The organism is Streptomyces sp. NPDC040545 (genome assembly GCF_055595065.1).
Genome location: NZ_JBVIWA010000026.1, coordinates 1 through 55,332 on the forward strand (window position 1 = coordinate 1; position 55,332 = coordinate 55,332).

Here is a 55,332-nt window from a genome sequence, read left to right on the forward strand (position 1 = left end):
CGCCGAGACCCGCGAGGTCCTCGTCAGCGCCCTCGCGATGCTCCGCAACAAGCACGCCGATCTGCCGTCCCGCAAGCACGGCAACCCGCCGCAGTGAGGGCCCCGATGACCGCGACGCTGCCGTTCCCCCCTCAGGTCGCGTTCGTGGAGAGGGCCGACGACGTACCCCTGAGCACCCTGTATGCCCGGGAGGCGGAGGTGGTCGCCGACGCCGTCGAGTCGCGGCGCCGCGAGTTCGCCACCGTCCGGGCCTGCGCCCGCACCGCCATGGGCCGCCTCGGATTCGCGCCGGCCCCCCTGCTGCCAGGGCTGCGGGGAGCCCCGCAGTGGCCGGACGGGCTCGTCGGGACGATGACGCACTGCACGGGCTACCGGGCCGCCGCCGTGGCACGGGCCACTGATCTCCTCTCCATCGGAATGGACGCGGAACGCAACCTGCCGCTGCCCGGTCCGGATGTGCTCCAGCACATCGCCCTTCCCGACGAACAGGAGCAGCTGGCCCGGCTCGCCTCGCGGCACCCCGCCGTCTGCTGGGACCGTCTGCTGTTCAGCGCCAAGGAGAGCGTCTACAAGACCTGGTTCCCGCCGGCCCGCGTCTTCCTGGACTTCCTGGAGTGCAGGGTGACGCTGCACCCCGACACCGGTACCTTCACCGCACACGTGCTGGTACCGAGCCCGGTCATCCGCGGAGTGAGCCTGTCGGAGTTCGGCGGCCACTGGCTGGTGCGCGACGGACTGATCCTCACGGCCATCGCGCTGACCCCGTCGGGGACCTCCCGAGATTGGCTCGTTCCCGAGCTGGAAGGTGCGCGACGATCACCGGCTCGTTAGATTCGCCGTACCACCCGAGACCCAAGTGCGGGAGCATGCGTTGCGCGTTGTCCTGGCCGAGGACCTGTTCCTCCTCCGTGACGGTCTGGTCCGGCTCTTGGAGGCCTACGACTGCGAGATCGTCGCGGCGGTCGACAACGGCCCCGATCTCTCACAGGCACTTCTCACCCTCGAGCCCGATGTGGCGGTGGTGGACGTCCGGCTGCCTCCGTCCTTCACCGATGAGGGACTTCAGGCCACATTGCAGGCCCGTCGCCGGATCCCCGGTCTTCCGGTACTGGTCCTCTCCCAGCACGTGGAGCAGCTCTATGCCCGGGAGCTCCTGGAAGGCGGCACCGGCGGCATCGGCTACCTGCTCAAGGACCGGGTGTTCAACGCGGAGCAGTTCATCGACGCGGTCCGCCGGGTCGCGGCGGGCGGCACCGCCATGGACCCGCAGGTGATCTCCCAGCTCCTCGCCCGCAACGACCATGTGGGACCCCTCGGGCACCTGACCCCGCGCGAACGCGAAGTTCTGGAGCTGATGGCGGAGGGCCGCTCCAACGCGGCCATCTCGCAGCAACTCGTTATCACGGAGCGTTCGGTGGCGAAGCACACCTCCAACATCTTCACCAAACTCGATCTCCCGCCGTCGGACGACAACAACCGACGGGTCCTGGCCGTCCTCGCCTTCCTCAACGGATCCTGACCCGAGCCCGGGGAGGCTTCTCGGGTCAGGATCCGTCGTGGTTCAGTTCACCTCGCGGTCCAGGCCTGACCAATACGGCTGCCGCAGCTTGAACTTCTGGACCTTGCCGGTGGCCGTGCGCGGAATGCTGTCCCGGAACTCGACGGTCGTCGGGGCCTTGTAGCCGGCCATCCGCTGCTTGCAGTGGGCGATGATGTCGGCTTCCTGCGCGGTCGCGCCCTCGGCGAGGACCACGAGGGCCTTGATCGTCTCGCCCCACTTCTCGTGCGGCACACCGATGACGGCGACCTCCGCGACCGCCGGGTGGCTGAAGATCGCGTCCTCCACCTCGATCGACGACACGTTCTCGCCGCCCGTGATGATCACGTCCTTCTTCCGGTCGGAGATCGTCAGGTGGCCGTCGGCCTCGTCAAGCGTGCCGCCGTCGCCGGTGTGGAACCAGCCGTCCTGGAGCGCCGCCGAGGTCTCCTCGGGCTTGTCCCAGTAGCCGTCGAGCACCACGTTCGACCGGGCCAGGACCTCGCCGGACCCCGAGACCCTCAGCTTGACCCCGAGCGCCGGCAGGCCCGCCCGGGCCAGCTTGCGCGCCCGCTCCTCGGCGGGCAGTACGGCGTCCTCGGGGCGGGCCCGGTTGAAGGTGAGCAGGGGCGAGGTCTCGGTCAGGCCGTAGATCTGCGTGAACTCCCAGCCGAGCTCCTCGCCCACCCGCTGGATCGTCCTGCTCGGCGGCGGGGCTCCCGCGCAGACGATCCGTACGCGGTCGCGGCCCGGGATCTCGCCCTCCCAGGTCGCCGCCGCGTCGAGCACCGCGTTCCAGACGGCGGGCGCGCCGCACATCAGCGTGACCCCGTGCTCGTCGACGCGGCGCAGGATCTCGGCGCCGTCGACCTTGCGCAGCACCACCTGCTTCACGCCGAGTCCGGCCATCACGTACGGCATGCCCCAGCCGTTGCAGTGGAACATGGGCAGCGTGTGCATGTAGACGTCGCGCTCCCACACGCGGGTGTGCAGCCCGAAGGTCAGACCGTTGACCCAGATGTTGCGGTGGGTCAGCTGCACGCCCTTGGGGCGGGCGGTGGTACCCGACGTGTAGTTGATCGTCGCGGTGGCGTCCTCGTCCGGGTTCGACCACGGGCGCGGCTCGACACCGAACCGCATCAGCTCGCTCTCGGTCTGCGCACCGAGGACGAACCGGTGGCGGACCTTGATCCCGGAGAGCATCTCGTGGAGCTCCGGGTCGACGAGCAGGACCGATGCCCCGCACTGCCGCACCACGTATTCGATCTCTTCGAGCTTGAGGCGGAAGTTCACCGGCACGCAGATCCGACCGCTCATCGGCACCGCGAACAGCAGCTCCAGCAGCCGGGACGAGTTGTGGCTGACCACCGCCACCCGCTCGCCCTCCCCGACCCCCAGCCGGTCGAACCCGGCCTGCCAAGCCCGGACCCGCTCACCCAGCCGGCCGTACGTCGACACGGGCACCGGCGAAGCGGGCTGGTCCGGCTCGTCCACCACGCCGGGGCTGGAGGAGAACCCCAGCTCGGCCCGGTCGAGGAAGTCCGCGACGGTCATCGGAATCCGCATTGCTCTCTCCTGGTGTCGGGGCAACTGCAGGGAGGGGCACCGACGGCGGAATCCGCGGGCGGCGCCCCCGTGACGGAGACGGCCGGACGGTCAGTGCCCGCCCGGCCGGACGGCGGTGCACGGGACGTCCCGCGCGGCCGGGACCTGGGCAGCAGCGGTGTTCTGCAGGCAGCCGGTCATGCTCTTGGTCGTCATGGCAGGCATCGTGCCGCCTTCGGTGCACGGATCACCAGTACGCCGTCAGCCCGCGAGTCGACCGCAGCCGCTCCGAGGAGCCCGGGCGACCACGCCGACGAGGTCTGACGGCGCCCGCCCGTAGGCGTCAGCCCGTAGGCGTCAGCCGCCGATGGCCCCGAACCGCACGGAGACGGCGCCGATGGCCCCGCCCCCGGACTCCCGCATGTCGGCGACCATCCGCTCCCCTTCCGCGACGATCTCCGCCTGCTCCCCCTTCGAGGTATTTCCGAACAGCTCGACGGTGAGCACGCCCCCGTCCAGCTTCCACAGACCGGCGAGGAACCCGTCCACGAGCAGGGTGCAGTGGGCCTGGTTCCCGGTCCACGTACGCCCCTTGATCTCGGAGGCGACCACGCGGGTGCGGTCGGCGTGCGAGAGCAGCAGATTGTCGAACTCCGGCAGGAAGCGCGGCGGCGCCGGGGTGTCCGCGTCGGGGCGCGGCCCGTCGGGGAGGTCGAAGAGCTCCACACCGTTCTCGTCCTGGAAGGCGAGGAGGCCCGGGCGCAGCCGCTCGAAGGCCTCGCGCAGCCGGGTCAGGCCGGCCCAGGTCTGCATGTCCTTGACGGAGGCGGGCCCGAAGGCGGCGAGGTAGCGCAGCACGACCTCGTCCACGGGCTGCGCCGCACCGGCGGGCTTCCCGAGCCAGCTCTCGACGGTGGTGAGCCGGACCTGACCGCTGCGCCCCCACACCCCACGAGGGGTGACCTGGACCAGCGGCAGCCGGCAGCGGGCGGCGACGGACAGGGACTGCGGGTCGGCGTCGGGCCATTCCTGGAGCAGTTCCTCGCGGATCTCGCCCATGGTGCGCGGCTCGCTCTCGACGAAGGCGCGGGCGCGCTTCGCGAGCCGGTCCAGATCCACCCCCGTGAGCCCCTTGCGGAAGTAGTTGACCTCACGGTCGCGGGCGGGCTGGACGAGGGGCCTGAGGGTCAGGGCGTCATGGGCGGTGTGCGTGTGGATGGTGGACCGCATGGTGACCATCCGGACGGCCTCGCGGGACTCCATGAGCCCGGCCAGCTCGGCGGGCCGGAAGCCGGCGAGCCGGGCGTGCAGCTGGAAGTAGGGCGGCTTCACGTTCTGCGCCTGCAGGCCGAGCAGGTGCGCGACGGCGTCCCCCGCGGACATCTCGGCGCGGCTCAGCAGCAACTGGCGGGCGAGCGTGGCACGGTTCAGAGCGCGGGTACCGAGTACGGGGTGTGTCGTCCTGGAAGCCATGGCAGCAAACTAACCCCCCTTGCGGACAGCTTTCGTCCGCAACCCCGGACCGGACCGGCCGGACCGGAGCGGTCGGGAGCGGGCCGGAAATCCCCTGCCCGGCACCGGTCGCCCCTTTGCCCCCTATATCCTGCCCCTTGCCCGTAAACACACGTTCGACCGGGAGCTGACCTGCGATGCCGGAGCGCCCAGACCGCCGCCCGTCGCCGTCCGCCGCGAAGCGCACGAGTTGGCGACGCCCCGCCGCCCCGTCCGCCGCCACCCCTCCGGCGGGACCGCCGGCCGGCCCGCAGCCCGCGCCGACGGCCCCCGCTCCCCCGGACCACCGCAGCGTGATCGACTCGGCCGTCTACCGCGACGGCCGCCGGATCGCCTCCCCCGCCACCCTCGCCGAGACCTTCCGGCAGCTGCGCGAGGAGCCCGACGGAATGGCCTGGATCGGCCTGCACCGTCCGACGGAGCCCGAACTCCACTCCTTGGCCGCCGAGTTCAACCTCCACGAACTCGCCGTCGAGGACGCCCTGGAGGCCCACCAGCGCCCCAAGCTGGAACGCTACGGCGACACCCTCTTCGTCGTCCTGCGCGCCGCCCGCTACCTCGACGCCCAGGAGGAGGTCGACTTCGCCGAGCTCCACATCTTCGTCGGCCCGGACTTCCTGATCACGGTCCGCCACGGCGGCGCCCCGGACCTCTCCGCCGTCCGCCGCCGGATGGAAGGCAACCCGGACCTCCTCTCCCTCGGCCCGGAGGCGGCCTTGTACGCCATCCTCGATGCGGTGGTCGACGGCTACGCCCCGGTCGTCGAGGGCGTCCAGACCGACATCGACGAGATCGAGACGGAGGTCTTCCGCGGCGACCCGGCGGTCTCCCGCCGCATCTACGAACTCTCCCGCGAAATGGTCGAGTTCCAACGCGCGACCCGCCCCCTGGTGGGCATGCTCCACGGCCTGATGGCGGGCTTCGCGAAGTACGGCACGGACGAGGAACTCCAGCGCTACCTCCGCGACGTGGCGGACCACGTAACCCACACGAGCGAACGCGTCGACGGCTTCCGCCAGGCCCTGACGGAAATCCTCACGGTCAACGCCACCCTGGTCTCCCAACAACAGAACGCCGAAATGCGCGCCCTGGCCGAGGCGGGCTTCGAACAGAACGAGGAAATCAAGAAGATCTCCGCCTGGGCCGCCATCCTCTTCGCCCCCACCCTGGTGGGCACGATCTACGGCATGAACTTCGAAGACATGCCGGAGCTCAAGTGGGCCGGCGGCTACCCCTTCGCGATCCTGCTGATGGCAGTGGTCTGCGTCAGCCTCTACGTCATCTTCAAGAAGCGCGACTGGCTGTAGCGGCCCACTGCACGAGCTTGATCGACTTAGCGCAAGCGAACCATGGATCAATCCCTCAGAGGCCCCATGGGGAGAATCTGGGGAGAATGCGCGGCAGAGGGTCGACCACGCTCAGCATCGCCGCCTCAACGGGGCGGCGCCCGGCGCAGTCGTCGCCTGCTGCGCTCCGCAGGAACTGGCCATTCGGTCCGCCCTGCATTTCCACTACGTGACACACGGCCGGAAAGCCTGCGCGCAGGCCAGCGGGCCATGCAGTCAACCAGAGACTCGCGAAGACATGGCCGACTTGCACCCTTGCCGCTTGCCCGATCATGACGGTGCATCAGGTTCTGTCGGTGGTCGCCGCTACAACCGATCTGGAGGTCCGCACGACGCGGACCGATGGGGAGGGAATCAGCATGCCGAAGGTTCCGGACGGATACGTGCGCGTACGAAGCCACCTCCGCCGCAAGCCGGGTCCGAAGTCCGCCAAGGGCCTGAGCGTCTGGGCCGTGGCCGGCCTGTGTGCGGTGGTGTGGCTCTGGGGGCAGATCTTCGGGTTCGGCGACAGCTCCGCCGAGCAGCGGCCCGCGCCGAAGCCCGCCGTCTCCGCGCCAGCGGGCGGACAGTGACGGCCCGACGGCGGCGAAGCATCCGGTGGCGACCGCGCAGTACCACAGACGTCCTGGGTGCGGCAGCCGTTGCCCTCGCTCTCGCGGTCGCCATGGCACAGGCCGCATCGCGCCTCCTGACGAGGGTCGCTGCGGCCTGGCCGCTGCTGGTCCTGACCGGTCTCGCCCTCGCCGTCGGCTTGGCCTGCCTCCGGGTACGGGGCTCCCGTCGGCATCGCGCGGACAGCGAGAGACTGGCCCGTCTGCGCATCACCTTGTCCGAGTTGGACGCGATGGACGACCAGCAGTTCGAGTACGCGCTGCGCGACCTCCTCGTCCGCGACGGCTGGGCGGCCAGGAAGGTGGGCGGCGGCGGAGACCAGGCCGCGGACGTCATCGGCGTCCGGATACCCCTCGGGCGGATCGTGGTGCAGGCGAAGCACACCCGCGTCGGAGGCAAGGTCGGCTCGTCGGTGATGTACCAGGTGAACGGAACGGCGGGTCCCGCACACAGGGCGGACCACGCGGTCGTCGTCACCAACGGCGCATTCACCCGCGACGCCATGGCGTGGGGCGACCGTCACGGCGTGCGGTGGGTGGACCGCGACCGACTGAACCACTGGGCCCACGAGGGCAAGGCGTTGCACGAACTCCTCGGCCTGCCCGCAAGACGCGCGCGCCTGCCGTGGCGTCGAGCGGCATGAGACTCAGCGCGTGACCCGCCAACGAGAACGGGTGGCACAGCATGTGCTGTGCCACCCGTTCTCAGGCAAGGGCAAGGTCTTTCGGGACGTACTGAGGGGCCACTCCGAGCAGCGCGTCGACTGCCGCACGCCCCTTGCCTCCGGCATCGGGCATGAAGTGGGCGTAGTGGTCGAGGGTGATGGTCGGGCTGGAGTGGCCGAGCCACCGGGCGAGGGTGACACGGACTCGCCCGCTTCGAGGATCACGGAGGCGTAGGTGTGCCGGAGGACGTGGAAGCCGACCTTGCGGGACGCCTTCCAGCGCTGGCCCTTCTGCCGCACGGGGATCACTCCGGCCTTCGCGAGGGCGGGCTTCCACACCTCGTCGTTGAAGATGTCGGCGCGGATCGCGTTGCCGTAAGTAGTGGCAAGGATCAGCGGGAAGGAGCGTCTTTCCCGATCGACTTCGGGGCCGCCCCAGGGCAGCTCGACCTCGACGGCCGGATGCTGCAGGAAGTGTGCGCGCAGCTCGGCGGCTACCGAAGGCGGCATGTCGACGACGCGGGTCTTCCCGCCCTTGGGAAGGGTGAAGTACAGGCGGCCGTACAGGAGCTGGACCTGTCGGCGGACGCGGATGAGGCCGCGCTCGAAGTCGACGTCCGCCGGCGACAGCCCGAAGACCTCCCCCTGGCGCAGCCCACACCCGAGGGCGACGACGACGGCGATCCGGTACGGCTGGTTGATGACGTCCCGCACCCGCTGCGCGGTCTCCAGCAGCCACGCCTCCCGCTGGTCCTCCGGAGCCTTGGGCCAGCGCACCGACTTGGCACGCATGTGGCTCCCGATCCGGTGCGGGGCTGTCACGTGCAGCCGAAAGACTTCGCCTGGTTCCAGGAGTCCCTGGCCCACACCACCGGGGCGGGCCTCATGGCCTTCACGGGCTCCGGCCACGCCACCGCCCGCCACCTCACCGAGCGGCAGGGTCACAAACGCTTCACCGGCCTCGAACACGCGGCCGGCACGAGTGTGCAGGACGCCGCCCACAGGCTCCTGGGCACCGAGTACGTCGGCACCGACCACGTCTTCCGCCTGAACGGTCCTCGCGTCGAGGCGTTCTCCGGCGTGGACCAGGCACTCTTCCGTCTCCTCGCCAGGGGCGACGTCGAGGAGTACCGCGCCGTCGTCCACGCCGGCCGCGACACCCGCCCCCGGCTCACCTTCGACAAGAGCTGGGGAGGCCCCGTCTCCGTCCACGCCGACGGCTCCGTCTTCGCCCCGCGGTTGCTGCCGGGGCAGGACGAGGAGCCCCAGTAGGGCCGGGGAACATAGTCGGGGCCGGCCCACCTCAGAGCCGGCCCCGAGGGATGTCGACCTACTCGCAGGCTCAGAGCGGCGCCCCGGCTCCAAAGCTTCCGGCGCCGACGGCTCCCCTCAGCACGTGGGCGATCTCCTCGGGCTTGAGGTCGATGCCGTCGAGCCCCTCCAGGGTCAGCGGTACCTCCTCCAGCGCGTACTCGCCGCGGCCTTCGGCACTGAACTCGGGGCCGGTGCGGTCGTCGAAGGACCAGGTCGCGATCCGGGCGAGGTAGAAGAGCTGGCGCTCGTCGTCGGTCTCCATCGTGTGGAGGAGGCGGACGATGTCCGCCTTCCCCGCGATCTCCTCGTGGATCTCACGGTGGAGGGCGGCCTCTCGGGACTCGTCGCTGGGATCGACACCGCCTCCCGGCAGGACCCAGTACTCGGGGATGCCGGGCCTGGTGCGGCGGATGACCAGCATCGTGTCGTCGGCGGTGACGAGGACGGCGCGGACTCGTTCGATCATTTCGGTTCGTCTCCTTGCTTGTTGACGGTCTCAGTGGAGCAGCCAGCCGCCGTCGACGTGGACGGACTGCCCCGTGATGAGCGAGGCGGAGGGGCCCACGAGGAACGCCACCAGGGCCGCGACGTCTTCGGGCCGGCCACGGCGCGGGACGCACTGGCGCTTGATCTGGTCTTCCGGCCGCGCACGGTGCCGGGCGGGGAGGGCGTTCTCTGCCACGACCTGGATGGCTCCGGGCAGGACCGTGTTGACGCAGATCCCGTACGGACCAAGGGGGCCGCCTCCGGCGCCGGGCAGCGCGCAGCTGGCCGAATACGATCGGGCCGGGGTGGACGACGTTGTCGTCGGCGTCGCGGGAGTGTATTCCAGGGATGGCCAGCTGACCCATGAACGGGTGCGCGAGGCCGGGGCACGCCCTGCCGCACGCGGGGAGGAGAGCGAGACGGTGCCCGACGACATGGCCCGGTGGCTGAACGAGCACGCCAACCCATTGAGCACCCTGACCCCCGGCGCGCCCGTGGAGGACCTGAGACCCCTGGGCGAGGCACTGCGGGGGACTCGGATCGCCGGTCTGGGGGAATCCACCCACGGCACGGGCGAGTTCTTCCGGCTGAAGCACCGCATCGTGGAGTTCCTGGTCCGCGAGGAGGGGTTCACCACCCTCGCCATGGAGGCCAGCCAGTCCGCCGCCCGCGCGCTCGACGCGTACGTCCGGTACGGCACGGGCTCCCCCGAACGGCTCGTCGCCCGGCTGGGCTTCTGGACCTGGCGCACCCGCGAGATGGCCGACCTCGTCGAGTGGCTGTACGCCCACAACCGCGACCTGCCCGAAGAGCGCCGGGTCCGCTTCGCGGGAACGGACCCCCAGCTCTGCGCCGACTCGGTCGAGGCCGTCGCCGCCTTTCTGCGCCGGACGGCGCCCGATCAGGCCGGGCGCGTCAGCGCCTTGGACGTACTGGCCCGGGCCCGCCCGGGCTCGCATCCGGACCCGGACAAGGCCCTGATGCGGCGCGCCGAGGAGATCGCCCGCCTCGTCGCGGACCACGTCGAGCGGTCGGGTCCCGGCGACGACGCCGACGAGGCTCTGGAACACGCGCGGATCCTGGTCCGCGCCGCCGACCTGGTGACCCGGCCCTTCGCGGCCCCGGCCGGCGAGGACGGCGTGTACGCCGCGCGTGACCGCTACATGGCCGAGGCCGTCGCACGGCTCGTGGACGAGGACCCCGAGGCGCGCGTCATGGTCTGGGCACACAACGGGCACATCGCGAAGGGCACGTACGGGGAACAGGTGCCGGCCCTCGGCAGCAGACTCCGCGAACGGTACGGCGACGCCTATTACGCGCTCGCCCTCCTCTTCGGCAAGGGCTCCTTCCTGGCCCGCCGCGGCAACGATCTTCAGAGCGCGCCGGCGCGCCACCGCATCGGCACCGGCCTCCGCTCCCTGGAGGCCAGCCTCACGCACGCCTTACCCGGCGACTACTACGCCGACCTCCGCGCCGCGGATTCACCCGCCGGCGCCGTGCCCTGGCTGCACGCCCCGCACGCACAGCGCAGCTTCGGCGCCAACGTCCAGCGGTTCTTCTACCGCTTCAACACGGCCCCGCTCGTCCCGGCCGAGGACTACGACGGCATCGCGTTCGTGGCCCGCTCGACCTGCTCCCACCTGCTGCCCCCGACGGAGGGCTGAGGTTCTTTCACGGCCACAGGTCGAGCGCGGCGTTCAGAGTGAGCTGCCGCATCGGTTCGGCACCGGTGCCGAATGCCGCGGCGAGCCCGTACCCCACGGACGCGTCATAAGGGTCCCGGGCACGCTCGGACTCGCCCGCCGACCCCCAGTCGGCCGACACGCGCCCGTCGCCGCTCGATGCGAAGACGTCGAGCAGCCGCTCGTCCCGCAGCAGCCGACTGGTGCCGAGAGAGTCCGGAACCAGCAGATAGCGGCACTGCCGCGCCCCGGAGGCGACCTCGACCCGGTACGAGCGCCGGGCCAGGAATCCCTTGGAGGGCCGCAGCGTCTCCTCCGCGCCGCCGACGAACAGAGTGAGGTGCCCGGGGCCGCGCGTCCCGATCGGCACATGGCTCTCCGGCACGGTGTGCGGGGTCGTACGGATTCATCGGGACCCTCGCCTCCTGCTCACCCTGATGATCGTCTTCCCCCAGTCTCGGCCGGACGCGGAGGGCCGGTTCCCTTTCCGGCCAGAGGCGGGGCGGCGCCACGGCCGGGGCGCGGCCTCCGGCATGAACGGTCAGCTGCGGGCATCACGGACCGCCGCCGGTCGGGCGGACTCCGCTTCCAGCTCCGCCAGCCGCTGCGCGGCGAACCGTACACCTGCGTCCTGCGCTTGGCGCAGGGCGAGTTGCGCGCCCGTGGTGTCGCCGAACTGCCGGCGGATGGCGGCTGGTGCCGGACGGTGCGGCGCTCGACGGGGACGGGCGGGAGGAGCAGGAGAAGGTGTGAGCGGGGGCGGGGCGGACGGCGATGTCTCGAAGCAGGCGCTGGGACAGATGGCGAGGGGCATCAGAAGTTCGCGATGCACCCCACGGACCGGCTGCATGCCGCCGACGCCTGCAAGGCGTACGTCGCGAAGGCCGAGACCTACAACGCGGCGGCGAAGGCCGGCCGGGATCCCGGTCCGGATCCGCAGAAACCGGTCGGCGTGGGCGAGGCCGACGGCACGCGGGCCCACGAGATCCTGAACGAGGCCCACCCGGAGCGGATGCCGGGCGCGTGGATCCGGTTGCGCTCAGGAAATGCGCTGCCGGAACATGGGATCGCCGAGCTCACGTACCTGCGCGCGAACCCGGGGGCCACCTACCAGGAGGCGCACCGGGTGGCGAACGGGCGTCCTGCACCTCGGCGGTCCAGGATGAACAGGTCGACTACACCTTCCTGAAAGCCTCGCGGAAGCTCGATGCGCTGGACACGGAACGGGGTGTGTGGCCGGGAGCGGGGGACCGGGTTTCGGCGGCCATGATCTGTTCGAGGACCTCTGCGTAGAGGGACCGCCTGTCGGGACGGACGCGGACGGCGGCATGTCTGAGGGTGGGGATCGCCGGCGTGCCCATGTCGATGAGCCCCTTGGCCGCAGTCCTGCGGACGACGGGATGGGAGTGCTCCAGCATTCCGGTCAGGGCGGGTATCGCGGGCGCCCAGTTCGCACGGCAGAGAATCCTGATCGCCGTGCGCACCAGATCCGGCTGGGGGTCGTCCAGCAGGATCGACGTGTGCCGCAGGTAGGTCTGCCGGTCCAGCATTGCCCGTGAGGTCCGGTGGGCGTGCAGGCGGATCTTGGGCCTGGGATGATGCAGCAACTCTTCGATCAGCTCCCGGAGACGGGGGTCCTGATCCGGCTCGGGGCCGCCGTGCCCCTCGGCCAGTCGCGCGAGTGCGTGGCGTACCCGCACCAGGTCGCCACCACGGGCCTGGTCCAACAGCTCCTGCCGGGAAGGTGGTCGTGATGCATCCGGCGACGCGGCCGGGACGCGGTCACGGAGCGCTGCCAGCGCGGCGGCGTCCTGCCGTACAGCGTCCGGGCCGCGCAGCGGACCCTCGACGAGGAGCGGTCCGTCCGCGAGGTCGTCGCGTCCCTCGGCGCGCAGCCGCCGACAGGTCTGCGTCAGCACAGGGGTGCGCAGCAGGGCACGCCCGCGGAGCAGGTCGAGGAATCCCCAGGCGCCGGCGTCGAGCCGGCCACCGAGGTGCTCTGCCAGCTCGTCGGAGGGGACCCGGCGCAGCGCCTACCCGGCTGCGGAACTGCTGGGCGCCGGGTCGTGCTCCCACCATTCCAGCAGGAGCGGGACCAGCGGTCCCAGTTCGCCCGGGTCGAGCAGGCTTGCCACGCGCGCGACCCTGCCGTGCAGGATTCCGTCCGCGCGGAGTTCCGTCTCGCCGATGGTGTTCAGTGCGCGAGCCAGGTCGGCACCGACGGGTACGTCGATGCGGCCTTGCAGGAATGACCGGAGCACGGGGAGCCTGACCTCGGGTTCGGGCCACTCCAGGAGCGTCAGGGCCGCGGTGTGCCGGTGATCCGGAGCGGATGCCTGCAACATGGCCAGCAGGCGCTCCCGCAGTGCGGTCGAACGGGGCTGGTCGAGGTCGATGTGCACGGTCCGCGGTCGCGGCGCGGCCCCGCGGGTGGTCTCGGCGATGGTCCAGGGTGGTGCGCCGAGCGGCTGGATGTCCGTCATCCAGTCGACGAGGGCGGCGCGGGTCTCGGGGCCGGCCGGGGCGTAGGCATCGATCAGCGCACTCAGGCGGTACCGGGAGCCCGGGATGCCGTCGTGCTGCAGGCGGAGTCGGCGGACCTGCTCCAGGGAGCTCGGCGTGCGCACCGCGGCATCCAGCGCGGCTCGCCACGCCTCGGCTTCGGCCTCGGCCGACGAGGTGGCCTGGGGGACTGCGGGCCGTGCGATCACCGAATCGGTGGTGAGGAAGGGAGACAGGACGTCCCGGCGGCAGGGGATCCAACGCCACCCACGGCTGCGTGAGTTCGCCCAGTACATCGGCGACGACGTCTGCGCTGTCGGCACCGAGCAGGTTGATCAGGTATGCGCGCACCAGTGCCGGGCCCAGCAGGCCGGCGTGCAGCCCCTGCCGGGCCAGCTGCAGCGCGGCGGCTTGCAACACCGCGTCACCGCTGCCCACCAGCTCGTTCACGAGCTGCTCGGGCCGGTGCGCGCAGGTGACGGTCATTGCCCGCACGGCCTGGTACAGCAGTTCTCCCGGAGGCTCCTTCCGGATCGCCGTCGGGTCGTTGAGAAGCTCAGCGCGCAGCCAGGCGATCTGCACCCGTGCCGGCAGGTCAGCCGTACGCCACGAAGGCCGGCGAAGCCCCTGGCGATGCGGCTGCAGACGTTCGTGGAGCCGGGCCAGGACGAGCGCCGCCTCCGGCGGTCCATCCACCGATACGGGCAGCAGCGCGGCGAGTTCGGCCATCTCCTGCTCGTCGTCCGCCCGGCCCGTCGTGACGCGCTCGGCCAGGAGGACCAGCCCCAGGTACCGAAGGCGGGGATCGTCGTGCCGGATGAGGCGTTCGAAGACGGCCGGCGCGCAGAGCCGCGGGTCGAGATGGCCGGCCGGCGGGCCGCCGTCACCCCGACGCACCGCGTCGAGGAAAGGCTTGTCTGCCTGCGTCATCATCGTCGGATGCTAACGGGGGCGCTCCCCGCCCCACCAACGAGTTACACCCGAGGCGTCACGGACGACGCTCGCCTGGGCCGGCGGGCCCGGTGCGGCATGGCTGAGGGAGTCTGAGGGAGTCTGAGGGAGGGGACCGGTGCAGGGCTCCGGTCCCCCTCCCGGGGGCGGCGCAGGGGTCGCCGCGGGTTCAGCGGGCGATCAGCAGCCGCTGGTGTGCCAGCGGCAGGCGGTGATCAGCGCGGCGGCGTGCTCCTCGCCGCGGGCGTCCTCGGTACGGACGTCCTCGGGCAGTACCTGGAGGGCATCGATGTCGAACTCCGCCATGGCGGTCTCCTTCTGTGTGGATGGGACGGTGAGAAACGCCGGGCCCCGACGGGGCCGGCAGCCGGTGGCCGGAGGCCACCGGACACTCAGGGGTGGGCGGATCCGCCCTCGGGCAGCCACGCTCGCGGGCCGCCGTACCGCAGCCGCAGGAGCAGCGACAGGCTCCCGGCGAGGCCGGTGGCGTACTCGGCCAGTACGCCCTTGCGGTTCTCGTCGGGCACCAGCAGCCGGCCGTCGCGCAGCACCGCCTGGGCCGCCATGTGCTCGACCAGCAGCTCGGCACCGGCACGGTGGCGCGCATCGCCCGACAGCTCGGCGGCGTCGAGCAGGAACTCGGCGTTGCCCGCGAGCCCGTGGCAGGTGGCGGGCGAATCGGTCACCCTGCCCGCTCCGACAGCGGCAGCCGCGCCCTCCACCAGCTCGGCCAGGCCCTCGTCGCGGGTGCCGGTGGTGGACCGGAGGCGGACCAGGAAGGTGCCCACGCCCGAGGACCCGCTGCACCAGTGCCTGGCCAGGTCCGGGGAGTCCGTCAGGTGCCTGGCCCGGTCCACCGGCCACAAGGTGCCCGCCGGTCCGCTGCGCGCGGCCCTGGCGAGGGTGGCGCCCGCCGCCACGGCGGCCGCGCGCAGCCGCTCGTCGCCCGTCGCCTTCCAGGCGAGGAGCAGGAAGGTACCCACGCCGGCCACCCCGTGCGCGAATCCGTAGTGCCAGGCGCCCGCCAGACCGGAGTCGAAGTCCTCGGGCACCGGCCAGAAGATGCCCTCGGGGGTACGCCGAGCCGCTGCCAGCAGCCCCTCGGCCGCCTGCGCGGCCCGGTCGAGGAAGCGCGGGTCCCCCGTGGTGCGCCAGAAGTGCAGCTGGGCCAGGCCGGCGCCGGCCGCACCGTGACAGACATCGGGGTTGGGCCACTGCACGGGCAGCGCCAGGGCGAGTGCGACGGCGCGTTCGGTGAGCGCCGCGTCCTCCAGCGCCCGGGCGGCGTCGAACAGGGCCCAGGCCGTGCCCGAGCGGCCGAAGTGGAGTCCGGGCAGGTTGCCGGGCAGGGCCTCCTGCCGCTCCGCCGTCCAGAGCGTGGCCGTACGCAGCCCCGCGCGCAGGGCCTCCCTGGTGACCGGCGGTGCGTACGGGGAGCCGGCCGCGAGGTCGTCCGCGTGGCGCAGGGCGCGGGCGAGTACGCTCACTCCGCCGGCCGAGCCGTGCTGGAGGGCCACCGGGTCGCAGGTCTCACCGAACGAATCGGCGGCCCAGAGCCGGTCGGGGTCCGCCGGGCGCATGGTGGCCAGCAGGTGGGCGATGCCGTCGTGCAGCAGCCGTGCGCGCACCGCCGCCGGCTCCGTGGACCCGGTGGACGCCGTGGCGCCCGTGGCCGCCGTGGCGCCGGCAGGTGCTGTCTGTGCGGGCGGTTCCGCCGTTGCCGCGCTGTCGGTGAGGTGCTCCCGGGCCCGCTCCAGGGTCCAGCGGTCCCCGGGCGTATCCCGCATCAGCCCGCGGACCAACGGCCCGTAGCGACGTACGAGCGGCCGGTCGCGGCCCAGCAGGTCCAGGAGCCGGGACAGCCGCTCCTCGTCCGGGCGGGCCTGCGCGGGCCGGTCCTCCGCGAAGAGCGGATCCGCGCCGGTCAGTGCGTGCAGCACGGTGGCGCCCAGGGCGTAGAGGTCCACGCCGGGCCCGAATGCGGGAGCCACCGGATCGGCGGCACGCAGTTCGGGGGCGGTGTAGCCGGGGGTGGCGCCGAGCACCCAGCGTTCGCCCTCCCGGGCGGCCATCTCCAGGTCGATCAGCCGTAGCTGTCCGCCGGGGGTGACCATGACGTTGTTGGGATTGAAGTCGTGCAGGGTGAGGCCGAGTTCGTGGGCGCCGCCGACCAGTTCGAGCAGCTGCCGGACGAGGGATTCGGCGGTCGGCGCGTCGGGGCAGGCGAATCCCTCCCGGATCAGTCGCTCGGCGACGGTCCGGCGCAGGGTCGCCCCGGGGACCGACTCGGCGACCAGGAAGGCACTGCCCTGCTGCTCGAACACCTCCACGAGCCGGGGAACCCGGTCGGGGAACTGCTTGCCGTAACGTTCCAGGAGGGTCGCCTCCCGGCGCAGCAGGTCCCGTACGTCCAGCCCTTCGAGTCCCGCGCCCACATGAGGACGGGCCTGTTTGACGACCACCTGGGCACCGGTGGCGGTGTCCACCGCCCGGAACACGCCCCCCTTGTTGGAGTGCTGGATCGCTCCGCGTACGAGATAACGCTCGTGCAGCAGCACCGGCTTCGCGGTGGCCGTGCTGCGGGCGGGCGCGGCCGGGCGTCCCGGGAACGGGTCGCCCGCCCAGGACGGCGGGCTGTACCAAGCGTTGCGCTCGTCGGGCACCGGCCGCCCCTGGGGGTCCCTCAGGCGGGCGGCGAAGGAGCCGTCGGCCGTGAGTTCGGCCGGCGCCGCGAACACCCCGTAGCGGTAGTAGACCTGACTGTCCGGCAGGTAGCGCCGGTCGGAGAGCACCGCTGGACCGGGCAGTCCCACGGTGGCCCGGTGCAACTCCTCGGCGAGCAGCCGGAACTGGGTGTCGTCGATCGGGTAGACCGTGATGAACTTGCCGCCTCCGCCCCGGGCGAAGCGCCCCGAGACCAGGGCGGCGACCCGTGCGGGGCTCGCCGCGAACTTGAACGGCGCCCGGTGGGCGGTCAGCACCTCGGCGGCCCGGGCCAGCACCAGCGGCGCTGAGAGAGGGGTGGCCGAGAGGTGCAGCTTCCACCCCTGGGTGCGGCGGACTGCGTCCCCCGGCCGGACGTGGCACCAGAACTCGCCCGGTTCCACGGCCCATTGCCGCGTCGCCCCTGCCCTTCCTCCGGGCCCGCCCCGCGCGAGGACGGCGCGTACCAGATCGGGCAGCAGCGCCAGGTCCGCGGGGCCCTCCGCGCGTGTCCGCCGCGGCCTCGTGAAGGGCGGCCGGGACGCGGTCTCGGGCAGTGATGACACGTTCTACGACCTCACACTTCGCTCTTCGTACTGTGCACGGCGGAACCGATGAGGCGGACGGCAGGGACCGACACCGCCGGGACACCCCTAGAGAGGGGGCCGGATGTAGTCGTCGCCCCAGCTCGTGTCGAGAATGTCCGCGCCGAGGTACGCGGTCGCCCCGCCCTGCGCACCCTGCGCGCCCCCGTGGCTGCCGGCGGCCTCCCCCGGTGCGGCTCCCGCTTCGGCGGCGACCGGGGCTGCGCCGGCCAGCAGGACCGCGAGGAGGAGCAGACAGCGGAGGGCTCTGGACATGGGGCAGCTCCTGGATGGGGAGGGCGTGGATCGGGCGGCGCACGCCCGCGTCGGGCGCGTCGGGCGGTTCACGCCCTGGGTCGGCCTATCGGCCTGACGGGCTGTGGTGTGGCCCGGCCGGAACTCAAGGCTCATACGGGTGTGCCCTCTTGGTCCAGCGTCATGAGCTGGCAATAGCCTGCATGGCACGGAAGTAGCACGGCCGCATTGCGGGGGAAATCATGACCATCCACACCAAATCCATCGAACTGCCGCGGTTGGACGCCCGGGCCGTCGCGGTCTTCGAGTACGCGCTGTCACAGGGCAGCCTCAAGCGATGGCCGCCCGACGTTCCCGAAGCCCTCGGGATGAGCCTGCGGGACGTCGAAGACGCCTGCCGCACCCTGCTGTTGCTCCGGCTGCTGCGCCCGGCACCCGACAGCCCCGAGGAGCTGATACCGGTCAGCCCGGACGCGGCCGCGGCCGAGGCGGTCGGCCCGCTGGAGGCCCAGGCCGCACAGGCCGCCGCGCACGCCCAGTCCGTACGCGAGGACCTGCGCATGCTGATGCCCCACTACCGCGCCGCCCAGCGCGAACGCGACCACCGGCAGGGCGTGGACGTACTGCCCGACCTCACGGCCGCCTCGGCGATGCTCACCCAGGAGTCGGCCCGCTGCCGGGAGGAGGTGTTCAGCATCCAGCCGGGGGGCGGCCGGGCCCCGCACCGGCTCGGGGACGCCATCGAACGGGACCTCGCGATGCTGCGCCGCGGCGTCGTGATGCGCACCCTCTACCAGCACTCGGCGCGCGCCAGCCTTTCCACCCAGGGGTACGTGGAGACGCTCACCGAGGCCGGCGCGGAGTACCGCACCGCCGCGGAACTGCCCGACCGGGCCGTGGTGTTCGACCGCTCGGTGGCCTTTCTGCCGCGGCGTACCGACGGCGGCCCCGGAGAGGGAGCGGTGCTGGTCCGGGACCCGGACGTGGTGGCGTACCTGTGCCGGGTCTTCGACCAGCACTGGTCCGGCGCGACCCCGTTCCACGGCAGCAGCGAGGCCGCCTACAAGGAGGTCGGCCCGAGCCTGCGCCGGGCGCTGGTCGGGCTGCTGGCCGAAGGGGCCAAGGACGAGGTGATCGCCCGGCGGATGGGCATGTCCCTGCGCACCTGCCGCCGCCACATCGCCGATCTGCTGGAGGAGCTCGGCGCCGAGAGCCGCTTCCAGGGCGGCGCCCTCGCCGAACGCGCCGGACTCACCACGGCGGAGCAGCCCGCGGCGGGGATGGAGGGCGGCCCAAGGGCGGACGCAGGGCCGGGTGACGTCATCTTCCGCGGGCAGGCGGCGCCCCCGTCCGATTGAGCGTCCTCGCGATTCCGATCGAGCTGATCCAGTTGATCCAGTTGATCCAGCTGTACGTCGAAGCCGCCGCGGAGACGACCGACGGGTTGCAGGCCTGGACCGGCAACAGCGAATGGCCGACGGCCCGTCTCGAAGCGGTGCTCCGTCGATTCGTCGTCGGCAGGGTCGGGAACGAGCGGCCGGCTCGTGTCGTCGAAGATGCCGGCGTGACGACCCGATTGGCTCGAACTGCTCGGTCGGCCGGCAGGGCAGCGGGCCCGTCTCGTTCCTGGAGCCGTCAGCAGTTCGGTACCCAGGCGTGGGAGCGGGGCCGGACCGCGCCGCTCAAGTTGGTCCTCGTACGCACCTTCACGCAGCCCAGCGGCTCCTGCTGGGCGGGCCCGCCGTAGTAGACGACGTCGACCTTCGTCGCCCCTTCGGTGAGGTCGAACCCGTTGTTGAAGACCGAGCGGGGCGCACTGCCGGCCGTCCAGGGGCAGGGGGCCGGACCCGCGATCCAGTCGGCGCCGCCGTCGACCCAGGAGCACATCTCGCCCCGGCCGTCCTCCTCCGAGAAGAAGCAGACCGCCCCGCGCCAACACCGGTCGTACCCCAGCGCCCCGGCGGAGTCCCCGAGGTGGAACAGTCCCGAGCCCCATACGGCGCCCAGGCCGACGGCGAGCACCGCCGTACCGGCCGCGATCAGCGCGCGGCGCCGTCGGCGTGGTCCGGGAACGCGCGGGGCGGCCGGCGGCGGGGCGGCGGGCGACGCGCCGGCGGCCGCCGCCTCCACCCGGCGCAGCAGCGACGCCGCGGTGTGCGCGGCCCGGTCCTCGTGTCTTCGGGCCAGGCAGTCGCGGACGATGTCCCGCCAGTGCTCCGGAAGTTCCGGCGACAGCCGCAGCTCGTCCTCGCCCCTGGCGTAGCGCAGCGCGGCGTCCCGGCGGGCGGCCGGGGTGCCGCCGGGCAGCGGCAGTGCGCCGGTCAGTACGACGTGGGCCAGGACACCGAAGGCCCAGATGTCGGCCGTCGGGCGGATCTTCGTACCGCGTTCGCCGACCTCCGACCAGAGCAGGTCGGGCGGGGTGTAGTCGGGCGTGGCGAAGGCCGGGGAGTAGGCGTGCGTGCCCTCCAGCTCCGCGGCCATGTTGAAGTCGCCCAGCCGCGCCGTGCCGTCGGCCATCAGCAGGACGTTGCCCGGCTTGAGGTCGCCGTGCACCCAGCCCGCCCGGTGCAGTTGGTCGAGCCCCTCGCAGACCTGGGCGAGCAGGGCGGGACCGGTCCGTGGCACTCCGCCGGCCAGCAGGGCGTCCAGGGAGCCCTGCGCCTCCTCCAGGACGAGGACGGTGGCGCCGTCGAGTTCGGGCCGGCCGGGGTCGTCGACCGTGAGCACCTCGTACAGCCGGATCAGCCGGGGTGTGCGCACCCGGCGCAGTACCTCGGTCTCGCGCTCGGCGAGCTCGACCAGGTGCCGTAACCCGCGCGGGGTGTGGGTACCGGTCGGCAGGACCTTGAGCGCGGCCCGGCCGGGCAGGCCCGGCTCGGGTGCGGCGCGCTGGGCCGCGTACACGCTGCCGAAGGCGCCGGACCCCAGCAGGTGCCCCACGACCCAGGGGCCGACGCGGTAGCCGGCCGGGACCTCGAGGGCGCCGGAGTGCCCGGCTCGCCTGGTCAGCGGGCGGTACCGGTCGGGGCGGCCGGCAGGGCCGCCAGGTCCGTCTCGCGGACGAGGTCGAAGCGCAGGGCCAGCGAGACCAGGGTCTCTTTCTTGCCGACCAGCCGCGGCCCCGGATCCACCGTGTCGGGGCCCGGCTTGAGGCGCAGTTTGACCGCGAGGTAGTCGATGTTCCACTGCACGGCGGCGCGGTTGGCCGCGGGCCAGGACGGCTTCAGGCGTTCGACCACCTGCTCGACGGTGGGCAGGGGCGCGTGCGGTTCGCCGCGCAGCCTCGGCTCGCAGAGCGCGGTGAGGACCAGGAAGTACCGGCTGGAGCGATCGAGGGGGAAGGGGAGTACGGTCGGCTCCCCGGCGGGCTCGCCGGGATCGTCCCGGTCGGCGTAGTCGTGGCGCGGCGCCCAGACGTCCAGGGTGAGCAGTTCGGAGCCGGCGGGCAGGACGAGCCGGGCGAATTCGAACGGGACCGGTGCGTCCAGCCGGCCGGGGCCGATCTTGATGTGTTCGCCGGCGCCCTCGGGGTTCTCGACCACGTACGTCGCCGAGCGGGAGAAGTTGCTGAGCGACCAGTACGTGGCGGTCGCGGTGATCTCCCCCGCCGAACGCGAGACGCCGGCGTGCGGGACGTGCAGGGTGTGCGGGCCGCTGCCGCCACCGCCGGTGTCGCGGAGGCCCGTGCCGGTGCTCGTGCCTGTGCCGGCGCCCGTGCCGGTACCGGTGCCGGTGCGGCGAAGGGGTTCACGGCCGAAACGGAGGGTCTGCCCCGGTGCCAGGCGGATCTGTGCGGCTGGGGACATGGTGGGCCCCGGAACCACGATGATGCTGTTCACGCTGCTTCCTTCCCCGAAGGTGCAGGGGAAGGGTAGCCAGCGGAATCAATCGTTCCCGCAACAATGGCTTGTCTTCAGCACTCCCCTCGCCACTGGAAGCGGTCGATCGTCCGGCCCCCGGCGGGAAGGTTTCCGCGCCCCTCGTCCCAGCCGCGGTGCAGGCAGGCACTGCCCCCCTCCCGGAAGTACACCTGCACGTGGTCGTAACCCGGCTGCACCGTCCCGTTGTTGAAGAAGGACCTGCGCAGCCCGCACGTGCTCCGGGGCTCGTCGACGGCGGAACGGCAGACGGTGCCCGTGCCGTCCGCCCCCGAGTAGAAGCAGACGTAGCCGGCCGGGCAGTCCTGCCAGGCGGGGCCCGGTGTGCCGGCGCAGTTGCGGCTGGTGACGCTCGGCCACTCCTTGGCGGCTCCCGAGTACTCGACCCCGTCGAAGTGGGCCGGGACGCGGTGGCTCTCGTCGGTGAAGTCGCCCGAGGCCAGGTAGCGCTGCTCGTAGTGCAGGTGGGACCACTCGGAGGCGCCCGAGGTGCCGATCCGGCCGATCCGCGTGGACGGCTGGACGGCGTCGCCCTTCTTGACGTAGGTCGCCGGGTCGTCCTTCAGGTGGTAGTACGCCGTGAACCAGCCGTTGCCGTGGTTGATCTGGATGGTGTTGCCCGAGCCGTTGGTCCAGTACGTGGCGGACACCGTGCCGGCGGCGGACGGCTGGACGGGCAGTCCGTCGGAGCCGGTGTTGCCCTCCACCACGATGTCCAGCGCCGGATCGTGGCCCCAGGTGTTCAGCTGCCAGGTGGTCCCGCACGGGAACGGCAGCTGGAACAGCGGCTTCGCCGCAGCCGGGGCGGCGGCGGGCCCGGGCGCGGAGGCCAGGGCGGAGGCGGGCGCGGGCGTACCCGCAAGCACCAGTCCCGCCAAGCACATCAGCACCACTGCCCACAGCCTGCTCGGATACCGCAGCACGTCTTCCCCTCCCGGCCCCCATGGACGACGCCCGGACGGGCGGTCTCCCGCGCCATGCTGAGGGTCGGGGCCGGGGATGCGCCACCTCGTAGCTACTAGGGGGTGCGGGGCCCTGAGGGCTCGATGAGCCCGACCCGGATCGCGTACCGGGTCAGCTCCAGCCGGTCGCGCATCCCCAGCTTCTGGATCTTCGTCTTCTTCGGCCTCCACACCGACCGGCGAGCATCCCGCCCGTGCTGCTGCCGGCGCTCGCGCTGGCCCTGGTGACCGCCGGTACGAAGATCGCCACCGGGTACTGGGCCGCGAAGCGCGCCGGGGTCGGGGTCAAGGGCCGCTGGCGGGCCGGCGGCACCCTCGTCGCCCGCGGGGAGTTCTCGATCGTCATCGCCGGTCTCGCCGTCCCCGCGGGCATCGACCCGGCCCTCGGGCCGCTGGCCACAGCGTACGTGCTGATCCTCGTGGTGATCGGGCCGCTCACCGCCCGGTACACCGAGCCGCTGGCCGCCCGGTTGCGGGGGCGGCGCGCCGTGCGCACCCCGCTGCTCGCGGCCGTGCCCTCCCCCGCGAGGTCCCCGGAGGCGGAGCCGGCTCTCGACCAGGATCCCGCCGGGCGCCCGTAGGCCGTCTCCTCCGGCTCTTGCCGTCAGGGAGGTGCCACCGGTTTCGCCCGGCGGGGCGTACGGGGCTCCGCGCCCAGGCGGTTCACCGCCAGCGCGGCCACGACCAGGCCGGCCGCGAGCACCAGCCCGTTGGGCAGGGTGGCCCCGGCCACCGCGGCCCAGACCCCCAGCGCCACGGCCAGCCAGGCGCCCGGCCGGCGATGCGTACGGGGCCGGGGCGGGGGTCCGTGCGCCGGCCGGGCTCCGGGGCCGGTGGTCCTCACATCCTCGGGTCGCGGCATGACCCGCTCCTTTCCGTCGGCCGGGTCAGGGCGAAGGAGCGGGTGCACTGCCGAGGGCACGGGCCGCTCCACGTCGACACCGCCGGGACGCGCGGGGTGTTCGGCGTCCGGGCGTCTTCTCGAAGCAGTGGCGGCGCCTCCCGGCGGTGGCCGGGAGGGGATGCTGCGGGCACCCTCAGCATCACCCGGCCCACCGCCACCGCACATCGGGGCCGGCACCCATCTCGGGCGCCCCTCGCGCCGGTCAGCAGATGCGCGGCAGCTGCTCCCCGATCGGCAGGTCGACCACGCGGGTGCCGCCGAGGGCGGTGCGGGCCACGACCAGGCCCGGGTGGGCGTCGACGGCCTCACCGATCACCGCGGCGCGGCGGCCCAGCGGATGGGCGCGCATGGCGTCGAGGACGGCGTCGGCGTGCTCGCGGGGCACGAAGGCGACCAGCTTGCCCTCGTTGGCCACGTAGAGCGGGTCGAGCCCGAGGATCGCGCAGGCGTTCGCGACGGCGGCTGGGACCGGGACGCGGCCCTCGTGGATCACGACACCGGTGCCCGAGGCGGCCGCGATCTCGTTCAGGGAGGCCGCCAGGCCGCCCCGGGTGGGGTCGCGCAGGACGTGGAGGTCCGGGGTGACCGCGAGCATGCTCCGTACGAGGCCGCCCAGGGCGGCGCAGTCGCTCTGGATGTCGACGCCGAATTCGAGCCCCTCGCGGACACTCATGATCGCCACGCCGTGGAGCCCGATCTCGCCGCTGACGATGACGACGTCACCGGGTACGACGCGCTGCGGGCGCAGGTCCACCCCGTCGGGGATGATCCCGATGCCCGCGGTGTTGATGTAGATGCCGTCGCCGTGGCCCGCTTCCACCACCTTGGTGTCGCCGGTCGCGACCTCCACGCCCGCGGCCCGCGCGGCCGCGCCCATGGCTTCGGCCACCCGCGCCACCACCGGCATCTCGACGCCCTCCTCCAGGATGAACCCGCAGGAGAGGTAGGCCGCTTCGGCTCCGCTCATGGCCAGGTCGTTGACCGTGCCGTTGACCGCGAGGTCGCCGATGGAGCCGCCGGGGAAGAACAGCGGCCGCACCACGTAGGAGTCGGTGGAGAAGGCCAGCCGGACCCCGCCCAGGGTGACGGCCGCGGAGTCCCCGAGCTGGGCGAGCACGTCGCCGCCGAAGGCGGGGGCGAAGAGGTGCTGGACCAGTTCGGCGGAGAGTGCGCCCCCGCCTCCGTGGCCCATGACCACCCGGGGGCGGTCGCGCAGCGGGGCCGGGCAGGTCCAGCCCGTGATGTCGAGTGCGGTGTCAGACAACGGGGCTCGCCTCCAGCGGGGCGCTCACAGGGGTCGGTGCGGTCGCGGCGTTCTTGGCGGCGTTCTTGGCGGCGGGCACGGCCCCCAGCTCCAGCCGGCGGTAGAGGTAGTACGCGGCGCAGGCGCCCTCGCTGGAGACCATGGTGGCGCCGAGCGGGCTGCGCGGGGTGCACAGCGTGCCGAAGGCCTCGCACTCGTGCGGTTTCAGCAGCCCCTGGAGCACCTCGCCGCTGCGGCACTCGGCCGGTTCGAGGGTGTTGATGCCGGTGACCGAGAAGCGGTGTTCGGCGTCGAAGTCGCGGTAGCGCTCCGACAGCCGCCAGCCGCTGTCGGGGATGACGCCGATGCCCCGCCAGGCCCGGTCGGTGACCTCGAAGACGTCCTCCAGCATGGCGAGGGCGGCCGGGTTGCCTTCGGGGCGCACGGCGCGCGCGTAGGCGTTGTCGACGGTGTGCTCGCCGCGCTCCAGTTGCCGTACGGCCCGGCGTACGCCCTCCAGGATGTCCAGCGGTTCGAAGCCCGTCACCACGATGGGCACCCGGTGGCGCGCGGCCAGTTCGGGGTACTCGCGCACGCCCATCACGCTGCACACGTGTCCGGCGGCGAGGAAGCCCTGGACCCGGCAGCTCGGCGACTGCATGATCGCCTCGATCGCCGGGGGCACCCGGACGTGGGAGACCAGCAGGCTGAAGTTGGGGATGCCCAGCTTCTTGGCCTGGTGGACCGTCATGGCGTTGGGCGGCGCCGTGGTCTCGAAGCCGATGCCGAAGAAGACCACCTGGCGCTTCGGGTTCTCCTGGGCGATCCGCAGAGCGTCGAGCGGGGAGTAGACGACGCGTACGTCGCCGCCCTCGCTGCGCACCTGGAACAGGTCGCGGCCGGTCCCGGGCACCCGGAGCATGTCCCCGAAGGAACAGAAGATCACATCGGGGCGGGAGGCGATCTCCAGCGCCTTGTCGATGACCTCCAGCGGGGTGACGCACACCGGACAGCCCGGGCCGTGGATCAACTCAACCTGTTCCGGCAGAAGTTGATCGATCCCGTGCCGGATGATGGTGTGGGTCTGGCCGCCGCAGACCTCCATCAGGGCCCAGGGCCGGGTCACGGTGGCGTGAATGTCGTCGAGCAGCCGGCGGGCGAGGTCGGGGTCCTGGAACTCCTCGATGTACTTCACGGCTGGACTTCCTCCTGCGGTGCGGCGAGGGCGGGCGCGGGCCCGGGTTCGGGGCCGGGATCGTCGGTGAAGGGCCAGGGCTCACCGCCGGCTGCGGCGGCCTGCTCCCACGGGTCGCCGAACTCCTCCTGGAGCATGCCGAGTTGTGCGAAGAGTTCGAGGGTCTGCTTGGCCGACTCCTCGTCGAGGCGCTGCAGGGCGAAGCCCACGTGGACGATGGCGTACTCGCCCACCTGGAGGTCCGGCAGATACTCCAGGCACACCTCCTTCTGCACACCGCCGAAGTCGACGGTGGCCATGCGGGTGCCGTCCTTCTCCCCGATGTCGAGCACTCTGCCGGGCACCGCCAGGCACATGGGTTTCTCCTTGCTGTGGGTGTGTCAGGTGTGTGTCAGGGGGTGTGGCGCGCGGCGGCCACCATGAGCTGGCCGAGGGCCAGTCCGCCGTCGTTCGGGGGGACCCGGCCGTGCCGCAGGACGGTGAATCCGGCGGCTCCCAGGCGCCGGGCGCACGCCGAGGAGAGCAGGGTGTTGGCGAAGACCCCGCCGGTCAGGGCGACGGTGTCCAGGCCGTGCCGCTCGCGCGCGAGCGCGCACAGCGTGGCGACGAGGGCGGCGACGGAGGTGTGGAAGCGGGCGGCGATCAGTGCCGGGTCCGTGCCGGCGCGGACGTCGGCCACCACGGCGGCCAGTACGGGCGCCGGATCGGCGGTGACCGGCCCGCCGTCGGGGCCGGGCGGAGCGTGCAGGCCGAAGGTGTAGCCGGGTCCGGGATCGGCTTCGTCCGCGCCCAGGGCGGCGCCCTCCAGTTCGATGGCGGCCTGCGCCTCGTAGCCGGCTACGTGGCAGATGCCGGCCAGGGAGGAGACGGCGTCGAAGAGGCGGCCCATGCTGGAGGTCGGGACACAGTTCAGACCGCGTTCCAGCTGGCGCTCCAGCAGCGCGAGTTCTCCCGGCGGACAGGCCGCCGTGCAGGGCAGCTCCGGGGTCCGGGCGATGCCCGCGGCCCGCAGATGGGACAGCGCCATGCGGTACGGGCGGTGCACGGCCGCGTCGCCGCCCGGCAGCGGGACGTAGGCCAGGTGGGCGAAGCGGGTGAACCCGGCGTAGTCGGCGAGGAGGACCTCGCCGCCCCACACGGCGCCGTCGTCGCCGTAGCCGGTGCCGTCGAACGCGACCCCGATCACCGGGCGGCCGGCGTCCCGGCCGTGCTCCGCCAGGGTGGAGGCGATGTGCGCGTGGTGGTGCTGGACGCGGACGAGCGGCCGGGCGCCCGCGGCGCGCTCCGCCCACCGGGTGGAACGGTAGCCGGGGTGCCGGTCGGCGGCGAGGAGCACGGGGGTGACGCCGGTGATGGACTCCAGCTGCCGCTCGGCGCCTTCGAGGGCGTACTGGGTGGCGAGGTCGTCCATGTCGCCGATGTGGGCGGACAGCCAGGCCTGGCGCCCTTCGCCGAGGCAGAAGGTGTTCTTCAGGTCCCCGCCCGCCGCGAGGCTCGCGGGGACGGGAACCGGCAGGGTCAGCGGGAGCGGGGCGTACCCGCGCGAGCGGCGCACGGTCAGCGGCTCGCCGTCGCACACCCGCACCACGGAGTCGTCGCACGGCACGTGGATGGGGCGGTCGTGCGTGAGCCAGGCGTCGGCGAGGGCAGCGAGCCGGTCCAGGGCCTCGGCGTCGTCGGTGACGATGGGCTCCCCCGCGAGGTTCCCGCTGGTCATGACGAGCAGCCGGGGCCCCGGGGGGTCCCCGGGCAGGCCGAGCAGCAGGTGGTGGACGGGCGTGTACGGGAGCATCACGCCGAGGTCCGGACAGCCGGGGGCGACCCCGTCCGGGCCGCCCGCTCCGGCGCGGCGGCGGAGCAGCACGATGGGCCGTACGGCGCCGGTGAGCAGCTCCCTTTCCTCGGGGCCGATGTGGGCGAACCGCTCGGCGTCGGCGAGGTCCCGGGCCATCAGGGCGAAGGGCTTGTCCCCGCGGGCCTTGCGCCGGCGCAGCTCGGCGACGGCGCCCGGCTGGGTGGCGTCGCAGGCCAGGTGGTAGCCGCCGAGGCCCTTGACGGCGAGGATCGCGCCGGCCGCCAGGAGCCGGCGGGCCTCGGCGACCGGGTCCGGGCCGGTGCTCTCGCGGGGCGGTCGCCCGGTGAGCAGCCTGAGGCGGGGGCCGCAGGCCGGGCAGGCGACCGGCTGGGCGTGGAAGCGGCGGTCGGCCGGGTCCGCGTACTCCCGGGCGCAGTCGGGGCACATGGGGAAGGGGGCCATGGTGGTGTGCGCGCGGTCGTAGGGCAGCCCGGTGACGATGGTGAAGCGCGGCCCGCAGTGGGTGCAGGTGATGAAGGGGTGCCGGTGGCGCCGGTCGGCCGGGTCGGCCAGTTCGGTCAGGCAGTCGGCGCAGGTGGCCACGTCCGGGGAGACCAGGGTGCGGGCGGGACCGCCGCTCCGGGAGGCGATGATGGTGAATCCGGTGCCGCCCGCGACGGGTACCTCCCAGTGGTCGACGGCGTCGACGACGGCTAGCGGGGGCGCCTCCGCCGCGAGCCGTTCGCAGAACCGCGACACCGCCGCCGGGGCGCCCTCGACCTCCGCGACCACGCCCTCGGGGGTGTTGGTGACGTGCCCGGCCAGGCCCAGCCCGGTCGCGCGGATGTAGACGTAGGGCCGGAAGCCGACGCCCTGGACCACGCCCCGGACGGTGACCCGGCGCCGCTGCACCGCTTCCATCAGCGGGTCTGCGCGACCGTGTGGACGTGCGGGTGCGGGTGCTCGTGGTCGTGCTCCTGCTCGTGGTCCTCGTCGTGCTCGTGGTCCTCGTCGTGCTCGTGGTCGTGGCCGTGCTCGTGCTCGTGGTCGTGTCCGAGGCCGTGCACGTGCTGCCGGCGGGCCATCACCGGCGTGTGCGTGCCCGTCCCGGCCCCGGCCGCAAGTGCCCGGTCGAGCAGGACGCCCAGGCCCTCACCCGCGCGCGCCGAGGTGAGCACCACCTCCACGCCGGGATTGACCTGCTCGACGTTGGCGCGGAAGGCGGCCTCGTCGAACTCGACGGCTCGCGCGATGTCGGTCTTGGTGACCACCACCAGCTGGGCCAGTCCGAAGGCGGTCGGATACTTCAGCGGCTTGTCCTCGCCCTCGGTCACCGAGGCGAGCACCACCCGCAGCGATTCCCCCAGGTCGTAGCCGGCCGGGCAGACCAGGTTGCCCACGTTCTCCACGAAGAGCAGCCGGGTGTCGCCGGGCAGCCAGCCGTCCAGGTGCCGGCCGAGCATCGCGGCCTCCAGGTGGCACAGCCCGTCGGTGAGCACCTGCTTGACCGATACGCCCGAACGGGCCAGCCGTACCGCGTCGTTCTCGGTGGCCAGGTCGGCCGTCAGCGCGGCCACGGCCACGCCCCGCTCGCGCGCGAGGAGCAGTTCGCGCTCCAGCAGCGCCGTCTTGCCGCTGCCGGGGCTGGAGAGCAGATTGACCACCGTCGTACCGCGGGCGGTGAGTTCGGTGCGCAGGACCTGGGCGGCTTCGTCGTTCTTGGCGAGCACCGCCTGCCGCAGATCGACCACTCGGCACATGGTTCAGGCCTCCTCGGGAATCGGTTCGCGGGTACGGGCACCGGCGGGGCCGTCTTCCCAGCGCACGCTGAGGATCTCCAGCTCACGGCCCGACAGCAGATCCACGTCGGTGGCCCTGCCGCATCCGGGACAGCACAGTTCGGGGGGCATGCCCACCGCCCAGGTGCCGGCGGCGGGGCAGGAGCCGCAGCGGGCGCGGGCCGTCACGGACTCCGTGAGGAGTTCGGCGCCCTCGAGGACCGTTCCGGCGCAGGCCAGTTCGAAACAGAAGGCCAGCGCGTCGGGGACCACCCCCGCCAGCTCACCGACCCGCAGCCGTACGGAGGTGACGGCGCGCGCGCCGCCCGCCCGGGCCGCCTCTTCCACCTGGCCCACGACGGCCATGGCGATCGACATCTCGTGCATCGGACTCCGTCCTGCCGGGGCTCATTGAACCGGCGGGACGGGGTCCGTGCGGTCGGGCACGCCGGTGCGCGGCGCGCCCCGTACGCCATTCGGGCGCCCGGTCACGCACGGGCGCCCGTGGCCGCTCCCGCGGCGGTGTCACATCCGGCGCATGCGCAGGTAGCGCCGGAGGTCGGGGAGGAACTGCAGCAGGACGGCGGTGACGGCGACGGCCGCGGCCCCGCCGATCAAGGCCTTCTTCATGGGGTTCTCCTCAGTTCGCGGCGGGGCCGGTCGGTTTCGCCGGGGGTCCGGCCGTGGATCAGGTCCAGGGCCGTGCGTACGGCCTCAGGTACGGCGGCGGCCACGGGTGCGCTCAGTCCGATGCCCTCCTCGACACCGGCCGGTTCGCAGCCGAGCACCAGCGTGCGCCGCGGCGGGGTGGCCCCGGTCCCGGCGCACAGGGTGTCCAGCAGGGCGAGGACGGCGTCGGGGGACATGTGGTGGCCGTCGAGGACGGGCGGCGGCACCCCGTCGTCGGCCGGCTCCGGGCCCGCGCCGCCGTCGGCCTCGATGAGGTAGAGCGTGCCCGGCTCGCCGCCGCGGGCGGTGGCGTCGACCAGCAGGAGCGTGTCGTAGCCGTCGAGGAGCTGGTAGGCGAGGTGGACGCCGCGCACTCCGAAGTCCACCACCTCGACCCCGTCGGGCAGGGGGTGTTCGGCCAGCGCCCGCACGGTCTCGACGCCGAAGCCGTCGTCGCCGAGGAAGACGTTGCCGATGCCCGCGATCAGGACCCGCTCGTTCACGCGTCCTCCAGGGGGGTGACCTCGTCGGGCTGGAAGTAGAGGAACCTGCCCTGCTCCCGCCGGATGTCCGCGCCGGGGTCGTCCTCCACGGTGACGGCGAGGTGCACTCCCCCGTCGACGTCGTGCAGCACGGCCTCGACCAGCGCGGTGCGGCCCTGGAGGAACAGGTCCTGGGCGTCGGTGCGCCGCAGTCCGGGGCGCAGCCGGACGCGGCTGCCGGGGCCCACGCAGGCTCCGTCGACCGTGATCCGGTCGCGGGCCGGGTCCGCGGTGTCGGCGCGGGCCGGGTCCCACCAGGGCGTGTCGGGCCGGAACACCACGTCCTCGGACGGGAGTTCCGCGAGCAGGGGCGGCTGCTCCGGGCCGGTGACCTCCCGCAGGGCGCGTACGGCGCCGTGCAGCCGCTCCAGCACCTCGGGGGGCATCGAGTCGGCGAGGTCGATCACGGCGGCCGCCCGGGGGTCGGTGCCGCGGGCCTCGCGCTTCTCCTGCTCGGTCAGGGCGGCCGTGCGCAGGGCGAGGATCTCGTCGATCTCGGTGGCGTCGTACATGGCGCCCGCGCTCTCGGGGGCAATGGCCGGATGGTCCTCCAGGATGATCGGGGAGGACAGGACCACGTCGGCGCGGCCGGGTTCGCCCGCGAGCACCGGCCAGGTGTGGCGGTTCTCGCAGGCGGCCACCGCCTGCCTGGCCCATTCGGGCGGGTCGGTCATGGACAGGAACGAACCGGAGTCCAGGCCCAGCAGGAGGTGGGCGGCGACCAGCGAGTGGGGCAGGACGGCCTCGCGGTCGGCGGGTCCGGCCCCGGGCGGCGGGGTCCACGGGCTGGTGTTCTCCACCACCGCCCGGAGCCGCAGCACGCGGTAGGCGCCGGGGAGTTCGGTGGCGCGCAGCCGCAGCACACCCTCGATCTCCTCGGTACGGCGCACCAGGCGGCCCACCGTGCGGCCGTCGGCGCCCTGGACGGGCTCGGGGTCGACGCGGGCGGGGCGGCGGAAGGGGAAGGTGACGCCCTCGTCGCCCAGCAGCTCGGCGACGGGGACGGTCACCTCGACCCGTTCCTCGGCGCCCTCGTCCCAGGGCACGAGGACCCGGTCGGCCAGGTGCAGTTCGGCGACCTCGGTGAAGCCGCCGCCGTCCGAGGCCTGTTGGACCGTACGCCGCTGCGCGTGCAGGAAGCGGAGCTCCAGGGCGAGGGTCGCCGCGCCCCGCGGTTCCATCAGGATCTCGGTCTGCTGGAAGACGTGCTCCTCGTGCGCGCGGCCCCAGGCCGGGGGCACGAGGACACCGAACTGCCAGCGCAGCCGGTTCTTCGCGGCCGAGGCCCGGTACGGGTAGAGCACGTACCCCTCCAGCAGGACCGCGTCGGCCACCTGCCGGGCGACCGCGAAGCGGGAGTGGGGGGTGGTCGTCGTGGTCACGGGGCCGCCCTCTCGGTGAGGCGCGGCAGGATGGCGCCCAGCCGTACGGGCCCGGCCCCCGACCCGGCCGCGGGCCCGTTCCCGGGCGGCGGCTGCGGCGGGGCGGCCGCGTCGAGCAGGGCCCGTACGGTCGCCTCCCACGACGCGAGGGCGTGGCGGGAGCGGAAGGCGAGCAGCTCGTCCATGGTGTCGCGGGGCAGCCGGAGCCAGCCGCAGCCGGGGAAGTGCTGTTCGACCATCTCGCGCCACACGGCCACGGGCATCCGGTACGCGGCTTCGCGGTCCCAGGGCACCGGCTCGACGCGGAAGCCGGCGTCACCGGTGAAGGCGGTGCCGGAGAACAGCATCAGCAGCGGCACCTCGCCCTCCGCCAGGGCTTCGAAGTACCGGGTGGCGGCGATGTCCATGTCGTAGGTGCAGGGCACGACCAGGTCGGTCTCGGTCTCGCCGGTGAAGCTCGGGACCATGACGGAGACCTGGGCGAACTGCACGGGCTGGAGGGTGTTGCCCCAGCGGGAGCGCTCGCCGAACAGGTCCGCGAGCCCTTCCGCCTCGGCGGGCCCGTAGCCGCGCCGGGCCGGTTCGATGCGGATCTGGCAGCGCAGGGCGATGGCGTGCACCCGGGCACCCCCGGCCGCGGTGATCCGCAGCCGGAAGACGAGGGTGGGGCCGGCGGCGTACGGGTCGGCGCGCACCCCGGTGCAGGTGAAGGCGAATTCCGTCATCGGATCCCGTCCCCGTCCTCGTCCTCGTCCGCCGTCGGGGGCAGGGCCCTGGCCCGCCGTTCCACCTGCTCGAAGAAGGTCTTCAGCGCGGCCCGGGCCTCCGCCCCGCCGTCGAAGCCCTGCCACAGCAGCCGCATCCGCCCCACCAGCTCGTAGCAGATGTCGATCGGCACCAGGTAGCAGTCGGTGCGGCCCTCCGAGCGGCGCAGCAGCAGCGCCTCGACGTCGGGTTCGAGGAGCGCGGACAGCCGGCCGCTGCCGAGTACGGTCTGCCAGGTCCCGGGGTCGAGTTCGCTCTCGGTGGCTCCGGCCGGGCTCGGGTAGAGGGCGACCAGCCGGTCGAGGGCGGCGTTGCGGAAGAAGAACGCGACGCCGACCGGGATCTGGAGGAGTTCCCACGCGCCGTCGTCGAGCCGGTGGGCGGGGTCGGTGAGGTAGCGGTCCGGTACGGCCCGCAGGCGTCCGGTGCCCGCGCCGGGCCGGTCGAACAGCAGGGCGCAGGCGGTGCAGGCGCAGATCAGCGCGCGCTGTTCGGTCTGCACCAGGTGGCGGTGGCCGTCCTGGGGCACGGCGACCCCGCACAGCTCGCAGGTCTCGGGCCGGGGCGGGCGCGGGCCCGCGAACCGGCGCAGCCCGCGCGGGGCGCGCGGGCCGTCGTGGAGGAGGCCGGGCCCGCTCACGGCACCCGCGCCGGGCTCGGGGGCCGGGTGCCGATCTGCAGCAGGGCCGGGGCGGGGGCCGCGGCGGGCTCCCGCTCCACGCTCGTCACCTCGGGGGCGAAGCAGGCCAGGGTGTCCTCCAGCGTCCGCCCGGCGTCGCTGCCGCCGCCGGAGCCCGAACCGCAGCCGCAGCCGGTGGAGGCGGCGGCGGGGCGCAGCCGCAGGACGCCGGTGTCCGCGTCGAAGCCGAGGAGTTCCACCGGTTCGCCGTGGGCGGCCAGGGCGCGGGCGATGCGCGTGTGCACGTCCTCGGGGTGCAGGCCGTGCAGGGAGAGCAGGCTCGCCACGAGTTCGTCGCCGTAGACCGGCTTCAGCGGCCCGTCCCCGACCTTCTCGACGATCCGGGCGAGCCCGGCGCCGTAGAAGTCCATGAGGACGCGCACCAGTTCCTCCGCCGCCGCGCACGCCGCCCGGTCGCCGGTGGCGGCGAGCCGGTCGAGCACCTCCTCGACCCGGCGCCCGGCCTGGGGGCCGTCGATCGCGGCCCTCATCCGCCCAGTCCGCTCAGACCGGTGGGCACGTGCATCGTCTTGACCGTCTTGCCGCCGCCGACGTACATGTGGACCCCGCAGGGCAGACAGGGGTCGAAGCTGCGGACGGCGCGCATGATGTCGATGCCCTTGAAGTTCTCCGGGGTGTTCTCCTCGAAGATCGGGGTGTTCTGCACGGCGTCCTCGTAGGGGCCGGGGGTGCCGAAGGTGTCGCGGGTGCTGGCGTTCCACGGGGTCGGCGGGTACGGGTGGTAGTTGGCGATCTTCCCGTCACGGATCACCATGTGGTGCGAGAGGACGCCGCGTACGGCCTCGGTGAAGCCGACGCCGATCCCCTCGTCCGGGACCTCGAACTTCTCCCAGGTCTGGGTGCGTCCGGCGCGGACCTCGGCGAGGCCCTTCTCGGCGCAGTGCAGGGCGATGGCGGCCGCGTACGCCTGGAAGTAGGTGCGCGCGCGGTTGCGTTCCAGCGCGTTGCTCCACTGCGGGATCTTCCACTCGAAGCGGGTCTCGGGCTTGGTCATCGTGCGCGGCAGGGTGATCACGACGCTGTGACCGGTGGCCTGCACGTAGTCGGTGTGGACCAGGCCGGACAGGGCGGTGGACCACAGGCGGGCGATGGGGCCGCCGCCGGTGTCCAGGGCCAGGTGGTCCTTGCCGTCGAACCAGCGGGGGGACATGACCCAGCTGTACTTGTCGTCGAAGTTCCGCTTCTGCGGGGCCGGGATGGTGTGCTGGTTCCACGGGTGGCGCGGGTCGACCGGGTTGCCGAGCGGGTCGTGGGTGACGAACTGCTCCTGGCCCTGCCAGTCGTCGTAGTACGAGCTGCCGAGCAGGATGCGGATGCCGAGGTTGATCTCGGTGAGGTCGTTGGTGACCAGCTTGCCGTCCACCACCACGCCCGGGGTGACGAACATCTTCCGTCCCCAGTCGGTCATGTTGGCGTACGTGAAGTCGCAGTACTCGGGGTCGTTGAGGGCGCCCCAGCAGCCGAGCAGGACGCGGCGGCGGCCGACCTCCTCGTACCCGGGCAGGGCCTCGTAGAAGAAGTCGAACAGGTCGTCGTGGAGGGGGACGACCTTCTTCATGAACTCGCAGTACCGCATGAGGCGGCTCATGTAGTCCGTGAAGAGCTGGACGGAGGCGATGGTGCCGACGCCGCCCGGGTAGAGGGTGGAGGGGTGCACGTGGCGGCCCTCCATCAGGCAGAACATCTCGCGCGTGTAGCGGGAGACCTGGAGCGCCTCGCGGTAGAACTCGCCCTCGATGGGGTTGAGGGAGCGCATGATGTCGGCGATGGTCTTGTAGCCGTGCTCGCCGGCGTGCGGGGCGGGGGTTCGCTCGGCGAGCTCCAGGACGCCCGGGTTGGTCTCGCGGACCATCTTCTCGCAGTAGTCGACCCCGACCAGGTTCTCCTGGAAGATGTTGTGGTCGAACATGTACTCCGCGGACTCGCCCAGGTTGATGATCCACTCGGCGAGGTGGGGCGGCTTCACCCCGTAGGCCATGTTCTGCGCGTACACCGAGCAGGTGGCGTGGTTGTCACCGCAGATGCCGCAGATGCGGCTGGTGATGAAGTGGGCGTCGCGGGGGTCCTTGCCGCGCATGAAGACGCTGTAGCCGCGGAAGACCGACGAGGTGCTGTAGCACTCCGCGACCCGCTTCTGCTTGAAGTCGATCTTCGTGTGGATGCCGAGACTGCCCACGATCCGGGTGATCGGATCCCAGGCCATCTCCACCAGGCCGCTGCCGTCTGCGGCCGCCTTCGTCTTCGGTGTCATCGTTTCTGCCGTGACCCTTCTTCGGTGCGGAGAGCTGGAGTTGGGGGGTGCTTCCGTGGGATCCCGGGGCCGTCACCAGGGCGGGCGGTAGCCCGTGGTCAGGCTGCGGCCGGTCTGCCTCCACTTCGGTTCCTCGTCCACGGTGTGGGCGGTGACCGACCGGAGCCTGCGGATCAGCGCGCCGTACGCGCCGCTCGCCTTCGTGGAGACCTTGGCGCCGGGGGGTTCGTCCATGAACGGCATGAACTTGTCGGGGAAGCCGGGCATCGTGCAGGCGATGCAGATGCCGCCGACGTTGGGGCAGCCGCCGATGCCGTTCATCCAGCCGCGCTTGGGGACGTTGCACTTGACGACGGGGCCCCAGCAGCCGAGCTTGACGAGGCAGAGCGGCGAGTCGTAGGTCTCGGCGAACTGGCCCTGCTCGTAGTAGCCGGCGCGGTCGCAGCCCTCGTGGACGGTGGCCCCGAAGAGCCAGGTCGGGCGCAGCTTGTCGTCGAGGGGGATCATCGGGGCGGAGCCGGCCGCCTGGTAGAGCAGGTAGGTCAGGGTCTCCGAGAAGTTGTCGGGCTGGATCGGACAGCCCGGCACGCACACGATCGGGATGCCGGCCTTCGAGGTCCAGTCCCAGCCCAGGTAGTCGGGCACGCCCATGGCGCCCGTCGGGTTGCCCTCCATGGCGTGGATGCCGCCGTACGTGGCGCAGGTGCCGATGGCCACGACGGCGAGGGCCTTGGGGGCCAGCCGGTCGATCCACTCGCTGGTGGTGATGGGCTGACCGGTCTCGGGGTCGTCGCCGAAGCCGCACCAGTAGCCCTCGGGCTTGATCTTCTCGTTCGGGATCGAGCCCTCGACCACCAGGACGAACGGATCGATCTCACCCCGTTCGCCCTTGAAGAACCACTCGATGAACGTGTCGGCGCCGCCGACCGGGCCGCACTCGAAGTCGATCAGCGGCCAGTGCACGGCGATCTTCGGCAGACCGGGCAGCACGCCGGTCACGATCTCCTCGATGCTGGGCTGCATCGCGGCCGTCAGGGAAACGGAGTCACCGTCGCAGCTCAGACCCGCGTTGATCCAGAGAATGTGGATCAGCGGGTCCTCGACCGTGTCCTTAGTCGCAGTGGCCATGGGACGGCTCCTCGGGGAGTTGATCGGGAAGGGGAGGGGAGGCGGCCTGCCTCGCCCACACCTTTCTTGCTAACAGCAGTCCGGCCCGGGCGCCGCGTCAGGTACGGCCAGTCCAGTGACGGTGCGCGGCCTGGCGGCCGACCCGCTCAGGTGGAGCGGGGTGGCGGCCGGGCGCTCCTTGCGGACGAAGGCGCGGCGCAGGGCGTGGTAGGGGGCGTCGGGGTCGAAGAAGGTCCGCCGCATCAGGGCCAGCTCGGCCTCGCGGTGGGCGGCGAGCGGCCGGACGGCCTCGTCGCGCTCGCGCGCGGCCTTCTTCGCGGCGATCCGGGAGGCGGTGGCGGGGAGGGCGGCGAGCCGGACCGCGAGGCGCTGCGTCTCGCGCGCGAAGTCCGCGGGCGGGCAGGGGACCGTACGGTCGACCAGTCCGAGCCCGTGGGCGGCGGCGGCGCTCAGCGGGAGGGCCTCGCTGGTCAGGCGGTCCGCGAGTACGGGGCCGACGCGGCGGGGCAGGGTGTACGTCCAGTACTCGGAGCCGTGCAGCCCCATCAGGCGGTAGTGCGGGTTCAGGACGACGCCCGAGCGGCACCAGACCTCGTCGGCGGCGAGGGCGAGCATCGCCCCTCCGGCGGCGGCGTTGCCGCCCAGCGCGCTGACCACGAGCCGGTCGGTGGTGGTCAGCACCGCCTCGACCAGGTCGTTCATGGCGTTGATGTTGGCCCAGGACTCCTCGGCCGGGTCGGCAGCGGCCTCGATGACGCCGAGGTGGATGCCGTTGGAGAAGAAGTCGCGGCCGCCGCCCAGCACCAGGACGGTGGTGGGGCGGGTGCGGGCGGTCCGGTAGGCGTCCAGCAGGCGGCGGCAGTGCGCGGTGCTCATCGCGCCGCCGGGGAAGGAGAACGACAGGAAGCCGGCCTGGCCCTCCTCGTGATAGCCGATGTCCGACCAGTCGGGGCGGTGGGGGCCGCCGTGCGGCGGCGCGGGAACCTCGGGCAGCGGGGGCAGCCGGTCCGCGAGCGCGAGCGTGGCGGGCAGCTTGGGGGCGGCCGGGCCTCCCCCCGGCAGGCGGCGGGCGCGCAGTTCCGGGATCCAGACGGCCCCGTCGGCCGTGGCCCGGCAGAGCGCCCCGTTCCGGGTGGCCAGCAGCTCGCCGGGGCGGCCGCGCAGATGCTCCTCACGGTGCCCGCCGTGCAGGTACCACTCGCCGCCGAGCAGGTCGTCGCGTACGCCGGGCTGCGAGTCGGCGGCGCGCAGCGTCCGCAGGACGTGCTCGGTGGTGTCACTCCCCCAGTCGATCCGGCGCTCCTCCTGGCGCAGGAGCGGCCGGGCGTGGCCGCCCGCCTGGGGCTGCGGGGTGTACGTACCGGAGGCGAAGCGTTCCACCGCGAGCAGGACGGCCTCCAGCGCGGCGTCGGCGATCTCGCCGCGGTAGAAGTCGCTCTTGCCGACCGGCGGCACGGGGCATCCGACGCTCGCCCAGACGTCGCCGGCGTCCATCTCCGCGTTGGCCTGCAGGACCGTCACCCCCCACCGGGGCTCGCCGTCCTGGACGGCCCGGTCGAGGGAGGAGGGGCCCCGGTCACCGACCGGCCCCGGATGGACGACCAGGCAGGCGTGGGCGGCCCAGACCTCCTCGGGGATGGCGGTGCGCAGCATCGGGGCGAGCACGAGGTCGGGGCGGTGGCCGCGTACGGCGTCGGCCAGGGAGGCACCGGGCAGGGCCAGTTCGACCGCGACGTGGTGGCCGTGGTCGCGCAGCTCGGCGTGGACTCGCTGCGTGAGGCTGTTGAACGCGCTCGCCACGAGCAGGACGTACAAGTGATCTCCCAGCGGCGGCCCGGAGCCGCGCGTGCGCGGTACCCGGCCTGGTCGGCGGCCCGTGGCCGGAAGATGACCGGCCGCCTGAGATGGTCGGGGAGATCCGGGCGCCCACGGCCGAGGCCCGCGCGTCGGGTCACTCGAAAGCGCCCGTTCCGGGGTCCGCTCGGCCCAAGGGGGCGGGACCCCTCCGGGGCGCCCGCGCCGGAGACGGCCTACTCGCCCTCCTCGATCCCGATGGCCTTGGACAGCTCCTCGTGCGCACGGCCCGGCTCGCCCTCGTACTGCTCCAGGAGGGCTGCGGCGATGGCGTCGAGTTTGCGCTGGATCGCGTGCTCGGCCCTGCGCTCGGAGTTCTTCAGCAGGGCCAGGAGCAGCAGGGCGACCGCGGCCATCGCATCGCCCATCAGCTGCTGCCAGCTGATGTCCAGGTGAAGCACGTGGACCACGACGAAGCCGGCCACCAGCAGCAGGCAGAACACGGAGAAGGCGGCCGAGCTGGTGAAGTTCGAGGCCAGCTCCGCCAGCTTCTCGAATCGTCCGAGCCGCCCCTGGCCGCCCTTCTTCGCGGGATGTTCGAAGGCCATGGTCTGCACGTGCCCGCTCGGGCCGCACCCCATCCCCTCCGGGCCGGCCGAGCACCCGACCGGCCCTGACCGGGGAGGGGCCGTCCGGGGCCGCCGGCGGCCCGGGCGGGCACCCCTCCAGGGCGGTCACCTCGCCCGGGCGGTCACCCTGCCCGTACGGGCGCCCACAGGCTGACGCTCCACACGTCCCCGTGCCCCGCGCGGTAGCCCCGCTCTTCCTCCTCGTCGTCCACGACGATCACCGAGACGTCGGAGGCCACCGCCCGGTACTCCAGGAAGCCGCCCTGGTCGCCGACCTTGAGTTCCGGGGCTCCGGGGACGCGCGCGAGTTCGTCGCGCACGTCCTCCCAGGCGACGTGGCGGGGGAAGCCGACCCCCATGGTCCGGGCCCATTCCTTCGCCATGTCCGGGCCGGACGCGAGCCGGTGCAGCTCGATGGAGCCGCCGGACATCACCCACTCGTCACCGGGGTTGAAGTAGAACTCGACGAACCCGTAGTCGCGGCGCAGCGATTCGCCCTCCTCGCCGGCCACGTCGACGAAGCGGTGGCGGACGGCCCGGTCGACCTCGCCGAGGGTGGAGCCGATGCCGAGCCCGTGCAGGCGGCCGGTCCTGAGGAACGAGGCGAGGAATTCGATGCCGGTCACGGCCGGTTCTCCCATGCGTCGATCAGGGCGTGCATTTCTCCGGAGCGGGCCCCGCCCTGCTCGGCCGTCCCCATACTGCCACGGTCCGGCGGCCGACAGGCCGGGGCCGGAAACCGTTGAACCTGGTCCGTGACACCGCGCAGGATGGCCGTGAGCGAGGGAGGTCCGTCATGCCGTCCACCGAAGTGACCACGCAGCCGGTGCGCGCCGAGGACGGGGCCACGGTCCACGTCCGGTTCCACCGCAGGCCCGACGACCCGTCGGCCCCGGTGGTGGTGTGCATGCCCGCCATGGGGACCAGGGCCGTGTCCTACACGCCCCTGGCGGAGGCCCTCGTACAGGCGGGGTTCCAGGTGGTCCTCGGGGAGCTGCGGGGGCAGGGCACGAGCTCGGTCCAGGTGCGGCGCGGGGTGCGCTACGGCTACCACGAGATGGTGGCGTACGACTGCCCCGCGCTGTTCCGGGCGGTCGCGGCCGCCTTCCCCGGGGCGCCGCGCCACCTGCTCGGGCACAGCCTCGGCGGGCAGCTCGGCGCGCTCTACCTCAGCCAGGAGCCGCACATGGCCGCGGGCGCGATCCTGGTCGGCGCCCCGTCCTGCCACTGGCGCGGCTGGCCTTTCCCGCGGAGCCTGGGCATGCTCGTGGGGTTCCAGTTCGCCGCCGCCTTCGCCTCCGTGTACGGGTACTTCCCCGGCCGCCGCCTCAAGGTGCTGGGGAACGATTCCGCGCAGGTCCTGCGGGACATGGCCGCCCAGGTCCGGACGGGCCGCTACGACGTCCCGTCGTCACCGGTGGACTTCGAGCCCTGGCTGGCCGGGTTGGACCTGCCGGTGCTGGCGGTGGCCATCGAGGGCGACGCCATGGCACCGCCCGGCGGGGTGCGCGGGCTCTGCGACAAGCTCACGAGCGCGCGGGTGACGTACGAGGAGCTCGCACTCGGCGAAGGAGCGCCGGGCAACCGGCACTACGGCTGGATCCGCGACAACGCCGCACTCGTCGAACGGGTACGGGCCTTCGTGGACCGGGCCTGACGCCTCCCTGGGCCGGCGCGCCGTCAGCCGAGGCGGGCCGGGGAGGAGGCCCCGGGGGCCAGCAGCCGCGGGGTGCCGCTGCCGTCGGCGGGTACGGTCCACAGGTCCGTGCTGTCGGCGGCGCCGTCGGTGGGCAGGCCGTAGGCGAGCGTACGGTCGTCGAGCCAGGCGGCCTGGTCGTCCACGCTGCGCTTCTCGGCGAGCGCGTGGTCGCGCAGCGTCCCGAGGTCCATCACGTGCTCGCGCCACAGCGAGGCCCCGGCCCGGACCCGCTTCTTGTACGCGATGCGCGTCTCGTCCGGGGACAGGGACGGGCATTCGACGTTCTTGGCCAGGGTCTTGACGCTGCGCCCCGAGATCGAGCCCTTGACCAGGTGGGTCTCGCCGCCGGTGGAGACGGTGGCGTAGAAGGTGTCGTCGTCCTTGGAGAAGGTGACCCCCCAGAAGTTGACGTCCTGGGCGCGGTGCTCGCGGCCGTCCATGTCGATGGCGAACTCCTCCAGGTTCGCCTCCAGTTTCCAGGTGCGGGTGTCCACGATCGCGGTACGGGTGGAGAAGAACGCGGCGCCGTAGGACTCGCCGGAGACGAAGACGGTCCAGGCGGCGAACCGGCCGCTGGGCGAGACCCGGGCCCGGCTCGGGGTGCCCGCGAGGGGGAAGCTGCGCAGGGTGCGCAGCTCGGAGTCGACGATCAGGGCCTTGTTGTCCTGGGCGAGCGCGCCGGGCGTGGAGCGCAGGCACACGCCGGTGCCCGCGGCGGCGTAGAAGCGCTGGCAGCCCAGCTCGGAGGCGGTGCGCTCGGACTCGGGTGCGTCGGCCGGGACGGAGGCCAGGGCCCCGCGGTGCGGGCCCTGGCCGCTGTTGAGGAAGGTCAGGGAGCCGGGCCGGTCGAGCGTGACGGTCCCGGCGGCGACCGCCGGGCCGCCCGCCGACGGCTTGTCGTCGCGGGTGGCGGCGCGCAGCACCAGCGCGGTGGCCAGGCCCCCGAGCAGCAGCACCGCCACGGCGAGGACGAGCAGGCGGCGTGAGTTCGACAGCGTCATCTGGGGGGCCTCACGGGCTTCGGGTCCGGTTCGGTTCGATGCGGGTCGGGCCGGGTGTCACGGGGCGCCGAGGGGCGCAGGACGAAGCCGGCGACGGCGGCGCAGCACAGCAGTCCGGCCGCGGCGGCGGCCAGTGCCGGGCCGGTGCCCCAGAGCGTCCAGGCCCCGCCGAACGCCAGCGAGCAGCCGAAGCGGGCCAGCGCCTGGCCGGTGCCGACCAGGGCCATGCCGGTGGCGCGCAGCTCGCCGGGGACGGTGGTGGCGACGGCGGCGGGCAGCACGCCGTCGGTGGCGGCGTAGAACGTGCCGTGCAGGGCGAGGACGAGGTAGGGCAGGGCGGGCCAGGCGGGGGCCCACAGCAACAGCCCGTAGCCGGCCAGCAGGAGGGCGTGCCCGGTGAGGAAGACGGTGCGCCGGCCGATCCGGTCGGCGAGGGCTCCGGCGGGCACGGCGAGCAGCAGGAACACGGCGGCGGTGCCGAGCGGCATGAGCGGGAACCACTGGTCGCCGATGCCGGTGCGGCGCTGGAGGAGCAGGTAGACGAAGGCGTCGCTGACGGTGGTCAGGCCCAGCAGGACGGCGCAGACGGCCAGGTTGCGCAGCCGGGGCAGGCGCAGCAGGCCGAGCGCGTCGCGCAGCCGTACGGGGGCGGGCCGGTCCGCGTCCGGAACGGCTGCGGCGGGGCCGGCGGTGGCCGTGGCCGAGGTGCCCACGGTCCCGGTCGCGGCTGTGGCCGTGGCTCCGCCGGACGGCCCGGGCCGGGTGCCGCCGCCGGACGGGACGAACAGCATGAGCACCACGACACCGAGTACGGCGACGCAGGCGCTGACGCCGAAGACGGCGTCGTAGCCGTCGACCGTCAGGCCCAGGATGAAGAAGGCGGCGAGCGGGCCGAGAAGCGCCCCGGTGGTGTCCATGGCCCGGTGCACACCGAAGGCGCGCCCTTGTAACTCGGGCGGTGTGGACAGGGAGATCAGCGCGTCGCGCGGGGCGGTGCGCAGTCCCTTGCCGGTGCGCTCCAGCGTGAGGATCACGCTGATCGGGCCCAGGCTGTGGGCGAACAGCAGCAGCGGTTTGCACAGGGCCGACAGGCCGTAGCCGATGCCGGCGATCAGCTTGTGGTTGCGGACCCGGTCGGCGAGGTGGCCGCCGGTCAGCTGCACGAGGGCGCTGACCCCGTTGTAGAGGCCGTCCAGCGCCCCGAACCCGAGGGGGCTCAGGCCGAGTCCGGCGATCAGGTACAGGGGCAGGACGGCGGTGACCATCTCGGACGAGATGTCGGTGATCATGCTCACCGTGCCCAGGGCGAGGACGGTCGAGGCGACTGCGGGAGCCCGGACGGGCCCCCGGTCAGGAGCGGTCTTCGCGCCCTCGGGCGCGGAGCGGTCCGCGAGGTACATGCTCTGGAGCTCCCGATGCCGACGGACTGAGTTCACTCGCACGTGCGAGTGGAACCCTAAGGGGTGTACGGGCCAACGGTGCGGCGTACGAACAGATGTGGGCGGACGCCCCCGGGCCGGCCGGGGGATCAGCCCTGCCGGCTGCTCTCGTCCCGCAGCCAGGTGGAGAAGTCCTGGTCACGGATGGCCTTCCGGGAGCCCCGGCGGGCGGCGAGCGCCGCCACGACGAACACCACCACCCCCGGCAGCAGCGTCGGCCGGGCCCGCAGCAGGGCGCGCAGATCGGCCGTTCCGGTGCGCGCGGTCTGCTCCGACACCGGCTCCGGCACCGGACCCGGCACCCCTTCCGGCGCTTCGGCCGCCCGCGCCGCCTGGAAGCGCTCGAACTCGGCGGAGGAGGTCGCCGCGCGGACGCGCCGCCTGATCAGATCGGACCAGGTGCGCGGCGGACGGACGACCACCCGGGCCCCCTCGACGACGCGCCGCTCCCCGGGCCCGAAGGCCAGGGACGCGGCCAGGTCGTCGGCCATCAGCGGGGGCAGCGCGGCGATCCGCGCGTGTCCCGCCTCGGTCACCGCGATGACGCCCCGGCCGAAGAGCCCTTCGCGGACGGCGGGCAGCCGCTGCCACACCCGGTAGTACGCCCGCACCGGCCAGGCGCAGCCGCCCAGCGGGATGTCCCGGCCGGGGGCGGCGGCGAGCAGCTCCGGGCTCCGGTCGAGGGCGTCCACCAGGGCCCGCACGTCGGCGGCCCCGACGACGACGTCGGCGTCCACGTACAGCCGGGGGAAGCCCCGTGCGTGTTCGTCGCCGGCCCGAAGTGCCCGGTGTTTGGAGGGAGTCGGGATCTCCACCACGCGTACGCGCTCGCCGCGCCCGCCCGCGACGCGGGCGGTGTCGTCCGTACAGCCGTTGCACACCACGACGATGTCGGGCCCGGACACCGAGGTGTCGGCCAGGAGCGCGTCGAGGAGGCGGCCGATGACCCGGCCTTCGTTGTGGGCCGGTATCACGATGCTGGTCACCCGGGCAGTATGCATGGTCGAACACCCGCTCCAGGCGATTACGTCAACTCTGCCCGGGGGTACGCCCGGTGGACTAGATTGAGCGGCGCCGCCCGGATTCGGCACGCTTCGGCGGCGCCGGTGTCCGGCAGCGGGCAAAGGCGGTAAGCGGTACGGGTTCGGCTGCTTGTGGGGAACAGGCGGCCGGGCCGGGGGGCGAAGCACGCGGATCACGTAGGGCATCGGTTGTGGGGGGCCATCACCGTTGAGCAGGTCACGCACGGGACGCGCAGGCGTCCGGGCTGCCGTCGACGGCATCTCCCTCCCTCACACGCGTCCCGGCCATGAGTGGGCGACACGCCGTCCGGCGTGCGCGGAAGGAAGGGAAACGCCGTGAAGGACACCGCGAAGGACGCGGAACAGGGCGCGGGCGCCACCGGCAAGGGGTCCGCCCCCTTAGGTGTCGCCGTGGTCGGTGCGGGCTACTGGGGCCCCAATCTCGTCCGCAACTTCCAGTCCAGTGACCAGTTCCGGCTGCGCTGGCTCTGCGACCTGAACGTGGACCGGGCCCGGCAGGTGCTCGGCGCGTACTCCACGGTCCAGGCCACCGGCGACTACGAGGCGGTCCTCGCCGACCCGGAGGTCCACGCGGTCGCGGTGGCCACCCCGGCGGGAACGCATCTCGACGTCGCGCTGGCCGCGCTGCGCGCCGGCAAGCACGTCCTCGTGGAGAAGCCGCTGGCCGCCACGTACGAGGACGGGCTGCGGCTGGTGAACGAGGCCGAGGAGCGCGGTCTCACGCTGATGTGCGACCACACCTACTGCTACACCCCGGCGGTGGGCCGGATCCGCGAGATGGTCCGCTCCGGCGAACTCGGCGAGATCCACTACGTGGACTCGGTACGGATCAACCTGGGGCTCGTCCAGAAGGACATCGACGTCCTGTGGGACCTGGCCCCCCACGACCTGTCCGTGCTGGACTTCATCCTCCCGGACCACGTGCAGCCCGTCGCCGTCGCCGCGCACGGAGCCGATCCCATCGGGGCCGGCCAGTCCTGCGTGGCTTATCTGACGCTCCAGCTGAGCACCGGCGCGATCGCGCACGTGCACGTCAACTGGCTCTCCCCGACCAAGGTCCGCACCACCATGGTCGGCGGGTCCAAGCGCACCCTGGTGTGGGACGACCTCAACCCCACGCAGCGCGTGGCGGTGTTCGACCGCGGGGTGGACCTGAGCGCCCCGCAGGAGATCGGCGCGGACGAGCGCCGGGACATGCTCGTCTCCTACCGGACCGGCGACATGGTGGCGCCCGCGATCGGCGAGAAGGAGGCCCTGCGCAGCATGGTCGAGGAGTTCGCCGCGTCCATCAGGACGGGACGGCCGCCGCTGACGGACGGCCGCGCGGGACTGAAGGTGCTGGACATCCTGGAAGCCGCCTCCCGGAGCCTGGAGTTCCGCGGAGCGGTCGTCGGGCTGCGCACAGGGCGTTGACCCTCCGCAGTCCGATCACACGCAAGACCACGACCGAAGATTCAGTGGGGGCAGGGCGTTGAGCAGCGTACGAGGCAAGAGGATTCTGGTCACCGGAGGGGCGGGCACGATCGGCTCGCACCTGGTGGACCTGCTGGTGGACAACGGAGCACGCGAGGTCGTGGTGCTCGACAACTTCGTGCGGGGGCGGAGCGCCAACCTGGCCCGCGCCCTGCCGAGCGGGGTGGTGGAACTCGTCGAGGGCGACATCCGCGACGTGGCCGCGGTGCGCAAGGCGACCGAGGGCGCCGAGCTGGTGTTCCACCTCGCCGCCATCCGCATCACCCAGTGCGCGGAGGAGCCGCGGCTGGCGAACGAGGTCCTGGTGGACGGCACCTTCAACGTGCTGGAGGCCGCCGCGGCCGCCGGGGTGGGCAAGGTGATCGCCTCGTCCTCGGCCTCGGTCTACGGCCTGGCCGAGCAGTTCCCGACCACCGAGCGCCACCACCCGTACAACAACGACACCTTCTACGGTGCGGCGAAGGCCTTCAACGAGGGAGTGCTGCGCAGCTTCCACTCCATGTACGGGCTGGACTACGTGGCCCTGCGCTACTTCAACGTGTACGGGCCCCGGATGGACATCCACGGCCTCTACACCGAGGTCCTCATCCGCTGGATGGAGCGGATCGCGTCGGGCGAGCCGCCGCTGATCCTCGGCGACGGCCTGCAGACCATGGACTTCGTCGACGTCCGGGACATCGCGCGCGCCAACCTGCTGGCCGCCGAATCGGACCTGACCGACGAGGTGTTCAACGTCGCGAGCGGCACCGAGACCAGCCTGCTCCAGCTCGCGCACGGCCTGCTGGAGGCGATGGGCGCCGAGGGCATGGTGCCCGAGCACGGCCCGGCCCGCGCCGTGAACGGCGTCACCCGCCGGCTCGCGGACACCTCGCAGGCCGCGGAGCGGCTCGGCTTCACCGCCGAGATCGACCTGCGCACCGGCCTGCGGGACCTGGTGCAGTGGTGGCGGGCCGAGCGCGCCGCCGACGCGGCGGCGGCTGCCACGGAGGCGGGCCGGTGAGCGCCCCGGACGCCGCCCCCGCCCGGATCCCGGTGATGGTGCCCTGGCTGGGCGAGGAGGAGGCGAAGGCCGCCGCCGACGCGGTGCTCTCGGGCTGGGTGGCCCAGGGTCCCCGGGTCGCCGAGTTCGAGCGGGCCTTCGCCGAGCGGGTGGGCGCCGAGCACGGCATCGCCGTCAGCTCGTGCACCACCGCCCTGCACCTGGCCCTGATCGCCCTGGACCTCGGTCCCGGCGACGAGGTGATCGTCCCCTCGCTGTCGTTCATCGCCACGGCCAACGCGGTGCGCTACGTGGGCGCCCGGCCGGTCTTCGCGGACGTCGAGGAGGCCACCGGCAACCTCACCCCGGCCACCGTGGACGCGGTCCGCACACCGAGGACCAAGGCGGTGATCGCCGTCCACCAGGGCGGGGTGCCCGCGGACGTGCACGCGCTGCGCGCGGTGTGCGCCGACTGGGACGTGGCCCTGGTCGAGGACGCCGCCTGCGGCATCGGCGCGACGGTGGGCGGCAAGTCGGTGGGCCACGGCGCACTGCTCGCCGCCTGGTCCTTCCACCCCCGCAAGGTGATCACCACCGGCGAGGGCGGCATGCTGACCACGGACGACGCGCGGTGGGCGGAGCGGCTGCGCCGGCTGCGCGAGCACGGCATGAACGTGTCCGCCGCGCAGCGCCACGCGAGCAGCAAGCCGGTCGTCGAGAGCTACCTGGAGGTCGGCTACAACTACCGGATGACCGACATCCAGGCCGCGGTCGGTCTGGTGCAGCTCGGCAAGCTGGACGAGATCGTGGCCCGGCGCCGCTCGCTGGCGGCCCGGTACACGGAGCTGCTGAGCGGGATCCCGGGCCTGCGCCCGGTCCAGGACCCCGGTCACGGCCAGGGCAACTTCCAGTCGTACTGGGTGCTGCCGGCCGAGGACTTCCCCGTGGGCCGGGACGGACTGCTCGCGGCGCTCTCCGAGGCCGGGATCTCGGCCCGGCGCGGGATCATGGCCTCGCACCTGGAGCCCGCGTACGCGGACCACGGCGCGGCGCCGCTGCCGGTGACCGAGCGGATCAGCCGCGACTCCCTGATCCTGCCGCTGTTCCACACGATGACGCCGGAGCAGCAGGACCGGGTGGTGGCGGTGCTGCGCGAACAGGCGGGCGGATGAGCGGCCCGCCGCCGCGGACCGAGGATCTGCTGATCGTCGGCGCGGGCGGGTTCGCCCGCGAGACCGCCCAGGCGGTACGGGACGCGGCCGCCGCGGCGGCCGCGTCCGGCCGGGCACCGCGGTGGCGGCTGCTCGGGCACCTCGACGACGATCCGGGCCTGCACGGCCGGGAGGTCGACGGGGTGCCGGTGCTGGGCGGCGGCCACCTCGTGCACGAGCTGCCGGCGGCCCGGGTGGTGGTCTGCGTGGGCAGTCCCCGCGACTACGCCGTACGGGCCCGCCTGGTGCGGCGCCTGGGGCTGCCGGGGAGCCGCTACGCCACGGTGGTCCATCCGACGGCGGTGGTCTCGGGGTCCTCGCTGCTCGGCGCGGGCTCGGTCCTGCTCGCGCACTGCGTGCTGACGGCGGCCGTGCGGCTCGGGTCCCACGTGGCGGTGATGCCGCACGTGGTGCTCACCCACGACGACCGGGTCGGGGACTTCGCCACGCTCGCCTCGGGCGTCCGCCTCGGCGGCGGGGTGCGGCTGGGGCGCGGGGCGTACGTGGGCGCGGGAGCGCTGGTGCGCGAGGGCACGTCGGTCGGCGCCTGGTCGCTGACCGGTATGGGAAGCACGGTCCTGGCCGATGTGCCGCCCGGTGAGGTGTGGGCCGGAAGCCCCGCCCGCCGGCTGCGCGAGGCGGGTGGCCCGGCGCTCGACGAGCTGCGGGCCGATGGCGAGGAGACGGCCGGCCGCCGGCCGGAGACACGGATGGGGAGCACAGTCGCATGAGTCAGATACCGCTGGTCGACCTGAAGGCGGCGCACGCCGAGGTCGCCGAGGAATTACGGGCAGGATTCGACCGTGTGCTCGCCGACACCGCTTTCATCGGCGGTGCGGAGGTCCGCGCGTTCGAGCGTGAGTACGCCGACTTCGCCGGGGTGGGGCACTGCGTGGGCGTCGCCAACGGCACCGACGCCCTCGAACTCGCCCTGCGTGCGAGCGGGGTGGGCGTCGGCGACGAGGTGGTGCTGCCCGCGAACACCTTCATCGCCACCGCGGGCGCCGTCGCCCGCATCGGTGCCCGGCCGGTGCTGGTCGACTGCCTCCCCGACACCCTGCTGATGGATCCGCGGGCCGCCCTGGAGGCCGTGGGCGGGGCCACCCGCGCGGTGGTCCCCGTCCACCTCTACGGGCAGTGCGCGGACACGGAGGCGCTGGCAGCCGGGCTCCCGGCGCACGTGAAGATCGTCGAGGACGCCGCGCAGAGCCAGGGCGCGACCCGCGACGGCCGCTCCCCCGGCAGCGGGGGCATCGCCGCGACCAGCTTCTACCCGGGCAAGAACCTGGGCGCGTACGGCGACGCGGGCGCGGTGGTGACCGACGACGAGGAGAGCGCGGAGCTGATCCGGGCCCTGGCCAACCACGGCGGCATCGCCAAGTACCGCCACGACGTGGCCGGGTTCAACAGCCGGCTGGACGGCCTGCAGGCCGTGGTGCTGCGGGCGAAGCTGGCCCGCCTGGCCGAGGGGAACGCGGGCCGCCGGGCCGCCGCCGCCCGCTACGACGGGCTGCTGGCCGACCTCGCCGCCGCCGGGCAGATCACCCTGCCGGTCACGGCCGAGGGCAATGTCCACGTGTGGCACCTGTACGTCGTACGGGTCACCGGAGCGGACCGCGACGCCGTCGTCGGCAAGCTCAACGCGGAGGGCATCGGCGCGGGCGTGCACTACCCGGCGCCGGTCCACCTGACCCCGGCCTTCGCTCACCTCGGCCACGACCGGGGCGACTTCCCGCACGCCGAACAGGCCGCGGACCGGATGCTCTCGCTCCCCCTCTTCCCGCAGATCACCGCCGACCAGCAGCAGCGGGTCGTGGAAACGCTCCGCAACGCCCTGCGCTGACCCCGCGCTCACGCAAACAATGAGGTCCAGATGAACAGACGGACAAGGTTGCTCCGTTACGGTCTCTTCACCGTGATCGCGGCCTTGACGGCCACGGTCCTGCCACCGGCGACGGTGGCCGGTGCGGCCGATCCCTGCGGTCCCACCACGAACGCGATCGTGTGCGAGAACTCCAAGCCGGGCACGCCGATGGAGGAGTGGTTCGCACCCAGCGCGTACGGCGACATCAAGGGCTTCCCGGCCCAGACGAGTGTCCAGGCCGGCGAAACCGTGCAGTTCAAGATCCAGTCGCCGACTCCGTACAAGGTCTCGGTCTACCGCCTCGGCCACTACGGCGGCGCCGGGGCCCGCCTGCTGTCGACCGCGGCCCAGGTGGCCCAGACGTACCCGGCGAACTTCGCGCCGGGCGGCAACCCGGCGGCCTGCGCCAAGAAGGCCGCAACCGGCCTGGTCGACTGCGGGAACTGGCCCGTCACCGCGACGTGGACCGTGCCGGCCGACGCCGTGTCCGGGCTCTACGTCGTCAACTTCGACCAGGCGGACGGCAACGGTGTGATGCCGTACCCGTTCGTCGTGCGCAACGACTCCAGCCACTCCGACATCGTCGTGCAGACCAGCGACGAGACCTGGCAGGCGTACAACAACTACGGCGGCCAGGACCTGTACGACGGCGGCGGCCCCGCCCCGGACGGGCGGGCGTACGAGGTCAGCTACAACCGGCCCATGGACATCGGCGGGGACAACGGGATCTACGGGTCCGAGTTCCAGATGGTCTCCTGGCTGGAGCGCAACGGCTACGACGTGAGCTACATGTCCGGCATCGACATGTCGGTCCGCGGCGGGACGCTGCTGCAGAACCACAAGGTCTTCATGTCCTCCGGGCACGACGAGTACTGGACCCAGGAACAGTTCACGAACGCGCTGAACGCGCGCCGGGCCGGGGTCCACCAGACGTACTTCAGCGGCAACGAGGTCTTCTGGAAGACCCGCCTGGCGCCGAGCATCGACGGCGCCGGCACCGCCAACCGGACCCTGGTCTCGTACAAGGAGACCAAGCTGTCCTTCCCCCAGCCGAACGGCATCCCCGACCCGAGCGGGATCTGGACGGGCACCTTCATGGACCCGGCCGGCGCCACGAACGGCCGGCCCTTCCAGCCGCAGAACCAGCTGACGGGCTCGATGTTCAGCGTCAACGGCTACCGCAGTGACGCGATCACGGTGCCCGGCACCTTCGCCAAGCAGCGGCTGTGGCGCAACACCACGGTCGCGAACCTCACCCCCTCGCAGACCGCCACCTTCCCCACGGGCACCCTCGGCTACGAGTGGGACAGCGACGTGGAGAACGCCAGCCGGCCGGCCGGGCAGATCACGATGTCCTCCACCACGGTGGACATCGAGGACGGCAAGCTCCTCAAGGACTACGGCAACACCTACGGGAACGGCACCGCGACGCACAGCCTGGTGGCCTTCCGCGACCAGACCTCGCACGCGCTGGTGTTCGGCGCGGGCACGGTGCAGTGGTCCTGGGGCCTGACCAACATGCCCACGGGCAACCCGGACGACGCCGTGGTCACCGCGGACAAGCGGATGCAGCAGGCCACGGTGAACGTCTTCGCCGACATGGGCGTCCAGCCCAAGTCCCTGCAGAGCGATCTGGTCGCCTCCACCGCGTCCACGGACACCGTGGGCCCGGCCGTGACGGTGACCAGCCCGGCGGCGAACGCCACCGTACCGGCGCTGCGGCCCGTGACCATCACGGGCACGGCCGCCGACACCGGCGGCGGCGTGGTCGCCCGGGTGGAGGTCTCCACCGACGGCGGCACGACCTGGAAGGCGACCACGGGTCTCGGCTCGTGGAGCTACAAGTGGACCCCGACCGTTCCGGGCGCCGCGCAGATCAAGGTGCGCGCGGTGGACGACAGCGTCAACATCGGCGTGACCACCACGGTGCCGCTGACCGTGGGGCCCCAGCAGTGCCCCTGCACCGTGTGGCCCGCCGCGGCCGTGCCGGGCACGGTGAACGCCGGTGACGGCAGCGCCGTCGAGCTCGGCGTCAAGATCCGCTCCTCGGTCGCCGGTTCGATCACCGGCGTCCGCTTCTACAAGTCCCCCGCCAACACCGGCACCCATACCGGCAGCCTCTGGAGCAGCTCCGGCCAGCGCCTGGCCACCGGTACCTTCACCAACGAGACGGCCTCCGGCTGGCAGCAGCTGAACTTCGCCACGCCGGTCCCGGTCAAGGCGAACACCACCTACGTCGCCTCCTACTTCGCCCCGCACGGCGGGTACTCCTTCGACAACACCTTCGCCGCGGGCGATGCGGGCCTGGCCCCGCTCACCGCGCTCAAGAGCGGCACCGACGGCGGCAACGGCGTCTACCGCTACAGCGGCACGGGCGGGTTCCCGTCCACCGCCTCGTCCGGCAGCAACTACTGGGTGGACGCGGTCCTGGACACCTCCACGGCGAGCACGACCCCGCCCACCGTGACCGCCACCTCGCCGCAGTCCGCGGCGACCGGCACCCAGATCACGGCCGCCGTGTCGGCCACCTTCAGCAACGCCGTCGACGCGGACACCCTGGTGTTCTCCGTCAAGGACTCCGGCGGCGCGACCGTCCCGGGTACCAAGGTGCTGGGCGCGTCGAACAGCGCGACCTTCACCCCGTCCTCCGAACTGGCCCTGAACTCCACGTACACGGCGTCCGTCCAGGCCTCCGACCTGTGGGGCAACGCGATGGCCGCGCCGGTCACGTGGAACTTCACCACGAGCGCGAGCCCGCCGACCGTGAACTGCCCCTGCACCCTGTGGAACGCAGCCGCGACGCCGAGCACCGCCAACGTGGGTGACGACGCCAACTCCGTCGAACTGGGCACCCGTTTCCAGTCCGCGGTGAACGGCTACGTCACCGGTGTCACCTTCTACAAGGGCCCCGGCAACACGGGTACGCACACCGGCAGCCTGTGGTCCGCCTCCGGCACCCTGCTCGCCACCGGCACCTTCGGCAGCGAGACCGTGTCCGGCTGGCAGCAGCTGCAGTTCGCCACGCCGGTGCAGATCACCGCGGGCACCACGTACGTGGCCTCCTACCACGCGCCGAACGGCAACTACTCGGTGGACGGCGGCTACTTCACCGGCGCGCACCGCTCGTATCCGCTGGTGGCCCCGGCCGACACGGCCGGCAGCGCCAACGGGCTCTACAAGTACGGGGCGGCCACCGCCTTCCCGACGAACACCTTCGGCTCGGTGAACTACTGGGTCGGCCCGGTCTTCACCACCACCGCACCGGCCGCCGCGCAGTCCGGGCTGTCCACGGAGGTGAGCGGGCAGTGAGCACGGTCAGCGTGGTGATCCCCTGCTACAAGTACGGCCACTTCCTGGCGGACTGCGTCAAGAGCGTGCTGGACGAGCAGGAGGGCGTCGACGTGCGGGTGCTGATCATCGACGACGCCTCGCCCGACGACTCCGCGGAGGTCGCCCGCGCGCTGGCGGCCACCGACCCGCGGATCGAGGTACGGGTCCACGAGAGCAACAAGGGCCACATCGCCACCTACAACGAGGGCCTGCTGGAGTGGGCCGACGGGGACTACGTCGCACTGCTGTCGGCGGACGACCGGCTGGTCCCCGGAGCCCTGGTACGCGCCGCCGCACTGCTCGACGCGCACCCGGAGGCGGGCTTCTGCTACGGCAGGCCGCTGCGCTTCCAGCACGGCGGACCGCTGCCCGCGGCCCGCACCCGCAGCACCGGATCGGTGGTCTACCCCGGACGGTGGTGGCTGGACCGGCGGTTCCGGGAGGGCACCGGGTGCATCACCTCACCCGAGGTGGTGGTCCGCACCAGTCTCCAGCGCAAGGTCGGGGGCTACGATCCGGAGCTGCCGCACGCCGGCGACATCGAGATGTGGATGCGGCTCGCGGCGCACGCCGACGTGGGCTACATCCGCGGGGCCGACCAGGCCTTCTACCGGGTCCACGGCAACAACATGTCCACCACGGACTTCGGCGGGCAGCTCGACGACCTGCGCCAGCGCCTGGTCGCCTTCGACTCGGTGCTCGACAAGTGCTCCGGGCTGCTGCCGGGGGCCGACCGGCTGGCGCTGGCGGCGCGCACCCGGCTCGCCCGGTACGCGCTGCGGCGCGCCTACCGGGCGTACGACCGGGGACGCACCGCGGTGGTACCGGTCGACGAGCTCGTGGAGTTCGCGGCGGAGTGCCTGCCGGAGGACTACACGAAGCTGGCCGAGTACCGGGCGCTGCTCAGGCGGCGGCGCATCGGGGCGCGCACCATGCCGTACCTGCAGCCGCTCGTGCTCTCGGCCGTGGCCGACCGGGGGCGCGAGTGGCTGTGGTGGCGGTCCTGGAAGCGTCGAGGGATTTGATGACTCGAACGCTGTGTTCAGCGGGCCGCCCCGGCGAGGGCGGCCCGCTCGGGCTCTTCGGCCCGGACCACCGGACCGGCGTCGGCCCCGTGCCGCTGCCGGCGCCGGCTCCGGCGTGTCAGGAGCCGATCGGTCCACAGGGCCACCGCCACACCGCCGACCCCGCCCAGCAGGGCCGCCCCGGCGAGGCCCCGGCTCTTGTTGCCGCTCTGCACCACCGCGGTGGGCGGCACCAGGAGCGTCACGCTCATCCGCGCGGACTCCGGGACCCCCTGCTGCGTCTGCATGTCCGTCAGGTGCTGCGTGTAGATCTCGATGATCTTCCGGACCGCCGTGTCGGCGGCGGCCGGCTCGGCCTGCTCCGCCTGGACCTGGAGCGAGGGGATCAGATAGCGCGGGGTGACGCTGGTCCCGCTGTTGCGCGGGATCAGCCGGTACGTGCCGCGCACCCCCGCGGCACGCAGCTCCTCGGCCCCTTCGGGCGAGTCCAGCTGCTGCACGGCCGCGTAGGAGACGGCGGCGAGCGGCGGTTGCAAGTTGGCCAGCTGGTTGGGCTGGTTGTCCGTCACCGGCGGCTTGAGCACGACGATCGCCGTGCTCAGGTACGTCTGTGTGGGGTGCAGCACTTGCACGGCTCCGGCGGCCGCGAGCACCGCCGCCACGATCAGGACGTACCAGCGCCGACGCAGCGCACGGATCAACTCACCAGGCGACACAGGGATTCCTTCCGTTGTGACCGATCTTTCCAGGACACGGGTAGGTCCGCCATCAATTGCGCTGTGCTCGGGGGGTGTTCATGAGCATCGGTGAGATCCTCGCGGTGCTCCGGCGCCGCTGGTACGTGATGGTGCCGCTGACGCTGATCAGTCTGCTCGCGGGGGCGCACCTCTACCGTTCGGTGCCGGTGGCCTATCAGTCGCAGAGCTCGGTGGCGCTGCTCGACTCGACAGCGGTGGC

General features: G+C 72.9%; 55 protein-coding genes and 1 pseudogene (1 of these 56 only partly in view). 20 read left to right on the plus strand and 36 right to left on the minus strand.

The window, feature by feature from the left end:
• The first annotated feature begins 105 nt into the window (after nucleotides 1-105).
• Both ACZ573_RS33655 and ACZ573_RS33660 read left to right on the plus strand, forming a co-directional pair.
• Nucleotides 106-831 (plus strand): 4'-phosphopantetheinyl transferase family protein, encoded by a 726-nt coding sequence (locus ACZ573_RS33655; RefSeq protein WP_471311829.1) that lies wholly within the window; start codon nucleotides 106-108, stop codon nucleotides 829-831.
• Between the two features lie 40 nt (nucleotides 832-871).
• Nucleotides 872-1,519, plus strand: coding sequence for a response regulator transcription factor (locus ACZ573_RS33660; protein ID WP_314250381.1), 648 nt, complete (start codon nucleotides 872-874; stop codon nucleotides 1,517-1,519).
• 42 nt (nucleotides 1,520-1,561) lie between these two features.
• Here ACZ573_RS33660 and ACZ573_RS33665 read toward each other — a convergent pair whose 3' ends face one another.
• Both ACZ573_RS33665 and ACZ573_RS33670 read right to left on the minus strand, forming a co-directional pair.
• Nucleotides 1,562-3,103 carry an AMP-binding protein gene (locus tag ACZ573_RS33665; RefSeq protein WP_471311832.1) on the minus strand — a complete coding sequence of 514 codons (1,542 nt, stop codon included), beginning with the start codon at nucleotides 3,101-3,103 and terminating at the stop codon, nucleotides 1,562-1,564.
• 336 nt (nucleotides 3,104-3,439) lie between these two features.
• A complete protein-coding gene (locus ACZ573_RS33670) occupies nucleotides 3,440-4,555 on the minus strand; it encodes a winged helix DNA-binding domain-containing protein (RefSeq protein ID WP_471311835.1) in 1,116 nt (371 codons plus the stop codon).
• A gap of 176 nt (nucleotides 4,556-4,731) precedes the next feature.
• Here ACZ573_RS33670 and ACZ573_RS33675 point away from each other — a divergent pair, with 176 nt between their 5' ends.
• From ACZ573_RS33675 to ACZ573_RS33685, 3 genes are all read left to right on the plus strand, one after another.
• Complete coding sequence (locus ACZ573_RS33675) at nucleotides 4,732-5,901, plus strand: magnesium and cobalt transport protein CorA (RefSeq protein WP_471311837.1); 1,170 nt, start codon at nucleotides 4,732-4,734, stop codon at nucleotides 5,899-5,901.
• A 398-nt stretch (nucleotides 5,902-6,299) separates the two neighbouring features.
• Nucleotides 6,300-6,512: a hypothetical protein gene (locus ACZ573_RS33680; RefSeq protein WP_471311840.1), complete on the plus strand. Its 213-nt coding sequence runs from the start codon at nucleotides 6,300-6,302 to the stop codon at nucleotides 6,510-6,512.
• Between the two features lie 92 nt (nucleotides 6,513-6,604).
• Entirely contained in the window at nucleotides 6,605-7,195 is a 591-nt protein-coding gene (locus ACZ573_RS33685; RefSeq protein WP_471311843.1) for a restriction endonuclease, read from the plus strand.
• A 3-nt stretch (nucleotides 7,196-7,198) separates the two neighbouring features.
• Here the strand turns inward: ACZ573_RS33685 and ACZ573_RS33690 are convergent, their stop codons facing one another.
• Nucleotides 7,199-8,008, minus strand: coding sequence for a tyrosine-type recombinase/integrase (locus tag ACZ573_RS33690; protein WP_471311846.1), 810 nt, complete (start codon nucleotides 8,006-8,008; stop codon nucleotides 7,199-7,201).
• A gap of 30 nt (nucleotides 8,009-8,038) precedes the next feature.
• Here ACZ573_RS33690 and ACZ573_RS33695 point away from each other — a divergent pair, with 30 nt between their 5' ends.
• Entirely contained in the window at nucleotides 8,039-8,488 is a 450-nt protein-coding gene (locus ACZ573_RS33695; RefSeq protein WP_471311849.1) for a hypothetical protein, read from the plus strand.
• A 70-nt stretch (nucleotides 8,489-8,558) separates the two neighbouring features.
• Here ACZ573_RS33695 and ACZ573_RS33700 read toward each other — a convergent pair whose 3' ends face one another.
• Both ACZ573_RS33700 and ACZ573_RS33705 read right to left on the minus strand, forming a co-directional pair.
• Nucleotides 8,559-8,996: an NUDIX hydrolase gene (locus tag ACZ573_RS33700; RefSeq protein WP_471311852.1), complete on the minus strand. Its 438-nt coding sequence runs from the start codon at nucleotides 8,994-8,996 to the stop codon at nucleotides 8,559-8,561.
• A gap of 30 nt (nucleotides 8,997-9,026) precedes the next feature.
• Entirely contained in the window at nucleotides 9,027-9,452 is a 426-nt protein-coding gene (locus ACZ573_RS33705) for an SDR family oxidoreductase (RefSeq protein ID WP_471311855.1), read from the minus strand.
• On the opposite strand from ACZ573_RS33705, the gene ACZ573_RS33710 reads away from it, so the two are divergent.
• Nucleotides 9,439-10,680: an erythromycin esterase family protein gene (locus ACZ573_RS33710; RefSeq protein ID WP_471311858.1), complete on the plus strand. Its 1,242-nt coding sequence runs from the start codon at nucleotides 9,439-9,441 to the stop codon at nucleotides 10,678-10,680. The two genes, ACZ573_RS33705 and ACZ573_RS33710, sit on opposite strands and share 14 nt — an antisense overlap.
• A gap of 7 nt (nucleotides 10,681-10,687) precedes the next feature.
• Here the strand turns inward: ACZ573_RS33710 and ACZ573_RS33715 are convergent, their stop codons facing one another.
• Nucleotides 10,688-11,083, minus strand: a complete 396-nt coding sequence (locus ACZ573_RS33715) for a hypothetical protein (RefSeq protein WP_471311861.1) — start codon at nucleotides 11,081-11,083, stop codon at nucleotides 10,688-10,690.
• 441 nt (nucleotides 11,084-11,524) lie between these two features.
• Between ACZ573_RS33715 and ACZ573_RS33720 the strand changes: the two genes are divergently transcribed.
• Nucleotides 11,525-11,887, plus strand: a complete 363-nt coding sequence (locus ACZ573_RS33720) for a putative T7SS-secreted protein (RefSeq protein ID WP_471311864.1) — start codon at nucleotides 11,525-11,527, stop codon at nucleotides 11,885-11,887.
• Here the strand turns inward: ACZ573_RS33720 and ACZ573_RS33725 are convergent.
• Both ACZ573_RS33725 and ACZ573_RS33730 read right to left on the minus strand, forming a co-directional pair.
• A complete protein-coding gene (locus ACZ573_RS33725) occupies nucleotides 11,874-12,617 on the minus strand; it encodes a HEAT repeat domain-containing protein (protein WP_471311867.1) in 744 nt (247 codons plus the stop codon). The two genes, ACZ573_RS33720 and ACZ573_RS33725, sit on opposite strands and share 14 nt — an antisense overlap.
• A gap of 114 nt (nucleotides 12,618-12,731) precedes the next feature.
• A complete protein-coding gene (locus ACZ573_RS33730) occupies nucleotides 12,732-13,325 on the minus strand; it encodes a hypothetical protein (protein ID WP_471311870.1) in 594 nt (197 codons plus the stop codon).
• Between ACZ573_RS33730 and ACZ573_RS33735 the strand changes: the two genes are divergently transcribed.
• Nucleotides 13,318-14,247 carry a hypothetical protein gene (locus ACZ573_RS33735; RefSeq protein WP_471311873.1) on the plus strand — a complete coding sequence of 310 codons (930 nt, stop codon included), beginning with the start codon at nucleotides 13,318-13,320 and terminating at the stop codon, nucleotides 14,245-14,247. The two genes, ACZ573_RS33730 and ACZ573_RS33735, sit on opposite strands and share 8 nt — an antisense overlap.
• Nucleotides 14,248-14,331: 84 nt before the next feature.
• Here ACZ573_RS33735 and ACZ573_RS33740 read toward each other — a convergent pair whose 3' ends face one another.
• The 3 genes from ACZ573_RS33740 to ACZ573_RS33750 form a co-directional block, all read right to left on the minus strand.
• Nucleotides 14,332-14,457, minus strand: a complete 126-nt coding sequence (locus ACZ573_RS33740; RefSeq protein ID WP_189745961.1) for an ALQxL family class IV lanthipeptide — start codon at nucleotides 14,455-14,457, stop codon at nucleotides 14,332-14,334.
• An 86-nt stretch (nucleotides 14,458-14,543) separates the two neighbouring features.
• Nucleotides 14,544-17,420, minus strand: coding sequence for a class IV lanthionine synthetase LanL (gene lanL / locus ACZ573_RS33745; protein ID WP_471311876.1), 2,877 nt, complete (start codon nucleotides 17,418-17,420; stop codon nucleotides 14,544-14,546).
• An 87-nt stretch (nucleotides 17,421-17,507) separates the two neighbouring features.
• Complete coding sequence (locus ACZ573_RS33750; protein ID WP_471311878.1) at nucleotides 17,508-17,714, minus strand: hypothetical protein; 207 nt, start codon at nucleotides 17,712-17,714, stop codon at nucleotides 17,508-17,510.
• Between the two features lie 221 nt (nucleotides 17,715-17,935).
• Between ACZ573_RS33750 and ACZ573_RS33755 the strand changes: the two genes are divergently transcribed.
• Nucleotides 17,936-19,051, plus strand: a complete 1,116-nt coding sequence (locus tag ACZ573_RS33755) for a hypothetical protein (protein ID WP_471311881.1) — start codon at nucleotides 17,936-17,938, stop codon at nucleotides 19,049-19,051.
• 277 nt (nucleotides 19,052-19,328) lie between these two features.
• Here ACZ573_RS33755 and ACZ573_RS33760 read toward each other — a convergent pair whose 3' ends face one another.
• From ACZ573_RS33760 to ACZ573_RS33770, 3 genes are all read right to left on the minus strand, one after another.
• Nucleotides 19,329-20,636 (minus strand): serine/threonine-protein kinase, encoded by a 1,308-nt coding sequence (locus ACZ573_RS33760; RefSeq protein ID WP_471311884.1) that lies wholly within the window; start codon nucleotides 20,634-20,636, stop codon nucleotides 19,329-19,331.
• Between the two features lie 65 nt (nucleotides 20,637-20,701).
• Nucleotides 20,702-21,535 carry an FHA domain-containing protein gene (locus ACZ573_RS33765; RefSeq protein WP_471311887.1) on the minus strand — a complete coding sequence of 278 codons (834 nt, stop codon included), beginning with the start codon at nucleotides 21,533-21,535 and terminating at the stop codon, nucleotides 20,702-20,704.
• A gap of 74 nt (nucleotides 21,536-21,609) precedes the next feature.
• Nucleotides 21,610-22,497, minus strand: coding sequence for a peptidoglycan DD-metalloendopeptidase family protein (locus ACZ573_RS33770; protein WP_471311889.1), 888 nt, complete (start codon nucleotides 22,495-22,497; stop codon nucleotides 21,610-21,612).
• A gap of 189 nt (nucleotides 22,498-22,686) precedes the next feature.
• Between ACZ573_RS33770 and ACZ573_RS33775 the strand changes: the two are divergent.
• Nucleotides 22,687-23,117: pseudogene (locus ACZ573_RS33775) on the plus strand (cation:proton antiporter domain-containing protein); the annotation flags it as partial.
• Between the two features lie 23 nt (nucleotides 23,118-23,140).
• Here the strand turns inward: ACZ573_RS33775 and ACZ573_RS33780 are convergent.
• The 18 genes from ACZ573_RS33780 to ACZ573_RS33865 form a co-directional block, all read right to left on the minus strand.
• Nucleotides 23,141-23,398: a hypothetical protein gene (locus tag ACZ573_RS33780; protein WP_471311892.1), complete on the minus strand. Its 258-nt coding sequence runs from the start codon at nucleotides 23,396-23,398 to the stop codon at nucleotides 23,141-23,143.
• Nucleotides 23,399-23,642: 244 nt separating this feature from the next.
• On the minus strand, nucleotides 23,643-24,704 hold the full coding sequence (hypE, locus tag ACZ573_RS33785) for a hydrogenase expression/formation protein HypE (RefSeq protein ID WP_471311895.1): 1,062 nt from the start codon (nucleotides 24,702-24,704) through the stop codon (nucleotides 23,643-23,645).
• Nucleotides 24,697-25,878 (minus strand): hydrogenase formation protein HypD, encoded by a 1,182-nt coding sequence (gene hypD, locus ACZ573_RS33790; protein WP_471311898.1) that lies wholly within the window; start codon nucleotides 25,876-25,878, stop codon nucleotides 24,697-24,699. Before hypD ends, hypE begins: the two co-directional genes overlap by 8 nt.
• Complete coding sequence (locus tag ACZ573_RS33795) at nucleotides 25,875-26,234, minus strand: HypC/HybG/HupF family hydrogenase formation chaperone (RefSeq protein WP_468113361.1); 360 nt, start codon at nucleotides 26,232-26,234, stop codon at nucleotides 25,875-25,877. Before ACZ573_RS33795 ends, hypD begins: the two co-directional genes overlap by 4 nt.
• A gap of 35 nt (nucleotides 26,235-26,269) precedes the next feature.
• Complete coding sequence (hypF, locus tag ACZ573_RS33800) at nucleotides 26,270-28,594, minus strand: carbamoyltransferase HypF (RefSeq protein ID WP_471311901.1); 2,325 nt, start codon at nucleotides 28,592-28,594, stop codon at nucleotides 26,270-26,272.
• Nucleotides 28,594-29,433 (minus strand): hydrogenase nickel incorporation protein HypB, encoded by an 840-nt coding sequence (gene hypB / locus ACZ573_RS33805; protein ID WP_471311905.1) that lies wholly within the window; start codon nucleotides 29,431-29,433, stop codon nucleotides 28,594-28,596. Before hypB ends, hypF begins: the two co-directional genes overlap by 1 nt.
• A gap of 3 nt (nucleotides 29,434-29,436) precedes the next feature.
• On the minus strand, nucleotides 29,437-29,838 hold the full coding sequence (locus ACZ573_RS33810) for a hydrogenase maturation nickel metallochaperone HypA (protein WP_471311909.1): 402 nt from the start codon (nucleotides 29,836-29,838) through the stop codon (nucleotides 29,437-29,439).
• Between the two features lie 138 nt (nucleotides 29,839-29,976).
• Nucleotides 29,977-30,081 carry a DUF6893 family small protein gene (locus tag ACZ573_RS33815; RefSeq protein ID WP_471311912.1) on the minus strand — a complete coding sequence of 35 codons (105 nt, stop codon included), beginning with the start codon at nucleotides 30,079-30,081 and terminating at the stop codon, nucleotides 29,977-29,979.
• Nucleotides 30,078-30,623 carry a hydrogenase maturation protease gene (locus ACZ573_RS33820; protein ID WP_471311915.1) on the minus strand — a complete coding sequence of 182 codons (546 nt, stop codon included), beginning with the start codon at nucleotides 30,621-30,623 and terminating at the stop codon, nucleotides 30,078-30,080. The genes ACZ573_RS33815 and ACZ573_RS33820 overlap by 4 nt, the downstream gene beginning before the upstream one ends.
• A complete protein-coding gene (locus tag ACZ573_RS33825; protein WP_471311918.1) occupies nucleotides 30,620-32,044 on the minus strand; it encodes a hypothetical protein in 1,425 nt (474 codons plus the stop codon). Before ACZ573_RS33825 ends, ACZ573_RS33820 begins: the two co-directional genes overlap by 4 nt.
• Nucleotides 32,041-32,769 (minus strand): DUF6084 family protein, encoded by a 729-nt coding sequence (locus tag ACZ573_RS33830; RefSeq protein ID WP_471311921.1) that lies wholly within the window; start codon nucleotides 32,767-32,769, stop codon nucleotides 32,041-32,043. The genes ACZ573_RS33825 and ACZ573_RS33830 overlap by 4 nt, the downstream gene beginning before the upstream one ends.
• Nucleotides 32,766-33,449, minus strand: a complete 684-nt coding sequence (locus ACZ573_RS33835; RefSeq protein WP_471311924.1) for a DUF5947 family protein — start codon at nucleotides 33,447-33,449, stop codon at nucleotides 32,766-32,768. Before ACZ573_RS33835 ends, ACZ573_RS33830 begins: the two co-directional genes overlap by 4 nt.
• Nucleotides 33,446-33,979 (minus strand): hypothetical protein, encoded by a 534-nt coding sequence (locus tag ACZ573_RS33840; protein ID WP_382539220.1) that lies wholly within the window; start codon nucleotides 33,977-33,979, stop codon nucleotides 33,446-33,448. Before ACZ573_RS33840 ends, ACZ573_RS33835 begins: the two co-directional genes overlap by 4 nt.
• Entirely contained in the window at nucleotides 33,976-35,760 is a 1,785-nt protein-coding gene (locus ACZ573_RS33845) for a nickel-dependent hydrogenase large subunit (RefSeq protein WP_471311927.1), read from the minus strand. Before ACZ573_RS33845 ends, ACZ573_RS33840 begins: the two co-directional genes overlap by 4 nt.
• A gap of 72 nt (nucleotides 35,761-35,832) precedes the next feature.
• The gene (locus ACZ573_RS33850) at nucleotides 35,833-36,888 is read right to left on the minus strand and encodes an NADH-quinone oxidoreductase subunit B family protein (RefSeq protein ID WP_351154332.1); all 1,056 of its coding nucleotides are present in this window, start codon (nucleotides 36,886-36,888) and stop codon (nucleotides 35,833-35,835) included.
• Between the two features lie 69 nt (nucleotides 36,889-36,957).
• Nucleotides 36,958-38,703, minus strand: a complete 1,746-nt coding sequence (locus ACZ573_RS33855) for an enoyl-CoA hydratase-related protein (protein WP_471311931.1) — start codon at nucleotides 38,701-38,703, stop codon at nucleotides 36,958-36,960.
• A 215-nt stretch (nucleotides 38,704-38,918) separates the two neighbouring features.
• Complete coding sequence (locus ACZ573_RS33860) at nucleotides 38,919-39,290, minus strand: hypothetical protein (RefSeq protein ID WP_471311934.1); 372 nt, start codon at nucleotides 39,288-39,290, stop codon at nucleotides 38,919-38,921.
• 143 nt (nucleotides 39,291-39,433) lie between these two features.
• Nucleotides 39,434-39,937 (minus strand): hypothetical protein, encoded by a 504-nt coding sequence (locus ACZ573_RS33865; RefSeq protein WP_471311937.1) that lies wholly within the window; start codon nucleotides 39,935-39,937, stop codon nucleotides 39,434-39,436.
• Between the two features lie 170 nt (nucleotides 39,938-40,107).
• On the opposite strand from ACZ573_RS33865, the gene ACZ573_RS33870 reads away from it, so the two are divergent.
• The gene (locus ACZ573_RS33870) at nucleotides 40,108-40,968 is read left to right on the plus strand and encodes an alpha/beta hydrolase family protein (protein ID WP_471311942.1); all 861 of its coding nucleotides are present in this window, start codon (nucleotides 40,108-40,110) and stop codon (nucleotides 40,966-40,968) included.
• Nucleotides 40,969-40,991: 23 nt separating this feature from the next.
• Here ACZ573_RS33870 and ACZ573_RS33875 read toward each other — a convergent pair whose 3' ends face one another.
• The 3 genes from ACZ573_RS33875 to ACZ573_RS33885 form a co-directional block, all read right to left on the minus strand.
• Complete coding sequence (locus tag ACZ573_RS33875) at nucleotides 40,992-42,011, minus strand: TolB family protein (protein WP_471311945.1); 1,020 nt, start codon at nucleotides 42,009-42,011, stop codon at nucleotides 40,992-40,994.
• Nucleotides 42,008-43,411, minus strand: a complete 1,404-nt coding sequence (locus tag ACZ573_RS33880) for an MFS transporter (RefSeq protein ID WP_471311948.1) — start codon at nucleotides 43,409-43,411, stop codon at nucleotides 42,008-42,010. The genes ACZ573_RS33875 and ACZ573_RS33880 overlap by 4 nt, the downstream gene beginning before the upstream one ends.
• A gap of 128 nt (nucleotides 43,412-43,539) precedes the next feature.
• On the minus strand, nucleotides 43,540-44,436 hold the full coding sequence (locus ACZ573_RS33885) for a glycosyltransferase family 2 protein (protein ID WP_471311951.1): 897 nt from the start codon (nucleotides 44,434-44,436) through the stop codon (nucleotides 43,540-43,542).
• A 372-nt stretch (nucleotides 44,437-44,808) separates the two neighbouring features.
• Between ACZ573_RS33885 and ACZ573_RS33890 the strand changes: the two genes are divergently transcribed.
• Genes ACZ573_RS33890 through ACZ573_RS33920 form a run of 7 tightly spaced genes read left to right on the plus strand, consistent with a single transcriptional unit; the run spans nucleotide 44,809 to nucleotide 54,375 of the window.
• On the plus strand, nucleotides 44,809-45,906 hold the full coding sequence (locus ACZ573_RS33890; protein WP_373041449.1) for a Gfo/Idh/MocA family protein: 1,098 nt from the start codon (nucleotides 44,809-44,811) through the stop codon (nucleotides 45,904-45,906).
• A 58-nt stretch (nucleotides 45,907-45,964) separates the two neighbouring features.
• Nucleotides 45,965-46,966 carry an NAD-dependent epimerase/dehydratase family protein gene (locus ACZ573_RS33895; protein WP_471311953.1) on the plus strand — a complete coding sequence of 334 codons (1,002 nt, stop codon included), beginning with the start codon at nucleotides 45,965-45,967 and terminating at the stop codon, nucleotides 46,964-46,966.
• Nucleotides 46,963-48,117, plus strand: coding sequence for a DegT/DnrJ/EryC1/StrS family aminotransferase (locus ACZ573_RS33900; protein WP_471311956.1), 1,155 nt, complete (start codon nucleotides 46,963-46,965; stop codon nucleotides 48,115-48,117). The genes ACZ573_RS33895 and ACZ573_RS33900 overlap by 4 nt, the downstream gene beginning before the upstream one ends.
• Nucleotides 48,114-48,887: a NeuD/PglB/VioB family sugar acetyltransferase gene (locus ACZ573_RS33905; protein ID WP_471311959.1), complete on the plus strand. Its 774-nt coding sequence runs from the start codon at nucleotides 48,114-48,116 to the stop codon at nucleotides 48,885-48,887. Before ACZ573_RS33900 ends, ACZ573_RS33905 begins: the two co-directional genes overlap by 4 nt.
• Entirely contained in the window at nucleotides 48,884-49,999 is a 1,116-nt protein-coding gene (locus ACZ573_RS33910; RefSeq protein ID WP_471311962.1) for a DegT/DnrJ/EryC1/StrS family aminotransferase, read from the plus strand. The genes ACZ573_RS33905 and ACZ573_RS33910 overlap by 4 nt, the downstream gene beginning before the upstream one ends.
• A gap of 30 nt (nucleotides 50,000-50,029) precedes the next feature.
• Nucleotides 50,030-53,329, plus strand: coding sequence for a DUF4082 domain-containing protein (locus ACZ573_RS33915; protein WP_471311967.1), 3,300 nt, complete (start codon nucleotides 50,030-50,032; stop codon nucleotides 53,327-53,329).
• Nucleotides 53,326-54,375 (plus strand): glycosyltransferase family 2 protein, encoded by a 1,050-nt coding sequence (locus ACZ573_RS33920; RefSeq protein WP_471311970.1) that lies wholly within the window; start codon nucleotides 53,326-53,328, stop codon nucleotides 54,373-54,375. The genes ACZ573_RS33915 and ACZ573_RS33920 overlap by 4 nt, the downstream gene beginning before the upstream one ends.
• Nucleotides 54,376-54,392: 17 nt before the next feature.
• Here the strand turns inward: ACZ573_RS33920 and ACZ573_RS33925 are convergent, their stop codons facing one another.
• A complete protein-coding gene (locus ACZ573_RS33925) occupies nucleotides 54,393-55,091 on the minus strand; it encodes a Wzz/FepE/Etk N-terminal domain-containing protein (protein WP_471311973.1) in 699 nt (232 codons plus the stop codon).
• 80 nt (nucleotides 55,092-55,171) lie between these two features.
• Here ACZ573_RS33925 and ACZ573_RS33930 point away from each other — a divergent pair, with 80 nt between their 5' ends.
• On the plus strand, nucleotides 55,172-55,332 hold the start of the coding sequence (locus ACZ573_RS33930) for an O-antigen ligase family protein (protein WP_471311976.1). Its footprint extends 1,855 nt past the window's final position; the window shows 161 of its 2,016 coding nt (coding positions 1-161); its start codon is at nucleotides 55,172-55,174; the stop codon falls past the right edge of the window.

What these genes read in the sequence shown, in the direction of transcription:
- ACZ573_RS33655 (WP_471311829.1), top strand. Translation starts at nt 106, where the DNA reads ATGACCGCGACGCTGCCGTTCCCCCCTCAGGTCGCGTTCGTGGAGAGG.
- ACZ573_RS33665 (WP_471311832.1), bottom strand. Translation starts at nt 3,103, where the DNA reads ATGCGGATTCCGATGACCGTCGCGGACTTCCTCGACCGGGCCGAGCTG.
- ACZ573_RS33670 (WP_471311835.1), bottom strand. Translation starts at nt 4,555, where the DNA reads ATGGCTTCCAGGACGACACACCCCGTACTCGGTACCCGCGCTCTGAAC.
- ACZ573_RS33675 (WP_471311837.1), top strand. Translation starts at nt 4,732, where the DNA reads ATGCCGGAGCGCCCAGACCGCCGCCCGTCGCCGTCCGCCGCGAAGCGC.
- ACZ573_RS33680 (WP_471311840.1), top strand. Translation starts at nt 6,300, where the DNA reads ATGCCGAAGGTTCCGGACGGATACGTGCGCGTACGAAGCCACCTCCGC.
- ACZ573_RS33685 (WP_471311843.1), top strand. Translation starts at nt 6,605, where the DNA reads ATGGCACAGGCCGCATCGCGCCTCCTGACGAGGGTCGCTGCGGCCTGG.
- ACZ573_RS33690 (WP_471311846.1), bottom strand. Translation starts at nt 8,008, where the DNA reads ATGCGTGCCAAGTCGGTGCGCTGGCCCAAGGCTCCGGAGGACCAGCGG.
- ACZ573_RS33700 (WP_471311852.1), bottom strand. Translation starts at nt 8,996, where the DNA reads ATGATCGAACGAGTCCGCGCCGTCCTCGTCACCGCCGACGACACGATG.
- ACZ573_RS33705 (WP_471311855.1), bottom strand. Translation starts at nt 9,452, where the DNA reads ATGTCGTCGGGCACCGTCTCGCTCTCCTCCCCGCGTGCGGCAGGGCGT.
- ACZ573_RS33720 (WP_471311864.1), top strand. Translation starts at nt 11,525, where the DNA reads ATGCACCCCACGGACCGGCTGCATGCCGCCGACGCCTGCAAGGCGTAC.
- ACZ573_RS33740 (WP_189745961.1), bottom strand. Translation starts at nt 14,457, where the DNA reads ATGGCGGAGTTCGACATCGATGCCCTCCAGGTACTGCCCGAGGACGTC.
- ACZ573_RS33750 (WP_471311878.1), bottom strand. Translation starts at nt 17,714, where the DNA reads ATGTCCAGAGCCCTCCGCTGTCTGCTCCTCCTCGCGGTCCTGCTGGCC.
- ACZ573_RS33755 (WP_471311881.1), top strand. Translation starts at nt 17,936, where the DNA reads ATGACCATCCACACCAAATCCATCGAACTGCCGCGGTTGGACGCCCGG.
- ACZ573_RS33780 (WP_471311892.1), bottom strand. Translation starts at nt 23,398, where the DNA reads ATGCCGCGACCCGAGGATGTGAGGACCACCGGCCCCGGAGCCCGGCCG.
- ACZ573_RS33795 (WP_468113361.1), bottom strand. Translation starts at nt 26,234, where the DNA reads ATGTGCCTGGCGGTGCCCGGCAGAGTGCTCGACATCGGGGAGAAGGAC.
- hypF (WP_471311901.1), bottom strand. Translation starts at nt 28,594, where the DNA reads ATGGAAGCGGTGCAGCGGCGCCGGGTCACCGTCCGGGGCGTGGTCCAG.
- hypB (WP_471311905.1), bottom strand. Translation starts at nt 29,433, where the DNA reads ATGTGCCGAGTGGTCGATCTGCGGCAGGCGGTGCTCGCCAAGAACGAC.
- ACZ573_RS33810 (WP_471311909.1), bottom strand. Translation starts at nt 29,838, where the DNA reads ATGCACGAGATGTCGATCGCCATGGCCGTCGTGGGCCAGGTGGAAGAG.
- ACZ573_RS33815 (WP_471311912.1), bottom strand. Translation starts at nt 30,081, where the DNA reads ATGAAGAAGGCCTTGATCGGCGGGGCCGCGGCCGTCGCCGTCACCGCC.
- ACZ573_RS33830 (WP_471311921.1), bottom strand. Translation starts at nt 32,769, where the DNA reads ATGACGGAATTCGCCTTCACCTGCACCGGGGTGCGCGCCGACCCGTAC.
- ACZ573_RS33840 (WP_382539220.1), bottom strand. Translation starts at nt 33,979, where the DNA reads ATGAGGGCCGCGATCGACGGCCCCCAGGCCGGGCGCCGGGTCGAGGAG.
- ACZ573_RS33845 (WP_471311927.1), bottom strand. Translation starts at nt 35,760, where the DNA reads ATGACACCGAAGACGAAGGCGGCCGCAGACGGCAGCGGCCTGGTGGAG.
- ACZ573_RS33850 (WP_351154332.1), bottom strand. Translation starts at nt 36,888, where the DNA reads ATGGCCACTGCGACTAAGGACACGGTCGAGGACCCGCTGATCCACATT.
- ACZ573_RS33860 (WP_471311934.1), bottom strand. Translation starts at nt 39,290, where the DNA reads ATGGCCTTCGAACATCCCGCGAAGAAGGGCGGCCAGGGGCGGCTCGGA.
- ACZ573_RS33870 (WP_471311942.1), top strand. Translation starts at nt 40,108, where the DNA reads ATGCCGTCCACCGAAGTGACCACGCAGCCGGTGCGCGCCGAGGACGGG.
- ACZ573_RS33875 (WP_471311945.1), bottom strand. Translation starts at nt 42,011, where the DNA reads ATGACGCTGTCGAACTCACGCCGCCTGCTCGTCCTCGCCGTGGCGGTG.
- ACZ573_RS33880 (WP_471311948.1), bottom strand. Translation starts at nt 43,411, where the DNA reads ATGTACCTCGCGGACCGCTCCGCGCCCGAGGGCGCGAAGACCGCTCCT.
- ACZ573_RS33905 (WP_471311959.1), top strand. Translation starts at nt 48,114, where the DNA reads ATGAGCGGCCCGCCGCCGCGGACCGAGGATCTGCTGATCGTCGGCGCG.
- ACZ573_RS33910 (WP_471311962.1), top strand. Translation starts at nt 48,884, where the DNA reads ATGAGTCAGATACCGCTGGTCGACCTGAAGGCGGCGCACGCCGAGGTC.
- ACZ573_RS33915 (WP_471311967.1), top strand. Translation starts at nt 50,030, where the DNA reads ATGAACAGACGGACAAGGTTGCTCCGTTACGGTCTCTTCACCGTGATC.